We start from the raw sequence: 48384 nt of genomic DNA on the forward strand, positions 1-48384 counted from the left end.
GTCCTGCGACATGAAGAAGATCACGCCGAAGCCGACCATCGCCACCGCCAGCAGCAGGTTCAGCCAGTGCTGGCCGGGGAACACCACCGGCGCGCCCTGGAACACGCGGAACTTGTAGCGCCCGGCCAGCTTGCCGAAGGCGATCACCGAACCGGAGAAGGTGATGGCGCCGACAAAGCAGCCGATGAACAGCTCGATCCGGTTGCCCAGCGGAATATCGTTCGAACCGACCGGCGCGATGCCGAATGCCGCAGGCTCCGCTACCGCGGCCACCGCGATGAACACCGCCGCGAGACCGATCAGCGAGTGCATCGCCGCGACCAGCTCGGGCATCCTGGTCATCTGCACCTTGCGCGCCACGTAGGCGCCGATGCCGCCGCCGACCACCAGCGCCGCCAGGATCAATGCCAGCCCGCTGCCGGTGTTGCCGGCCTCGCCCGCGCCCGCCAGCACCTCGTTCTTCAGCTTCAGGATCAGCGCCACCGTGGTCAGCGCGGCCACCAGCATGCCCGCCATGCCGAAGGCATTGCCGCGCCGTGCCGTGGTCGGGTGCGACAGCCCCTTCAGCGCCTGGATAAAGCAGACCGATGCCCCCAGGTAGGACAGCGTCACCAGATTCATCGACAGGCCGTTCATCGCGCCACCTCCGCCAGCTTCCCGCCCGTCTGCGCGCTGTCCTGCGGCTGTAGCTTTGGTGCCTTCTTGCGGAACATCTCCAGCATGCGCTGCGTGGCCAGGAAGCCGCCGAACACATTGACCGCCGCCAGCGCCACCGCCAGCGTGCCCATGGCCCGGCCGACATTGCCTTCGGTCAGTCCTGCGGCCAGCATCGCGCCGACGATGATGATGGCCGAGATCGCATTGGTCACCGCCATCAGCGGCGTATGCAGCGCGGGCGTGACGGTCCAGACCACGTGGTAGCCCACGTAGATCGCCAGGACAAAGATGATCAGGTTGATCACCGTGTGGCTAACCATTTCCATCGATATCTCCTTGATTGCCGGTTCAGCTGGCCAGCGCCAGTTGCTCGCGCCGCGTCATCAGGCAGGCGGCGACGATGTCGTCTTCGAGGTTGAGCGTGTACTGGCCATCCTTGTCGACGACAAGCTTGAGGAAATCCAGCACGTTGCGCGCATAGAGCGCCGAGGCGTCGGCCGCCGCTTCGATCACCGCGCCCAGGCGCTTGGCGGTGGCAATCGCCTGCAGGCCGGCGACGCCGGCGCCCAGGATCAGCACCCGCGCGGCCTTGACGGTGCCGGCGGCGGTCATCAGCATCGGCATGAAGCGCTGGTAATGGTGCGCGGCCACCAGCACGGCCTTGTAGCCGGCGATGTTGGCCTGCGACGACAGCACGTCCATGCTCTGCGCGCGCGCGCATAGCCGCCCACGCCCTGCGCGATCTCGCGCTCTTCGTCGGTCAGGAACGGCACGTCGAGGAACTTGCCGCCCAGCGATTCGATCTGCTCCTTGACTGCGGGACGGACGTCGGACGCTTCGATCACCGCGCCCAGCCGCTTGGCGGTGGCGATCGCCTGCAGGCCGGCGACGCCGGCGCCCAGGATCAGCACGCGCGCAGCCTTGACGGTACCGGCGGCGGTCATCAGCATCGGCATGAAGCGCTGGTAGTGGTGCGCGGCCACCAGCACGGCCTTGTAGCCGGCGATTGCGGCCCGGGATCAGCGCGGTGGTGATGACGATGTCGGCCTGGATCGCGCGCTGGTGCACCAGCTCGGCCTGGCGCGTCATCCAGTCCGGCGGCATCGGGCGCGCATAGCCGCCCACGCCTTGCGCGATCTCGCGCTCTTCGTCGGTCAGGAAGGGCACGTCGAGGAATTTGCCGCCGAGCGATTCGATCTGTTCCTTGACCGCGGGGCGCACGTCGGAGGCTTCGATCACCGCGCCCAGGCGCTTGGCCGTGGCGATCGCCTGCAGGCCGGCGACGCCGGCGCCCAGGATCAGCACGCGCGCGGCCTTGACGGTGCCGGCGGCGGTCATCAGCATCGGCATGAAGCGCTGGTAGTGGTGCGCGGCCACCAGCACGGCCTTGTAGCCGGCGATGTTGGCCTGCGACGACAGCACGTCCATGCTCTGCGCGCGCGTGGTGCGCGGCGCGGCCTCGAGCGCGAAGGCGGTCACATTGGCAACCGCCATGCGCGCGTTGTTCTCGGCATCGAAGGGATTGAGCATGCCCACCAGTACGGCCCCCGGCTTCATCTGTGCCAGTTCCGCGTCGTCCGGCGCGCGCACCTTGAGCACCAGCTGTGCTCCCAGCGCTTCGGCAGCGGTGCCGATGGTGGCGCCGACCGCTTCATACGCGCCATCGGGCTGACTGGCGCGAACGCCGGCGCCGGCCTACACGACCACCTTGTGGCCCTGGGCGACGTACTTCTTGACCGTCTCGGGGGTGGCGGCGACGCGAGTTTCGCCGCGTAGTGTCTCCAGCGGAATACCAATTTGCATATCAATAAATTCCCTTGCACCGAAAGCCCGCCAGAAGGCCGAACCCCGGCTCGGTTCCTTAGTAATCCTTAGTAATGCGACTCCCCATTTAGCGGGATGCCCTGGCGTCAGGCCCGTATGACAGCTTCGGAAGCGCGGTGCCGACAAACCTATGCCGCTGGAGCCCCCTGGATGCAGGTCATCGCGCCTGCTTCTGCAGGTACTTCCAGGCCATCGCAGCCATCGGCCGGGCCAGCTTTCCCGCTTCGAGCGCCTGCGCCGACGCCGCCGTGCCATCCACCACGCGCTTCATGATCCCCTGCAGGATGCCTGCGGTTCGGAACATGCTGAACGCGAGATAGAAGTTCCAGTTCCCCGAGATCTTGCACCCGGTGCGCTGCTCATACGCGTGGCGGTAGGCCGCTTCATCCGGGATCCCCAGGCTGCCCCGGTCGATGCCGCCCATGCCGCGCAGCGGCCCCGGAGAAATGTGCCAGTTCATGCAGTGATAGCTGAAGTCCGCCATCGGATGGCCGAGCGTCGACAGCTCCCAGTCGAGCAGCGAGAGTACGCGAGGCTCGGTGGGATGGAACATGAGGTTGTCGAGCCGGTAGTCACCGTGCACGATGCAGACCTGCTCCTCCGCTTCCCCCGGGATCTGGTCGGGCAGCGATGCAATCAGTGCATCCATCGCCGGAATCGATTCGGTTTCAGACAGCCTGTACTGCCTGCTCCATCGTTCGATCTGGCGGAAGAAATAGTTGCCGGGCTTACCGTAGTCCGCGAGACCGATGGTTTTGTAGTCCACGCGATGCAGTGCCGCGATCACGCGATTCATCTCATCGTAGATCGCCGTACGCTCGCTGTTGCTCATACCAGGCAGCGCAGGATCCCATAGCACGCGGCCATTGACGAATTCCATGATGTAGAAAGCACGGCCGATGACGGCTTCGTCCTCGCATAGGGCATACATCCTGGCCACGGGCACTTCAGTGCCGGCAAGCGCTGCCATCACACGAAACTCGCGCTCGATGGCGTGCGCGGACGGCAGCAGCTTTGCCTTCGGCGCCGGCTTGGCGCGCATGACGTAAGCCTGGCGCGGCGTAACCAGCTTGTAAGTGGGGTTGGACTGCCCACCGCTGAACCGCTCGACGGTCAGCGGGCCGGCAAAGCCTTCCACATGGCGCGCCATCCAGGCTTCAAGTCCGGCCGGGTCAAAGCCCAGTGTCTCCTTTGCCGGCTGCGTGCCGGCGAACGCTGAAGAAGCATTGCTCATCCGGTCGCCCCGTTCATTGAAGCGCCGGCATGGGAGCCAGCGACTCCGCATCCTTCTCTGCGCGATCCAGCGCGCAGTACGCGTAATACAGCTCGACACACAAGAACGACCACGTCAGGCAAGCGAGGGTAAAGAAGATCAGGTGTTGCTCGTCATCGCCGGGAATTGTGTGGAAATCGTAGATGCATGCAATGGCTTGCCCGGTCAGCAGGACCATGAATACGCCAAATGCATGCCAGCCTTCCCCGGCGCTGAGCAGCTTCCAGGCAAACCAGGCCAGGTACACCGAAAATACCGACCACATCACCACATAGAAATACGGCCTTGGCTGCGCCAGCGCGTCGACTGACAACAACACGGCCGTCCCCGCGATCGCTCCCGCGAAGAGCACGACATCCATCAGGATGGACGGCTTGTAGCGATGCGTAACGGACATCAGTCCGGCCAGGGCAACCACGGGAATGCCGAAGCCCCGTGAGAACGCATCGCAAAAGTACGAGATGCCATACGAGACCTGCACGCCGCCCAGGGCGAAAAGCAGGAAATTAGACGCCGAGAAGGTCACGACCAGCCATTCAAAGCCGAGCAGGTAGTTGCGCTTCCCGAGGAACTTCAGGCCGTGGATCAATGACGTCACCACGAGGACGAACATGGCAAAACAGAGAAGATAGAGATTACGGTCCATCACGACTCCCAAGGCTCGATTTGCAGGTTTGGATTGTTCATGGCTTTTGCGGCGCCAGGCTGGCGAGATAAGTGGCCATCGCCTTGCGGTCCTCCGGTGACGCCGCCGCAGCCACGCTTTTCATCACCCCGGTCGGTTCGCCGCGCGTGCCGGTGGCAAACGCATCAAACTGCGCCAGCAGATACTCGTAGCCCTGGCCCGCGAGGCGCGGGAACTGGTCGCGCCCAATCAGTTGGCTGCCGTGGCACGCGGCGCAGTTTCCCGACGCCACCAGCCGCTTGCCCTTCTCCAGCAATCCGGCATCTGGCGTGAAGTAGCGGTTGGCGCCGGCTGGCTGCCTGGCGAAGTGGCCGGCAAGATCGTTGATCTCGGTCTCGCTCATCGTCCTGGCCAGTGGACCCATGATCGGATCGGACCGCTCCCCTCTGGCGAACTTGTGAAGCTGGGCCGCCACGTATGGTGCCGGCTGGCCCGCCAGGCTCGGATAGCCCTGGTGCAGCGAATTGCCCCTGGCGCCGTGACAGCCGATGCAGGCGTCGGACACGCGCGGCCACGGGCTGCCATCGGTCTCATACGCGGCAGCCGACGCCGTGATATACCGGTCGAGGCGATAGATCCCAAGGAGGTCGCCGCCGAACCATGCGAGCAGCCCGGCGACGGCGATCGCGGGAACGCCCAGCCATATGCATTTCTTCATTTCCGTCTCCTAAGCGCGACGCAAGGCATTGAGCACCTGGAGGGCGGCCTGATGGCCAGAGCGCACGGCGCCGTCCATGTAGCCGGCCCAGATCTCGGCCGTCTCGGTGCCCGACCAGATGAGCTTGCCGCAGGGCGGCCGCAATGCCTCGCCGTGAGCGCTCCAGAAGCCCGGCGGAATGGCCGAGACACAGGTGATCGTCCAAGGATCGGCACGGCCCCAGTCATGATCGTGGTATGACACCGGCGACAAGGCCTCGCTGCCGAAGGCCCGCGCATAGATCTCTGCCAGAAACCGTTGCGCCGCCTTGTGATCCGAGGGGACCGATGCATTCGAGATGAAGGCATTGATGACGCCGATCTCGCCCCCCGGGGGAGAGTTGTCGAAGGCCCACAGAATGGGCCCGTCGACCTGGAAGATGTGTCCGTTCAATCCCTTGTCGCGCCAGAACGGACGGGAATAGACCATCGCCGTCTTCCGCGCCGGCGAATGGGCGGGCCAGGCGCGCTGCAGCGCGGCGCGCTTCTCCGGCAGCGGCGGATCGAATTGCACCTGCTGGCACAAGGGTGGACTCAGGGCCATGATGACCTGGCGTGCGCGCACTTCGCCCTGGTCCGTGTGCAGCGTCACGACCTCGCGGTCCCAGTCCGAGATGCGCCGGACCGGGCTCGACAGGCGCACCCTCTTCCCCAATGCCTGCGCCATCCTGACGCAGAGGACCTGCGAACCACCGACAAATCGTGTTTCCTGGGCGCTGTGCTTGATGCTGTCCAGCTGCATGTAGTCGCAGGCGGCCGAGTTGATCATTGACAGGAAATGGAGCATTCCCATTTTTGCCGGCATCACGCCGCCGGAAAGCGCGATGCTCGCATTCCACCCCGTCCGGTCCTCGGGCTTGATGGCCTGCTTCGCCAGCCAGTCGCCAACCGACAGCTTGTCCAGTTCCGCGACCTTCGCGGATTTCCACGGCGCGCCCGACGGCACGTCCCGCGAGAGCTTGCTGAGCTTGCCACCGATTGCCTCATCGCTGCCAAACGTGCCCTTCAGGTCGACCTCCAGCCGGCCGTCACCACCGAGGACGACCGTCTTCCCCTTGTAGTAGCTGGGAAACGTGCCCACACCGAGTTCGCGCGCCAGGTCGGCCACCGCCGTCTGGCCGGGGCCGATCCACTGTCCCCCGACCTCGGAAACGTGTCCGGAGCCCACGTCGTAGTTAAGCATCCGCCCACCCACGCGATTGCGCGCTTCCAGCACGACAAAGGACTCGCAGCCAGCCTGGCGCAAGTCCCTCGCGGCAGTCAGGCCCGACAGGCCCGCGCCGATGATGGCGACGTCCAGAACGTCTTCAGGCGTGCGGCCCCTGGCTGCCTTGGCCAGCCCCGGGCCCAGGCCGACGGCCCCTGCCGCCGTGGAGGCGCCCGCCATCTTCAGCAAGTGCCTTCGCTGTGTGTTTACGGAAGTGTCGGAGGACGAAATCTTGCCCATAGTGCTTTGATGTTTGCTGTCATCTCATTGCGGGTCGAGTGCGAACCTGCGCACGCCCTTCCCGCTTCTCATGCTTCTGTGCCTGACTGCCCAGACGAGCCCACGCAGCGCCTGTTGATCGGCCTGCTGGACTGCGGCCGTACACTGCTCCAGGACTTCCTGCTCCGGGAACAGCATGAGTTCGGCTGCGCTGCCCAATACCAGCGCGATATCGAATGGCGAGCCTGTCGCGAGCGCGTGCCGCAGAAGGCTCGACAAGCGGCGCTCGATGGCGGCGCCGTCCGCGGCGTCCATTCGAATCCTTGCCACCGATGCCCGGATGAAGTGGAGCAATTCACTGGGACCAGGCCGTAGCCCCAGGGCTGTCGCGCCCGAGCAGGAACTTGACTTCATCGCGGCATTCCCATGCAAATGGCTGATTGGTCTGGCGCGCTCCGGCCGCCCGCTGCGACGGCCGGTATCCGGCACTTGACCTGGGCGCCTAATCCCGCGCCCACCCGTTCTGGTAGAGGCGCCCGGCCAACACGCCCAGCCGCGACGTAAGCACGTAGTTCTCCCCGTCCTCGATCAGCGCCGAGCGCGCATCGCGGAACAGCTTCTCGATCGGGAACTCGCGCGTCGTACCGTTACCGCCGAAGAGCTGAAATGCCTCGTGCGTGATCTTCATGGCTTCCTCGGTGACGCTGACCTTGGCCTGCGCGGTCGCATACGGGTGGCTTTGTGGCGACAGGCGCGCGAACGCCAGGCTGCGGCGGGCGATGGCACGTGCCATCTCGAGCCGTCGCAGCATCTCGCCCACGCGCAACTGGGTCATCTGGTGTTCCAGCAGCAGCGCCCCGCCCTGCTTGCGCTCATGGCAATAGGAAAGCGCAAGCTCGAACGCGGCGCGGGCCGCACCGACGAAGACCTGGCACATGTGCGTACCGGCGAACGACCATGTCGAAGCCAGGTTGCCGAGGTATTCGTCCTTCAGCGCAACGGCGAAGCGCCTGGGCGCCCTGACGTTGTCGAAATAGATCTCGCCCTGAGGCAGCGCACGCTGGCCGATCTTGTCCAGCGGCTTGCCGCGCGAGATGCCCGGCAGGTCGAGCGGCAGGATCAGCCCGATGCCGTTGGTAAACGCGCCGTGCTCGTCCGTGCCGTGGAACCCGTCGCCATAGTCCGCCGCCATGTAAGCGAGCGCGACCTGCGCCACCGACCCGTTCGACACCCATGCCGAGCTCTGTCCGTTGATGACGATCTCGTCGGCACCGACCCTGGCGGTCACGTTGCCAACTGGCTGCTTTCCGCCCGCGCTCAGTTCTTCGCGGTAGAGGATCGCGGCATCGGAGCCGCGGTCAGGCTGCGTGTTCATCCAGCAACCGATCTTTCCGGTGCACATGTCGATCAGTTCCTGATTGCGGAGCGACTGCGCCATCGTCAGCGGCATGGTCGCCGCGCCGAGCGAAACGGCCAGGCCCGAATCCCCCCAGCCAAGCTCTTCGCCGATCAGCGACTCGATGCGCACTGCAACCTCCGGCGGGAACTGTGCGATGAGTTGCGGGTCGAGACCGAGCTTCGCGCTCTCCATCATCGCCGCCCAGTACGGAGAACCCGGAGCGATGACGTCCTCGGGCGCCATCCGGTCGAGTTCCCGTCCGATCGGTCGCAGCACATCACGCGCAAAACGATGGACGGTCTGCTGGATTGCGTTTTCCTCTTCGCTCAGCGGCGTCTCGAATCCGGTCGGGCCGACTACGGGCAACGCAGCGGTCTTGTGCAATCGAATCATTCTGGGTCTCCTCCTGTCGTGGAAGCATGCGTGGCGGCTTGCCGCGGATACGGCACGCCTGTCGTCTATCGTCTATCGTCTATCGTCTATCGTCTATTTAGTAGAACACCATACAAAACGTAGGTCATGTTGCCAAACACACGGGCGAAAAAAAAGACAGGGTATTCCCTGCCTTCTGGCGTTCGCGCGCCGCGGCGCCGCGTTGCCGCAGCTAGCCGGCCACTTCGGTCGACCGCTCCTTGAATATGATCTGCTCGACAGCGGCCCGATATGCCGCGTCGAGCCCGCGCGAATCACGCTTGCGCCGTCCCGCGCCGAGCTGCAGCGCCAGCCCGTCGGCCAGCGCGATCAGTAGCGAGGCAACGTGCAGGCTGTCGGCCGTTTTCAGTTCCGGATTGATCGACCGCACCAGTTCCGCAATGCCGCGCGTCAGCGTGTCATACCATTCCTCGTACATCCGGGCGCACTCGGGATCGGTCGATGACAGCGAGACGAAGTGCCACCATAGCGCCGCGTCCTTGACATTCCGCGCATCGCTGAGCGTCTTTTCCAGCAGTGCGTCGAGGGATTCGCGCGGCGAGACACGGCTGTCCAGCGCGCGCTTGAGGTCCTCGAGATAGGCGTCGATGATCGGGGCCATGATCGCCCGCAGCACGGCCTGCCTGGTCGGAAAATAGTACTGGAGATTGCTGATGCTGATCCCGGCGCCGAGGGCGACGGCACGCAGCGAGAAGTCCAGGCTGCCGCCCTCGAGCAACAGCTTCCTGGCAACGCGAACGATGGCGTTGCGCGTGCGCAAGCCCTGGGCCCGCAAGCTGTCGGGGTCGGCTCCCGTGGCGGCTGCGCTCGATGCGCGCCGCTTCCTGGTGGTGCGCTGCTCCATGGGCACTGTCATCCTGTCTGCCTTGATCCAGGGCTTTTCAGCCCTTTGTAAACGATCGCGCCAGCGGTAGGCTGGGCGGGCATCATTATATCTGACGCCCGTCGACGCGCGTGCCGCCCGGCTCGCTTCGGCAGCGGCTTACCTCCTTTGTCCTGGCTGGAACGGAAATGGTCGGCGAGCGCTATGACAGCGCGGCGTAGCGTGCCTTGCGGTTCACCCGATCGTCCAGCATGTTGGCCACGCCCAGCGCGGAATTGACGGCGCACCATTGCAGCGGTTCGGGCAGTGTCGAGGGCGTCTTGTGGTGCAACGCCGATAGCAGCGGATGTCCCGCGCCACGTATCCGTTCGGCCAGCAGCAGTCCCATCAGCGACTGGGTACCTACACCATGCCCGGAACACCCGGCGGCATAGAGGATGTTCCGGTCGGCGCCGGCCTCGCCGACCACGGGCAGCGCATCGTAAGCAAGGCTGATGTACCCGCTCCAGCATGACCGGATGGCAACGTCTCCCAGCGTGGGGAACCGCTCATGCAGCGTCTTGGCCAGGGCACGGTAAGAGGCTTCGTCCGGCACATTGGGTGTCTGCGCACCATAGACGTAGCTCAACCGCTTTGTCGTCAGTACGAGCGTGTCGCGCGCTGTCAGCCGATGGCTTTCCATGGTCCAGTGCGAGGTCACGATGCCTTCGCGCCGCGGCCAGCCCAGCGACGCCAGTTGCGCCGGGGACAACGGCTCAGTCTCGATGGCCGACACCCGCAGCGGCATGACCTTGTTCCGCAGCAGGCCGAGTTGCGGCGTATAGGCGTTGGTTGCAAGCACCAGGAACGGCGCGCTCGCACTGCCCTTCGGAGTCCGCACCCGGACGGTGGGGCCTCCGTCCCAGGACAACACCGGCGTACTCTCATAGAGTTTCACGCCCGCGCGCAGCGCCGCGCGCCGCAGCCCCAGCACATACTTGCCGGGATCGAGCGTACCGCCTCGAGGGGCATGGCAGCCGAACAGGAACGCCGGCGGGATGCCGCGGGCCCGCATCGCGGCGTGATCCAGAAACTCCCCGGGAGAGCCAAGTTGCACGCCGGTACGCATGCTCCTGCGCAGCTTCCTTTCCTGGGACGGATGGACGCCTGCGCGGATGATCCCCGAGGCATTGTAGTCGCAGTCGATCGCGCACTCTGCAAGCTTGCGCTCCACATAGTCGACGCCTTCATCGTAGAAGCGCACGATATCCCTGGCCTGCTCTTGTCCCACGCGCTTGAGAAACAGGTCGTACTCCAGCCCCTGCCCACCCGCGAGATAGCCCGCGTTGCGCCCGCTCGCGCCGAAGCCGGCGAACTCGCGTTCGAGGACGATCACCTTCGCCCCGCGCGCGGCAAGCTCCAGCGCGGTGGACAGTCCGGCAAAGCCGCCCCCGGCAACGACCACGTCCGCGCTGACGTCGCCTTCGAGTTGCGGCTGCAGGTCATCCGGGCGCTCCACCCAGCCTCCCAATGGCCGATACGCCTGTCCGCCTCGCCAGTTGAACCCGTCCATACCTGCTCCCTTACTCCTTGCTCAAAATATGGATTGCCAGCGCCGCCTCTTCGACGCCCTGCAAGCCGCCACCGTTCTCCTGAATCGCGTGACGCGCGCCGCCAACCTGTCGCGCACCCGCTTCCCCACGCAGTTGCGTGACCAGTTCGTAGAGCTGGCCAATACCTGTCGCACCGAGCGGATGGCCCTTGGATTCGAGGCCGCCTGACGTATTGATCGGAATGCGCCCGCCGATTGTGAATTCCCCGCGCTCCGCTGCCGGCCCTCCCTGGCCGGGCGGCGCCAGTCCCAGGTTTTCGGCCTGGATGATCTCCCCCATCGCCGAGGCATCGTGTACCTCTGCCACGTCGATATCTTCCGGGCCCAGGCCGGCCTGCTCATAAGCCTGAAGCGCGGCGAAGCGGCCGATATTCTTCTCCGGCTCGTCGATGCGCCGATGCGTAAAGCTGCGGATCACGCTCGCCGCGATCCGGATGCAGCGACTGCGATCGGCGCCGATGCGCCGCAGCCCCGCTTCCGTGCAGAGAATTGCCGCCGCGGCACCGTCCGAGACCGGCGCGCACATCGGCAGCGTGATCGGATAGGTGATCGGCGGCGCGGCGAGCACCTCTTCGATCGTAAACGCCTGGCGGAACTGCGAATGCGGGTTGTGCACCGAATGCCCGTGGTTCTTAGCCGATACCGCCGCAATCTGCCGCTGCGTCGTGCCGTAGGTCTTCATGTGATACCGGCACATCGCGGCATAGATCCTCATGAAGCGGCTATAGGGCCGGTCGGATTCCGATCCCGGCGGCGGCTCGATGCCTTCTCCCAGCTTCGCCAGCGTCGCGAAGTTCTCCTCGACGCGGGATACGTCCCATCCCGCCTCGAACAAGGCGAACGACTTCGCCTTGTCAGCGACGTTCATCTTCTCCGCGCCAAGTGCCAGCGCGACGTCGCAACTGCCTGCCCTGAGGTGCTGTACTGCAAGATGCACCGCCGTGCTGCCGGACGCGCAGGCGTTCTCGATGTTGAACACCGGAATGCCCTCGATGCCGATCTTGCTGAACACGACCTGGCCAGGGATCGACAACTGCCCCTGAAGCTGGCCATTGGTGATGCCGGAGTAGAAAGCCGCACCGATGGCGTCGGCACTGCAGCCGGCGTCCTGCAAGGCGTCGCGTAGCGCGGCACCGGCGAGGCTCTCGATGCTCAGGTCGAAATGCCGGCCGAAGACGGTCATCGCGATGCCGGCGATGTAAATGTTGCTCATGTCTCTTTTCCTCGGAGCCTGGTTCAGATCTTGCGTTGCTGGCCCTGCCAGTACTGTTCTCTCAGATCCTTCTTCAACACCTTCCCGACCGGGCTTCGCGGCAGTGCAGCGACGAATTCCACGCTCTTCGGCGCCTTGACCGAGCCGAGCCTGCCCTTGCACAGCGCGACCAGTTCGTCGGCGCTCACCTCGTAGCCCGCGTTGAGCTCCACCACGGCCTTCACCGCCTCGCCCCACTTCTCGTCGGGCACGCCGATCACCGCGCAGTCCTGTACGGCCGGATGGGACCAGATCACCTGCTCGATTTCACTCGGATAGACGTTGAAGCCGCCGCTGATGATCATGTCCTTCTTGCGGTCGGTGATATGGAGGTAGCCCTGCGCATCGAGATGGCCGATGTCGCCGGTGTGCAGCCAGCCGTCGACGATCGTCTCCGCGGTCTTTTCGGGCGCCTTGTAGTAGCCCTTCATGACGAGGTCGCCGCGCACGCAGATCTCGCCGGTCTCGCCTTGCGGCAGGACTTCGCCGTGCTCGCCCATGATCTCCACGCGGATCAGCGGGTTGGGACGGCCGACCGAGGACAGCCGTTCGTCGGACGCCAGTTCGCCACCGACAAAATGCTCGGCCGGCGTCAGGTAGGAGATCGACGCCGGGGCTTCGGTCTGGCCGTAGCCGCCAGCCATGACCGGGCCAAACACCTCGATCGCGCGCTTGAGCTTCTCCACCGACATGGGCGCAGCCCCATAAAGGAAGCACTTGAGCGATGAGAAATCCTGTTTCTCGATCCCCGGAATGTCCAGCAGCCGGTAGATCACCGTCGGCGGGAGGAAGAACTCGGTAACCCGGTGCTTCGCAATCGCGCCGATCAAGGCTGCAGGGTCTGGCTTCGGTAGCACGACCACCGTACCGCCGCGGGCAGTGCAAGGCAGCGACAGCATCCCGGCGGTATGCGTCATCGGCGCTGCGGCAAGATTCACCGGGCGCTCGTCGCCCTGGTAGGGGTACGCCATCATGAACTGCGCGAAGTAGGTCTGGTAAGCGCGGTGCGTGTTCATCACGCCCTTCGGCGCGCCGGTCGTCCCGCCCGTTGCCGACAGGGTCACGATGTCGTCCATGCCGTAATCGATGCGCGGCGCGCTCGAGGCCTGGTCCCCGCTCCACCTGGACAGCGATGGCGCCCACGGCAGCGCGGCATCGACACACACCCAGAGCCTGACCTTCGGCAGCCGGGGACGCAGCGCCTCGATCACCGATGCGAACGCTTCCTGGAAGAACAGCACTTCGCAGTCGAATGCGTCAAGAATGAACTGGTTCTCCTCGGGCGCGTTGCGCCCGTTGACGGGGATGTACGCCATCCCCGCTCGCCACAGCCCCAGCGCGCAACTCCAGGCAGTGACGTCGTTGTCTGCCCAGACCGCCCCCTTGGTTTCCCTGCCGAAGCCTTCCGCCAGCAGCCCGTTGGCGATGCGGCAGGAAAGCTCGCCAATCTCCCGGAACGAGTAGCTGCGCTCGCCCTGGATATAGGCAATGCCGTGGGGATTGATGCGCAACCCGCGGTCAAAATAATCAATGATTGCCATTTCTGGTAGTCCTCTGAATCTGTGACGCATTGATTGCCCCGACCTGAAGAACAGGCCGGGGCGGCACGGCAATTACAGATGCGAAACCGTCGCACGAGCCAGCCCGCGCTGCTCGAGGAAGCCGAGCAGGTAGCGGTGCCCGAAGGCCTTCGAGCCGGATGCGAAACCGACCTTTGCGGTGTCGCCGTCGAGCAGCTTGATGACGCCTGCCGTCTGGATGGCCCCGGTGGCGATATATGGCGTGGTCCCATGCACGGTCGCCCGCACCGAAGCGATCTGGCCGCGGCCGATGGCGAAATCGACGGTGCGCTGCAGCGTGGTGCGTTCCCGCGGCGGCATGGCGGGGGTGGTCGAATCCACGATCTGCTTCAGCACCGCGTCCTGCTGCTCGCGGGGCAGGTGCTTGTACTCGGCTTCCCACTTCTTGCCCAGCGCATGCACCGTTCGCATCGCGTCGTTGTCGTAGAAGCCGACACTGGAGATGCAGCTGCGTACGCGCGGATCGTGTTCGAAGTAGACCGGCAGCGACGTACCGCCCCACGGCAGGCAGAACACCGGTTGCATGAAGGCGGGATCGACCACATTGAACGACGCATCCGCCGCATAAGGCACCAGCTGGTTCTCCCACAGGTAGCAAGCCTCGTGGCGATAGCCTTCGAAGATCGTCGCGGTCGAGCCCACGCTCACGCCGGCACTGCCGCCACGCGGGCCGCGCGTCAGCGTCGCGGTTTCCAGCGCATCGACGCCGGGCGTCTCCAGCGCCAGCTCCGCGGCAATCTCGGCGAACGTGTACATGTAGGCATTGGACGGCGACAACAGCAGCCCGGCCTGCCGGAACAGGTCGCCGAACTGATCGCGCGCGCGGCGGATGTGCGGCTGCTCGCCCGTGGTGTCGAGGTAATGGCAACCCGCCTTGAGCGCCGCTTCGACGCCAACGAGCCCGACCGTTGAGAAAGGTCCGACGGTGTTGCAGACCACCTTCGCGCCGCGGAAGGCATTCACCAGGGCATCGACATCGTGGCCCGCCTCGATGAGTTCATAGTTTGCCGATTCGAGGCGCACGACACGCTGGGCCATCATTTCCTTCGCCCGGCCTGCATTGCGCGCCACGGCCGTGAATGGGATGTCCTGGTCGATCAGCCAGTCCATGATCAACATGCCGGTGTAGCCGCTTGCGCCATAGACGACGACGGGGTGCTTTGCCATGTTTTGTCTCCTTGAGAGTTGTGTCTGACAAGTGATTGGGTGGTTGAAAGGAATGCCGTCCTCTGACGGGACGACTGGAAATGCTTGTGGTGTGCCTATCGCCTGGCCGGACCGTCGTTTTGCAAAGGACCCGCCATCGACATCAGCAGCGGCCGCGAACCGTCCGCGAGCACCGCGGTCAGGGACTCCTGCCCTGCGCGCTGCGTGACCGAGAACGTCTTGCCGCCGTCCTTGCTGTCGAGCACCGTCCCGGCCATGCCGACCACGACGACGCGGCCGTCAGCAAGCTCAGCGATCCCGGTGAGCGATTGGGTGGTATGCGAGTCCACGCGCTGCCACGTCATGCCGTCGTCGCTGCTGCGGTACAGGTGTCCGCGCATGCCGCAGACCAGAAGGGAGCCGTCGGGGAGTGCGCGCCCGTACCACAGCGAGCCGTTGTCGCCCGTGGCCGAGGCCCGCCACGACTTGCCTCGGTCGGCGGAGCGGAAGATGGTGCCGCCTTCGCCAGTGATGAAGAGCGTTCCGCGACCGGATCGGAACATGTGCAGCAGGTGGCGGTCGGCGTTTTCGCCCACGTTCTCGCCCGTCGCCACCTTGATCTCGGACCAGGTCCGGCCGGCATCGCGGGTTTCGATGGCCCAGCCGTACAGCCCCACGGCGATGCCGTGCTCCGGACTGTCGAAGTAGAGCGAAAGGATCGGCTGCTCCGCGCCTTTCTCGGCACGCAACAGCTTCCACGTCTCGCCGCCATCCTGCGTGCCAAGCACAACGCCATCGTGCCCCGCCGCATAGCCGCGCCGCGCGTCGATGAACTGGACAGAAGTCAGCAGCGAGCGGACCGGGACCATCCTTGCCTGCCGGAACCTGATGCCGTCGTCGGAAAGGAGGATAACGCCGTGGTCGCCGACAGCGACCACGCGATTGCCGGCACGCGCGGACGCCAGCAGCGGCGCGGCCACCGCATTGGAGACCTGCCGGGCGGGCTCCAGCGTTGGCCACGGTGCTGCGGCGGAGGTCTCCGCCGCCCGCGACGGGCACACCACGCCCAAGGCGATCGCGACAACAGGTAGGAATCGGTGCAGGTTCATGGGGGATTGACGCCTTCTCGCGTCTCAATGCTTCAGGATTTCCGGCATGCGCACCGCGCCGCGCCGGGGGAAGAACGTCTCCAGCACCGCCGCGAACGCGGGCAGGAGGGTAATGGCCATGACCATGTTGACGAGGAACATGAAGGTCAGCAGCGCGCCCATGTCGGCCTGGAACTTGAGGCTCGAGAACATCCAGGTCGCCACGCCGACCGAGAGCGTAATGGCCGTGAATACGGTCGCCAGCCCTGTTTCCTTCAGCGCCACGGCAAGCGCGTCGGTGAACGCGAGACCGTTTGCCAGTTGCACCTGCAGGCGGTTGTAGATGTAGAAGGCGTAGTCCACGCCGATGCCGACCGCGAGCACCATTACCGGCAGCGTCGCCACCGTCAGGCCAATTTCAAGCTCCTTCATGAACCAGTAACCGATCCACGTGGCCACGGTCAGCGGCAGGCAGCAGGCGACCATCGCCCGCCAGTCCCGATACACTAGGAAGACCAGCAGGAGGATGGCGGCGTAGACGTACAGCATCATTGGCAGCTCGCTGGCCTCCAGCACTTCATTCGTAGCTGCCTGGACTCCGGCATTGCCGCTTGCGAGCCTGACCGCGACGCCATCGAGCCGGTTGGACTCGCGAAACTGCTTGACCGCCGCCACCACGGTCTGGATCGTGGTGGCGCGGTGGTCGGGCAGATAGAGGTTGACGCCTTGCACGCGGCAGTCGCTCGACGAAAGCCCGGCGATGCGGTTGTTGACGCCCTGGAACTGCGAGCCGAGCCCGCGCGGGTCCCGCGTCACGGTGGCCATCTTCGGGCTGCCTTCGTTCATCCCGGCGTTGTAGAGCTTGAGCTGGGCGGCCAGCGAATCGGTGGACACCACGCCGGGCACGCTGCCCATGCGCCAGGCGAAGTCGTCGATGAACAAGAACTCGTCGGCGCGGGAGCAGACCTCGCCATGGCGGTCCGGCGTGGCCTCGAACACCACTGTGAGCCAGTCCAGGCCCACGTCGAAGCGGTTGACGATCGCGGCGACGTCCTGGTTGTAGCGGGAATCCGCGCGCAATTCCGGCGCCCCGGCCTGGAGGCTGCCCACGTGCCTGCCCTGGCTCTGCCAGAACGCCAGGCAGAAGACCACAGCGCCGGCGATGGTCACGATCAGTGCGTTGCGCGGCTGGGCGATCCGGGCCACCGCCTCCAGCCACCCGTTATGACGCTCGCGCCGCGCCAGTGCCCGCTGCGCGAATTCCGGCGTGAACCGGAAGTACGACGCCGCCACCGGCAGCATCATCAGGTTGGTGACGATCTTGTAGCCCACGCCGATGGCCGCCGTGATCGCCAGTTCCCGGATCATCGGGATCGGGATGAGAATGAGCGTAACGAAGCTCACCAGCGCGGTGACCAGCGCCAGCGACCCGGGAATCAGCAGGCCGGTAAAGCTGCGCCGGGCGGCAATGGCGGAGTCGGTGCCCTGGGCGACCTCGCGGACGATAAAGTTGATCTGCTGGATGCCGTGCGAGACACCGATCGCGAATACCAGGAACGGCACCAGGATGGCGAGCGGGTCAAGCCCATAGCCCAGCAGGCGCAGCGTGCCGAACTGCCAGACCAGCGACACGAGCGAGCAGGCGAGCGGCAGCAGGGTCAGGCGCACCGAACGGCAGTACCAGTAGACCGCCAGCCCGGTGAGCAGGAAGGCGATGCCGAAGAAGCGCGTCACGTCCGCGCCGCGGTCGGCAATGTCGCCGATCTGCTTGGCGAAGCCGATGATCTCGATCTCGACCTGGTCGTTCTCGAACGGGCGCCGGATCTGCTCCTCGAGCAGGCGGTTGAACTGGATATAGTCGAGCTTCTTGCCCGTGCGGGGATCGACGTCGGCCAGCTCGGCGGTGATCAGGGCGCTGGACTGGTCGCGTGCCACCAGGGTCCCGACATGGCCGCCGGCCATGGTGCGCTGACGCATCTTGCCGATGACATCGGCGGAGAGCTTTTCCGGCACGATATCCCCGCCGGCCACCGCCTCTGCCCGGAAGCCGTCCTCGGTGATCTCGGTGAAGAACACGTTCGGTGTCCACAGCGACGTCACGCTGGTCCGGTCCACGCCCGGAAGATAGGTGACGGCCTCGGTCACCTTGAGGACCTGGGTAAGCGTCGCCGCATTCCAGACATCGCCCTGGCGGGCATGCACGGCAATGGTCAGCCGGTTGGCGCCGAAGAGCTTGTCACGGAACTGCTCGAAGGTCTTGATGTACTCGTGGCCTTGCGGCAGCTGCTTCTCGAAGCCGGCTTCGAGGTGCAGCTTCGCGCCGAGCACGCCCATCAAGGCGGTGAATCCCGCCAGTGCGAGCAGGAAAGGAAGGCGGTGCCCGAACAGGGCCGCTTCCAGACGGGTTATCAGGCGGGAAAGCATCAGAAGGACGTGGTCATGCTGAGGGAGACAAAGTCGCGGTCGCGCAGCAGGTTGCTGCCGCTACCGCCCCAGTTGTGCGTGTAGTCGAGGCGCATCTTTGTCTCCGGCTTCGTCTTGAAGTCGAGGGTCGCGCCGATCACCGCGGCGCCCGCGCCCCGGATGAAGCCGGGCAGCGCCGTGGCCGAATAGCCTCCGATGCCTTGCATGACGGCGATGTCCGGCGACAGCGACGCCCGCGTGCCGAAGATGTTGGGATAGGTCACCGAGGCCGCCAGCACCATCCCCGCCGACAGCTTGGTAGGCAGCGTGTAGTCGGCGGTGACCGCATACGGAATGCCGGCGTTGAGCCTGAGCTTCGGGTAATACGCCAGCGCACCTTCCGCGGTGATGGTGCCCTCGGACGCGCCCAGCGCGCGCAGCAGCCAGCCGAACGAACCCGAAGGCGACATGATGTGGATGCCGGTCAGGTGGAGCTGATAGTGCTGCGTGTCGATCGCGCCGCGGCAACTGCTTCCGACGGGCTTGACGGAAAAATCGGCCAGGGCATTGCAGTAGTAGGGGTTGGCCGGATCGATGACCGTGGTCGGATCGATGGCAACGCTGTCCCGCGGACGGTACGACAGCTCGGTGCCGATCGCCCATTCGCCAACCTGGAAGTTGTACGAGAGGCCGAACAGGTCGCGGTTCTTGCCGTAGTCGAGGGACGCCTGCCAGCCGAACGGGTTGCTCGTCGTGTTGACCACCTGGTAGCTCACGAACGGCACCTTCTCGCTGTAGTGGTAGTAATAGAGGCCGAGTTCGTTGCCGCTGTCGGGGAACTTGTAGCGCAGCGCCATCCCACCTTGCCCGTTGTTGCTCGGATTGTTGTCCGGGCCGCGCGGGATGAAGGTGCCGGTTCCGACCAGGGGCCCGACCGGATTGGTATTGGAGTTCGCCAGCTCCCCGGTGCTCAGGCGGCGGTTGTAGGGCATCCCGGTCGCGGGATTGATGCCGACGATCCGGGTCCCCGTGTCGCCGATCGTGCCGGTGGGAAGCGGGGCCAGCCCCGACGCAGCCAGCGCGCCATTGACGGCTGAAGTCGGGATATAGAAACCCCGTCCGCCCTTGCCGAGGAAGTCGCTGGTCGAAAAGAAGGTCCCGGGCCCGTCGAACTTGAAGCTGTTCCACTTCCACTGGTAGAAGGCCTCCAGGCCGAGGTCCTTGCCGAGTGAAGTGCTCGCAGAGACCATGGGCGCGGGGATGAACAGATTTTTAAGCGGCGTTCCCGGCTGGTGCGCGGACGGCAGGTAGATCGCGTTGATCGCGTTGATACCGCCCGGGATGTAGAGGTTTTCCCCCCAGTTCAGCACCTGGTTGCCGACCCGGACACGCGCCTGCTGGTCGCCGACGTCGAATTCCTTTGTGATGTAGGCGTCGAGCAGGCGCGGGTCGCTGGTGGCGAAGTTCCGCGCGTGCGGGTCCAGGTCGGTCCGTCGGGTGTGGGCGGTCGCAAAGTCATAGTTGACGACGCCGCGCACCAGCCCGCTCCAGCCGTTGGTGCCCTTGACATAGAGGTCGCTGGTCCACTGCGCATTGGCCGAGACCGGCTGCCAGCGCTTGTAGTTCAGGTTGCCGTCGTCCTGGTTCAGGCGCAGCGTGTCCAGGCTCGACGAGAAGACAGACGGGTTGCTTTTCTGCAGCGGCGTTGGCGCGTCGCCTACACAACCGCCGTTGTCGTTGCCGACAAAGCTGCAGTTCGTTTTTGACGTTCGTATGGCCGCGCCAAACGAGACCGTCGAGTCGAAGGCCACCGCCCAGCCGTTGTCGAGCGTCCACTGTGCGGCAAAAGCCGAGCCGGCATCCGACGTCGCCAGCAGGCCCACGATTACCGAGCGGGCCAGCTTCCGTTCCATTCGCATCCCCGCGGCGGCTTGCGCCGCCGCTGCTGCAACATCACGCAGTTTCATGCCTGTCTCCCCGTGGCTCTGTTTTTCTGGCTTATCGTGTGGTGAACCGGCGCAGGCCGTCCGGCTCGAAGGTCTTCTCCTTCAGGCGCCCTTCCCTTGCGGCGAGCCAGTCAGGTTCCTTGTGGCCGGCGACGACGCGGTCTAGCACGGCGCGGCGGGTCTGGTGGTCATAGCTGGTATTGGCCGCCCAGACGCAGGCCGGCACCTCCCAGGCCATGTAGGGACCCATCTCGGTGGTGCGCCAGACCTTGCCCTGCGCGTCGTACATGTCCTCCACCAGGATGGTCCAGGTGTCCTCGTCGATGTAGAACACGCGCTTGGGGAAGGTATGCCGCATGCCTTGCTTGAGCGTGGCCTCCACCACCCACATCCGGTGCAGCTCATAGCGTGTCAGGTCGCGGCTCAGGAACTTCGGCTTGACGACTTCGTCGACCTTGTTCGCCGAAGAGTTGACCCGGTACGTGTTGTAGGGCACGTACATTTCCTTCTTGCCGGCCAGCTTCCAGTCGTAGCGGTCGAGCGGGCCGTTGAACTGCATGTACTGGTCGACGGTCAGCAGGTTCTCGGTATTGAGCTGCGGGGCGTCGTACTGGTACGTCGGTGCCCGGCGCACGCGGCGCTGGCTCGCGAAGTACAGCCAGACGTCGTTGGCCTCGGAGAACTTGTACTGCGTCAGGGTGGCGTCCCCCGCGATCGACGGCGGGCTGGTAAAGGTGTTGAGGTACAGGCTCTCGATGCCGCGGGCGTCGCCGATGCCCTTGTTCGACGGCGACCACATCGGCGACATCTGCCATTCTTGCTGGCCAAGCGGCTCGCCGATGCTGTCGGTGCCCTTCGGCGGGATGTAGCCGGCATAGCTCATCTGGAAGCCCTCGCCCTTCCAGTGCAGCTTGTGGTTCCACATGGCTTCGGTGCCGTTCTGCGGGATCGGGAACGGCACTGCGGCGCCGATCGCCTCGGCGAGGTCCTGGCCGTTGGCGCCAAGCTTCGCCGTCGTCGCGTTCTTCTTCGTCCGCTCGTAGAAGAAGTCGGGGAAACCGCAGGAACGGTGCGTCGGATAGACGTCCATCCGATAGCCCGGGATCGTCTTCACCATTTCGATCTGGCCGGGGGCAAGCTTGTCCTTGTATTTGTCGACATTGGACGCGTCGATCGAAAGTACGCGCTTGTCATTTGCGTACGGGTCGGGGCGCGCCGTGCCGGGCTTCCAGCCACCCGGTGCCTTCATGTCGCCACCGGTCCACTCCGGAATCGACCCGTCCTTGTTGCCGGCCCGTTCGGCACCCACCGGGGTGAGGTCCTTGCCGAGCCGGCCCGCGTCCTGCTCGGAGGCCGCGGCATAAGCCGCTCCGCCGAACGCAAGGGTCACGCTGAGGAACAACGTCTTGTATCTCATCTGAGTCTCCTGTCTGGCATGGCCACGAAGTGCTTCGCTTCGTGTTTTTACGATGTAGAACACGTTACCTAACTTAGGTAACAATGACAAAGAACAAAAGAAAAAAAGAGCTGGGGTATTCCCTGCGCGCCTGGATGCGATGCTTGCAAACGCACAGGCGCGGCCCCCGGCAGCTGGCGTGGCGTCATGACCAGGCTCAGGCGCCGCCGCTGCCAGCTACCGCCACGGCCCGAATCTCGATGCACAACTCGGGAAGCGCCAGCTCCGCCACGCCTACCGCAGTCCAGGACGGATAGCGGCTCGGCAGGTATTCATCCTTGACCTTGGTGAAGGCCTCGATTTCCTGCCGCAGGCTGGTGTGATAGGTCGTCAGCTCGACAACATCGTCCAGGCTGGCGCCTGCCGATTCAAGGATCGCTTGCAGGGACGCAAAGGCCAGCCGTGCCTGTGCCTCCATGCCCTCGCCGGGCTTCATGGTGGCGTCGAGCCCAACCTGGCCCGACACCCAGATGGTGTCGCCCACCCGGGTCGCGGGGGCGAAATGGTAGGCGTCGTAGAGCGGCTGGGTGCCGGGCGGAATGATCGGTTGCCGTTTCATCGTCGTGGTCGTCATGAGGTCGGTATCGTTTATCAAATGAGTTGGCGGAAACACGGCGCGCGGAAGGGGTCCCCCGCCTTCAGCGATGCCAGTTCTTCGACGTACAGCACACCCGCCGGCGTGAAGCCGGCATCGCTGTGCTCCGGCAACGGACTGAAGACCGCGTCATCGCCAAAGAAGCGCAACACCAGCGTATGGCGGTCCGGGAAATCGGCGTCGACAGCGCCCCCGCCGTGCAGCGAACCCGGGTGCAGCAGCAGAACGTCTCCCGGCTGCGTTGCCCAGGAGAGGATGTCGTACGCATTGGGATCGGTGCGGCGTTCGGCCTCGATATCAGGCAGCCGCGGCCAGGCCCCACCGCCGTGCAACGGCTCGGTGGGGTCGTCGGGGTTCTGGAAGGTGCTGCCATCGTGGCGCGTACCCAGGTACGAGCCCCTGACGATCTCCAGCGCATTGCGCTTGGGGACCGCCTCGAAGCTGATCCACGCGTTGGCGAAGTGCTTTCCCGCCCAGGGCAGATAAGAGGTGTCCTGGTGCCACGGCGAGCGCCCGGCCCGGCCACCCTGCTTGAGGAACAACTCTTCCGCAAAGTACCAGACATGTCTGGAGCCCCACAGGTCGGCGAACAGCTGGCCGAACGGGAGCGAGGCGACCAGTTCATCCAGCCGCCCCTTTGCGAAGGGATTGGCGTTATCGACTTGCGACCGTTGCACGGAGCCGTCAAACAGGCTGTGGGCGTTGGGCCCCGGGTTCTCGATGCCCCAGTCAAAGACTTGCCGGCACATGGCCAACTGTTCCGCGTTGAGACAGCCCTCGATGAGGACGGCACCGTCCTCTTCGAAGGCCCTTCGTTTGGATTCATCCATGGATGCTCTCCTGATGCTTCATTAAGCCCGGCGCCCGGCCGCGTGCGCTTCCGGTCGCTTCGTTTATAGAACAACCAACCAACATTAGGTCATGATGACAAATATAAGTCGGAAGTAAAAGGGAGGGTATTCCCTATCCAATACCTCACTCGCTGTCCCTGCCCGCATGGATTCGGCCGTTGCCCTCATCATTTTGACTTGTTTGTGTGATTGACCTATATTTCCGGCCAGCATATCAATCTTTTAACTTTTGTCCTAACAATGTCGAAGCACGCGAAAACACGTGAAGATGCGCTGGACGTCGATGCCGCCCCGGCAGACATCGTGAACCGCGACGCAGTCGCACTGACCCGACGCCGCCTGCTCGGCGTGGCCGCGGCGGCAAGCGCTGCGATGCTGCTGTCCGGCACGCCACGCACAGCGAGTGCGGCGCCGCGGGCGCAGGGCGCTGGCGGCGTATCCGCGCAGCGCGACGTGCTCGATGTCGCGATCATCGGTGCCGGGCTGGCGGGCCTGACCGCCGCGCGCGACCTGAAACGCGGCGGATGCGACACGTTCGTCGTCCTGGAGGCACGTAACCGTGTCGGCGGCCGCACCTACAACCATGACCTGGGCAACAACGTAGTCTCGGAAGCCGGCGGGCAGTGGATCGGGCCCGGCCAGACCGCCATTGCCGACCTGGCGCGCGAGCTCGGCGTCGATACCTTCGATACCTATTACCAGGGCAAGACCGTATTCCTGGCTGGCGATGTCCGCGTGACGCAGGATCTCCAGGGCGGCGTCGGTGCCCAGGGAAAAGTCGCCGCCAGGCTCAGCGAGCTGGCGCGCCGCGTGCCCAGCGGCGCACCATGGACAGCGGCAAACGCGGCAGAGCTGGACAAGCTGTCGCTCGGCGACTGGCTGGCACGGCAAGACCTGAGCAACGAGGAAAAATTCTCCTTCAGCCTGGCCGCAACCCTGTCGCTCGGCGCGCAACCGGCGCAACTGGGGCTGTTGCACTACCTGTCGGTGATCAACAGCGCTAATAGCGACTACGACACGCTTGAGAAGATCAAGGGCGGCGCCCAGGAGACGCGCTTCGTCGGCGGCGCGCAGATCCTCAGCATCCGGATGGCACGGGGACTTGGCGACAAGGTCCGCCTGTCGTGCCCGGTACGCAAGATCGTTGGCTGGGATCGCGACATTGTCGAGCTGCACACCGACCAGGGCGTGGTACGGGCGCGCCACGTGATCGCCGCGCTTAATCCGGCGCTATGCCAGCAGGTCGTGTTCGATCCGCAGCTGCCCGCAGGACGGGCGCAATTGCATCGGCTCTGGCCGGCGCACGCGCCCATGCGCAAGACCGCGCATGTCTATGCAAAGCCCTTCTGGCGGGACCAGGGATTCAACGGGCAGGTCGTACCGCTGGACGGTCCGCTGATCTGGTCAGTCGACAACTCGCCGCCAGACGGCTCGGTCGGCGTGATCAGCGCATTCGTCAAGCCGGGCTTCCTGCCCGCCGACCCCAAGGCCGCCGAACACATCCTCTCGGCCATTTATGCCCAGGCGTTCGGGGAGAAAGCATTAAAGCCAGTGCAGTACCACGACCTCGACTGGGGCAAGGTCGATGCCTGGTCGATGAGTTGCATCAACCCGATGCCGGCGGGCTTCTGGACCAAGCTGGGCCAGTACCTGCATCCGCCGGCAGGGCGGCTGATCTGGTCTGGCACAGAGACGGCCGACATCTGGGCTGGCGCCATGGATGGTGCCGTGCGTTCCGGCCACCGCGCCGCCCTGCAGGTGCTGGGCGCCCTGGCATACCCGGTTCGGGAGGCATGAATGAAATACAAGCGCCCTGTTCTCGTGGCGGCTGCAGCCGTGGTGGCGGTGGCCGCCTTCATCGTTCCCGATCTCATGGACTATCACCGGTTCGGAACGGCACTGGATAACCAGGCCCTGGCCAGCCAGGCCGATGGTGGACGCTGGCCGCAATTCGCGGAGACCTGCTTCGCCTGCCATGGCCCGCGCGGCCAGTCCCGCAACGCGGAGTACCCTGCCCTGGCCGGCCAGCCGGCGGCCTTTATCGAGGCGCAGTTGCGCGCCTTCGCCAGCGGGCAGCGCGACAGCCCGACCATGGGGCCGCTAGCCAGGAACCTGACGGATGAGCAGATCGGGTTGCTGGCAGCCTATTACGCCAGGCAGGCGCCGACCGTCAGCCCGGATGTCACGGCCAGCGCCGCGCTCGAGGCGCGCGGCAAGGCTGTGGTCCAGGCGCGCAATTGCCAGGCCTGCCATGCCGAAGGGTTGACCGGGAAGGACCTGGCACCACGCCTCGCCGGCCAGGGAGAAAGCTACCTTGGGCAACAGCTTGCCGCGTTCAAGAGCGGCAAACGCCATGACGCGTCCGGCGCCATGGACAGCATTGCCGCCACCTTGTCGAACGAAGACATCCCGGCAGTGGCCCACTACCTGGCCAGGATGTCGCCGGAGCGCAGGGAGATCGGCACCCGATAGGGTCCGACGGGGCAGCAAGGCCAGTCGGCAAGATGCACGGGTCAGACAGGAGACGGGGAATGCGCGGATACACACCGTCCTGGCTGGCAGCCGGCGTGGCGGCTGTCCTCATGCTTTGCATGGCGGCAGCCATGAGCGTGGCACCGCGCAACGCCTACCACGAACCGGGTGCGCCACGCCGGCTGGAAGCCCAGCAACTCCCCGACGTGCGCGACCAGCTCGAAAAGCTGGCGGATGCCGGTGCCACATACTTCCACGAGGAGCCCATGCGACGCGGCGACACGATCGCGACGTTGCTCAGACGGCTCGGCATGGAAGATCCCGACGCACAACAGTTTATTTCCAGCGATCCGGCGGCGCGCACCCTGTTCAACCTTCAGCCGGACCAGGTCGTCCAGGCCGAGGTCGACCAGGACAAGCTGCTGGTCTCGCTGCGCGCCCCGTAGCCGGCAATACCACCGCCTCGCGCGAACTGCTGATCCGACGCACCGGCGGCTTTCAGAAGCCTGCCTTCAAGGCGAACCTGCAGGCGGCCAGGAACGAACTGCGTTACGAGATGCGTTCCGGCACCATCACGGCGAGCGGATTCTTCAGGACGATGGACGCCGCGAAGGTGCCCGACGACATCGTCCCGGCAGATGATCTCGATCTTCTCGGGTGTGGTCGATTTCCAGCATGACATCGTCCAGGGCGATCGCTTTCGCATTGTCTATGAGGCGGGATTCCGTGACGGCGCGCTGGTGCGCAACGGCCGTGTCGTGGCCATCGAACTCGCCAACCGCGCCCAGCTCTACCAGGCGCTGTGGTATGACCGCGCAGACGGCAGCAACTCCGGCGCCTACTACACCTTCGACGGACGAGGCATGGCGCGCCCGTTTCTCCGCTCGCCGGTCGAGTTCTCACGCATGTCGTCGGGCTTCGGCTGGCGCAACCACCCGGTGCACCACCAATGGATCCGGCACAAGGGTGTCGACTATGCTGCCCCGACAGGAACCCGGGTCTTCGCCACAGCGGACGGGACGGTTGACTTTGTCGGCCAGCAGACGGGCTACGGCAATATCGTTATCCTCAAACATCACGACGGCTATTCGACGTACTATGCGCACCTGTCAGGCTTCGCTGGTATCCAGCCCGGCCAGCGCATCACGCAGGGGCAGCTGATCGCGTACGTCGGCCAGACCGGCTGGGCAACCGGACCGCATCTGCACTACGAGCTTCGGTTCAACGACGTGCCGCAGAACCCGCTGAGCGTCATGCTGATGGAACCCGTTACGCTGACCGGACGCGCCCGACAGGGCTTCTTGAGCCAAGCCAGTGAGATGTTGAGCCGTATCCATGTCCTGCGCGGCATCGAAGTTACATCTACCCTGGGCTGAGCCGCCCCAAGTGGCGAACCGCAGACTCGCAAATTGACCAGGGACGCCCCCGCGCGTGCCGGTTTGCACTGGCAGTGGCTGCGAGTATGCTTTCCTTCGTGACGCGGATTCCGGCCGACCTGCCATCGCCTTTTGCGCGCAGACGCCAGACCGACGATTGCGGGGGCAGATCATGCGCAGGCAGCCTCATGATGGATCGGGAAAGGATCGACCTTCCGCCCTCGCCTTGAGGGAGGGCGAGCCGCACTTCAGGCTGCTCGCCGATGGCATCCCACACATGATCATGACCGCCGATGCGAATGGCCGGATCGATTACTGCAACCGACGATGGACGAGCTATACCGGCCTCAGCCTTGAGCAAACCCGGTCCGGCGCCTGGAAATCCGCCGTCTACCCGGAGGACTTCGCGCGCAATATCGGCCACTGGGCAGACGCAGTGGCGAGAGGCCGCGAGTACGAAATCGAATATCGCCTGAAACGGGCATCCGATGGCGCCTACCGATGGCACCTCGAACGCGGGGCACCATTGAAAGATGCTGACGGCAAGGTCGTAAAGTGGCTGGCATCCAGCACCGACATCGAAGCGCTGAAGCAGGCCCAGGCCTCTGCTGAAAGTGCGAATCATGCGAAGTCGGAATTCCTGTCGAGCATGAGCCATGAGTTGCGCAATCCGCTGAACGCCATCCTTGGCTTCGCGCAACTAATGGCCTCCGAGGCTCCGCCTCCGACTGCGGCGCAGCAGTCCAGCATCGACCAGATCCTGAAAGCGGGCTGGCATTTGCTGGAACTCATCAACGAAGTCCTTGACCTCGCCAGGATAGAAGCCGGTCAGGCGTCGCTGTCCCCTGAGCCGGTATCGGTCATCGACACTTTGCACGAGTGCCAGGCAATGCTTGAGCAGCAAGCACTGAAGCACACGGTCCGCATGCGGTTTCCCGCAGTCGAACCACCCTGCTTCGTACGTGCCGACAGGACCCGCCTGAAGCAAATCCTCCTCAACCTGCTTTCCAATGCCATCAAGTACAACCGGGACCAAGGCTCAGTCGATGTGCAGGTGACGACGACGGAAGATCGCGTAGGCGTCATCGTGCGCGACACCGGAGCAGGGCTGACACCGGAGCGGCTGGCGCAGCTATTCCAGCCATTCAACCGCCTGGGGCACGAGGCTGGCCCCGTGGAAGGCACCGGCATCGGCCTCGTAGTGGCCAAGCGGCTGGCCGAGTTGATGGGAGGAACCATCAGCGCCGAAAGCACGCCTGGCGTGGGCAGCGTGTTCCGGGTCGAACTGCCTGCTGCCGCGCCGCCTGCAATGGCTGGCGAAAGCGCTGAGGCCGCCATGCCTGTCCGGCCGCCAATCGAAGCCCCGTCCACGATGCACACCTTGCTGTATGTGGAAGACAACCCCGCCAACCTCAAGCTCCTGGAGCAACTCCTCGCCCGCCGGGCAGACGTGCATTTGTTGTCCGCGGCCACCGGGATTCTCGGCGTCGAGCTCGCGCGCGCTTCTGTGCCCGATGCGATCGTGATGGATATCCATCTGCCCGACATCAATGGCATAGAAGCGCTGGGACGCCTGCGCGAAGACCCGATGACAATGCATATTCCGGTCATCGCGCTCAGTGCCAACGCCATGCCGCGCGACATCGAACGGGGCATGAAAGCGGGATTCTTCCGATACCTGACCAAGCCCATCAGGATCCATGAATTCATGGACGCACTGAACGCGGCACTGGAACAGCCGCGAGGATCAGTTGCGCGGGACTAGCACCGAGTCCCGGCGAACCGGCTTGCCATGATCCACCCATCGGACATTCTGGCTGCAAGAATCCTGGTCGTTGACGATCTGGAGGCCAATGTCCTGCTGCTCGAAAGGATACTGCACGCGGCCGGATACAACGGCGTCGAATCAACCACCAATCCGCGCATGGTTGCCGACCTGCACGGCAGGAACCACTATGACCTGATCGTGCTGGATCTCCAGATGCCCGGCATGGACGGGTTCGAGGTCATGGAGAACCTTAAGGTCGTCCAGCCGGACAGCTACCTTCCTGTGATCGTTGTCACCGCCCAACCCGATCACAAACTGCGCGCACTGCAGGCTGGTGCGAAGGACTTTGTCAGCAAGCCATTCGATCTCGGCGAAGTACTGATGCGGGTGCGGAACATGCTAGAGGTGCGCCTGCTGCACAGTGAGTCCTTGCAGCACGGCAAGGAACTCGAGCGCAAGGTGCGGGAGCTGGAAGCGAGCCGGGAGACCATCGTCCGCCAGAGCGATGAGCTCAGGCGCCTTTACGAGCAGCTTGTCTGCGAGCAACAAGTCACCGAGCGGCTTCTCCTCAATGTACTGCCGTCTCCCATCGCCGAGCGGTTGAAGCTGCGCTCCGATCTCATCGCCGCCAGCCCGCCGGAAGTCATCGCCGACAGGTTCGAGGCGGTCTCGGTGCTGTTCGCCGATCTCGTGCAGTTCACCCGCTTTTCTCCCGGCCTGAGCCCCGAGAGACTGGTGGCGGTACTTAACGAGATATTCGCTGACTTTGATACTATCGCCGACAAGCGCGGGCTCGAGAAAATCAAGACGATCGGCGACGCATACATGGCCGCTGCCGGCCTGCCCGTCCCTGCGGCCGACCACGCCGTCCGGGCCGCGCATATGGCGCTGGACATGATGGAGTCCCTGAGTCGGTTCAACGCGCGAAGCGGCTACGGCCTGCAGTTGCGGGTTGGCATTCACAGCGGCGCGGTCATCGCCGGCGTGATCGGCAGGCGAAAATTCATCTATGACCTGTGGGGCGAAACGGTCAATATTGCGAGCCGGATGGAGTCCCACGGTATAGCTGGCTGTGTGCAGGTCACGGAAGCCACCCGGCAAAAGCTGGGGAAGCCCTTTGTGTTGGAAGCGCGCGGAGCCATTGATGTCAAGGGCATCGGTGAGCTACATACATGGCTGGTAGCAGGGAGAGACACTGACGCGCCCGGATAACCCCATGCTGACCGTACCGTCGACGGCGGCGTCCTTGCACCATTCGCTCATGAGGACACGCAATATACGCGTCCCTTGGTGGCCGCCACCACGTACGTCCGCCCCAATGGAATCTGCCTGTCGAAGCTACCCGACCCGGAAAAACTCCACGCTCTGCCCCGCATTGACCGCCCGCCGCAGCCAGTCCGGCATGTCGCCCTGCCCGTCCCAACTCTGCCCCGCGGCGTTGCGGTAGCAGACCACTGGCGGTGGCGCTGGTGCGGGTGGCGGGGGCGGAGGGGGCGGCGGATCGAAGCACCCCGCCGCTGCCAGCTCCTCCATTGTCAGCCCGTAGTCGGCCATCTCCGCCTGGATCCAGCGGATCGGCGCCGCCCGCTCAGTTTTTGCTGTCATTGCTGTCGTCACTGCTGTCGCTGCCGTCTTCCGGGTTGGAGGCGGCCGTCGGCGGGTCCTGCTTGTCGTCTTGCTGTTCGTCCGGTTTTGCGCCTGGCACCGCCGTAGACCGTACTAAATGTGTCACCGATGCGACAGTAAATGTGTCAACACGCCGAGCGATTTTGGTCAACTCTGCGCGAGCCCTTGCTGGCCAAGCGTTTGCAGGTTGCGAACTAAATTTGTCACCAGCAAGCTGGGGCCGGTGGGCCAGGTTCCCGCCAGGCCCGACCAAAGGCAGCAACCGGCCAATAACGGTCATCAGAGGAGTTTCCCGAAAACCGTCATTCAAGCGCGCCACCCGTTGGTCAAGGGGTTCGGTCTTCGGTCGCTGTCGCTACCAGCGAAACTCCATTGGTCTATTATCGGCTGACGATCCATTCACCAAGGGAGATTGAAATGATCATTCCTGCTGTGGTGCGTCCTTCAAGCGAGCTGATAGGTCGATATCGAGAGCTAATCGCATCGTACGACTCCGTGACGTGTGCGTTGTCCGACTGTATGGGCCGATTCGGCGCGATGTCGGCTTCCCTTCGGCCCATCTTCGAACCTCTTTCCTTTGTGGGCACCGCAGTCACGGCCAGGGCGCTTGCGTCGGACCTCGCGGCGCCGTTCAAGGCTATTGACGTTAGCGAACCGGGCGACGTCATCGTGATTGACGCACATACGTCGGCTAGCACCGCGTTCTGGGGGGAGAACATGACGTTGTCCGCGCTAAACCGTGGCGTTATCGCTGCAGTTATCGACGGAGCCTGCCGCGATGTGCCGGAAATTCGCCGACTTCGGTTTCCGGTCGTGTGCCGCGGTATCGTGCCCAATGTTGCGGCCATCGCCGGTTACGGTGAAGTGAACGTTCCCGTTCAGTGCGGCGGCGTACCGGTCTCACCAGGCGATATCGTTGTGGCGGATGAAAACGGTGTAGTGGTGGTGCCGTTCGCCCGCTGCGAAGAGATCATTGGCAAGGCCGAGGAGCTACTGGAAACAGAGCACATTCTCCAGGACCGGCTACGTGCGGGAAGCACGATTGGACAACTCATAGATGTCGACTCGGTGTTCGCCAATACGTTTTCGTATCAGCAGCGCGCCGTGCGTAATGCCGAATAGAGCATTTTGACCTGTTCGGCGCGTTCGAGGATCAAATGATCGAATGTCTGTTTCCTGAAGTCCGATCGACCGCAATGGGTCGAAAACAGCCCTCCGACTTCTGGCTGCAAAAGTGCATCTTGGCTACTATGGCAGGCGAGCCGCTGGGGTTACCCCGCTTTGAAGACAGATCTGCATTGGAATCTTATGTCGATGGGTTTTCTCAGCCGTTGTTGGCTGCGGCTTTCCTTTCCCGGCTTGCTGCGGCTGGACTCTATTTCGTCTTAGTACCCGCGCGAATTCCCGCCGCGATAAAAGCCACCAGATACTCCGATTTGCGCCGCACGTCGCCGGCCTTGACCTTGTTCCCGGAGATCCGCTCGATACGGCTGTCGAACACGCTCATGACAAGCGCCCCGACGGCAAACAGATAGGCCCAGTGCGCATAGTTCGTGCTGTTACCCGGCAAGGCCTTGCGGATCGCCCTGACGAATTCCATGGCAAAGGGATCGAAGTAGTCGGCAACAATGCCGCGCTCGGATTCCCGGGGGTCGGAGGCCTCGCGTGCCACCAGCTTGGCGTAGGCAACGCCGGCCTCCGTCTCCTGGATCCGCATCACCGGCTCGACGAACGCCCGCACGATGTGCTCGACCGGATCCTCACCATCGGCCAGGGGTTCGCGCAGCGCTGCCAGGCGCGCCTCGAACAGCGCCTTGCGCCGGTCAAAGAGCGCGCGGTACAGGTTCCGCTTGGTCTCGAAGTGGTAGACGATCAACGGTAAGCCAACCTCGGCGGCCGCCGCGATATCGCGCATCGACACGCCGTCGAAGCCGCCCTCCGCAAACAAACGCTCCGCGGCATCGAGCACCCGTTCGCGCTTGCTGGCTTCCGGGGCCGGCGCCTCCTGTGCTGCATCCCGCGCCTTGCCTCGCGCCCCGGCCGCCGGCTTGCGCGCTTCCCTGCCTTCCATGCTGCCTCCGCGTAATTAACGCGCCATTGTAGCGAACCTCGTTTTGCCCCTCGTTTCGCCCCTCGATCCCCGCGTTTACCCCAGTGCAGCACCAGACTGTACGAGCGTACAGTCCGTCAAATCAAATCCTGAACGATCGTACAGTCAAAACCCAAGGAAGGCTACGGTGGCTTCGGCCAGGCCTGCCAAACCAGGAGACGCATCATGCCCCCCCTCAACCCTGCCTCGCTGAAGTGGCGCGTGCTGATCGGCTGCTTCCTCAGCTATATGTTCGACGCGGTCGACATCATCATTCTCGCCATCGCCATGCCCGCGATCACGGCATCGCTGCACATCACCCAGGCGCAGGCTGGCTTGCTGGTCACCGCCACGCTGGTCAGCATCGGACTGAGCAGCGTGGTGATGGGCAGGCTCGCCGATACCATGGGCCGGCGCACGGCGCTGCTGCTGTCGCTGGTGAGCTTCGGCGCGTTGACGATGGCGATCGCCGCCGCCACCGACTGGCGCCAGATCCTGCTGCTGCGTTTCCTGTCGGGCCTTGGCCTCGGCGGGTCTGGAGCGCGGCAGCGGCACATGTCAACGAGACCTGGCCCGCGCACCAACGCGGACGGGCCACCGCTTTCGTGCTCAGCTCCTTTTCAGCAGGTGCTGCCGTCGCCGCCATGGCCGCGGCCTGGCTGCTGCCGACGCACGGCTGGCGCATGCTGTTCCTGATCTGCGGCGCCGCCGTGGTCATCGCCATCGTCTATGTCTGGCTGCGCGTGCCGGAATCGGAGGTCTGGCGCCAGCAGCGGTCCGGCGCGCCCTCCCTCAGGGCAAGCGCCGGCGGCGGGCGGCTTGCCGAGTTGTTCGCACCCGGCATGCTGCGCGTTACGCTGCTCGGTACCGCGACCTCCGCGCTGGCGCTGTCCGCCTACTGGGGGGCTTCGACGTGGCTGCCGACTTTCCTGGTCAGGGAACGAGGTCTCGATGTCGCCACCATGGCAAGGTTCCTGGCTGTACTGAACCTCGGCATGTTCCTGGGGTACAACGTCTTCGGCATGCTCGCGGACCGCATCGGCAAGCAACGTGCCGTGATCGCCTCGCTGGTCGGCTCCGGGCTGACGCTGCCGGTCTATGCCGTGGTCTCGGACCATGCCACGCTGCTCGTGCTGGGGCCGCTCTTCGCCTTCTTCATGGCCTTCGCGGGGCTGGTCGGCTCCTATTTCGCCGAGTTGTTCCCGACCCGCATCCGCGCGACCGGCGCCGGGTTCTGCTTCAACGTCGGCCGTGGCATCTCCGCCTTCGCGCCGCTGGCACTGGGTTCGGCGGCGACGTCGTACGGCTTTGCCCCCGGCATCGCGCTGTGCGGCGGCCTGTTCCTGCTATCCGCTATCGTGGTGGCGCTGTTGCCACGCACCGCCGCCAGTCATGAGGCCGGCACGGACGCGCCCAAGGCGCCGGGCGCCGCACCGTCGCTGGACGCCGGCTGAATCCCGCGATGCCCCTTCGTACGCCTCTCAACCAAGGACCTGCCACCATGACTCGCCGCTTCGTCGATCTCTCGATCTACCTGGAAAACGATGTTGTTTCCGACCCGCCCGGCTATGGCCCCCGGATCGAGTACCTGTCGCATCGCTCCACCGCCGGGCAGGTCACCAGCTTTTTCCCGGGGCTGAAGCCGTCAGACCTGCCGGACAGCGAAGGCTGGGCGATCGAGCACGTCCGGCTCAACACGCACAATGGCACCCACCTGGACGCCCCCTATCACTTCCACAGCACCATGAACGAGTCGTCGGGACAGCGCGAGCGCGCCATCACCATCGACGAGGTGCCGCTGGAATGGTGCTTCCAGCCAGGCGTGAAGCTCGACTTCACCGGCCTGGATAATGGCTACGTAGTCACCGCCGACGATGTCGAGGCGGAACTCGCCCGCATCGGGCATGTGCTCAAACCGCTGGAGATCGTGGTGGTCAATACGCGTGCGGGCAGGCGCTACGGCCAATCTGACTATGTCTCGTCCGGCTGCGGCATGGGCCTGGACGCCACCCTGTACCTGCTGGAGCGCGGCGTACGCCTGACCGGTACCGACGCGTGGAGCTGGGATGCGCCATTCGTGCATACGGCGCAGAAGTATGCACAGACGCGCGATGCCTCACTGATCTGGGAAGGCCACAAGGCGGGCCGCCGCATCGGCTATTGCCACCTGGAGAAGCTGCACAACCTCGAGTCGCTGCCTCCGCACGGTTTCTATATCTCCTGCTTCCCGCACAAGATTCGCGGTGGCTCGGCGGGCTGGACGCGTGCCGTTGCCATCTTCGACGATGCCCTCAATGCCGCTTGAACCTCACCATGCCCCACCATGGAACTGAACCACACCCATGATGCCTCGCGCCGTAGCTGGCTGGACTCGGCCAATGACGCCGGCTGCGATTTTCCACTGCAGAACCTGCCGCTCGGTGTCTTCCGCCGCCAGGGCAGCACCGAGGCGTGGCGCGGCGGCGTAGCCATTGGCGACCAGATCGTCGATCTCGGTGCGTTGCAAGCGCTGCCCGGCCTGCCGGACAGCGTCGCCGAAGCCGTGCGGGCTGCGGCGGCGCCAACGCTCAATGCCCTGCTTGAACTGGGCCCTGCGGCCTGGCGCGCACTGCGCCATGGACTCTTCGCGCTGTTGCAGTCCGGCAGTCTGCTTGAACGGCAAGTCCGGCAAGCGCTGGTGCCGCACGCGGATGCCGAGCACGCCGTGCCCGTGCGCATCGGCGACTACACGGATTTCTATACCTCGCTGGATCACGCCATGAACTGCTGCCGGCAGTTCGGACTAGAGGTGAATCCCAATTTCGACTGGCTGCCGCTTGCGTATCACGGCCGGGTATCTTCCATCGACGTCAGTGGCCAGCAGGTCTACCGGCCGATGGGCCAGTATCGTCCCGATCCGGGCGGCGCACCGGTGTATGGACCTTGCCAGCGGCTCGATTACGAACTGGAAGTGGGCGCCGTGATCGGCATGGGCAATGCACGTGGCACCTCCATCCCGCTGGCACAGGCCCAACAGCACATCTTCGGCCTGTGCCTGCTCAACGACTGGTCCGCGCGCGATATCCAGACCTGGGAGATGCAGCCGCTCGGCCCCTTCCTCGCCAAGAACTTCGCCACCACACTGTCGCCCTGGATCGTCACGCTCGAGGCCCTGCTGCCTTACCGCACCGGCTGGACGCGCACGCCGGACCGCCCGCAGCCACTCGACTACCTCAGTGCCGCCGAAAACTCCGCCGCCGGCGCCTTCGACGTCCAGCTCGAAGTATCGATCCAAAGCGCGCGCCAGCGCGCGAACGGGCGGCCGCCGCACGCGCTGACGCGCACAAGCTTCCGGCACCAGTACTGGACGCTTGGCCAGATGATTGCCCACCACACCGTCGGCGGCTGCAACCTGCAGCCCGGCGACCTGCTTGGCAGCGGCACGGTCTCCGGCCCCGCGCCCGACGAGGCTGGCGCGTTGATCGAACTGACCGCTTCCGGGTCGCGGCCCGTTGCGATCGGCGACGGCGAGCAGCGCGGCTTTCTCGAGGACGGCGACACCGTCCTGTTGCGCGGCTGGTGCGAGCGGCAAGGCCACGCCCGTATCGGGTTCGGCACCAATCACGCCACCGTGCAGGCGGCACGCACTTGATCCGGCCCCTACGCTATCCACAGGAGACAGACATGCAGATCGATTGGGACGTGGAAATTCCCATGGACGACGGGCTGGTGGTGCGCGCTGACGTGTTCCGCCCGGCGGCAGAGGGGCGCTACCCGGTGCTGATGTCGTATGGCCCCTATGCCAAAGGGCTTCCCTTCCAGGCAGGGTTTCCCGCGCAGTGGAAGTCGCTGACCGCCACACACCCGGAGATCCTGAACGGCAGCAGCGGCAAGTATGCCAACTGGGAAACCGCCGATCCCGAACGCTGGGTGCCGCTTGGCTATATCTGCATCCGCGTGGATTCCCGCGGCGCCGGCCGGTCGCCGGGCGTCATAGATCCCTTCTCCGCCCGCGAGGCGCAGGACTTCCACGACTGCATCGAATGGGCGGCCAGGCAGCCGTGGAGCAACGGCAAGATCGGCCTGGCCGGAGTCTCCTACTACGCTGCCTCCCAATGGATCGTGGCCGGCAAGCGTCCGCCGCATCTGGCAGCCATCTGCCCGTTTGAGGGCTTCACCGACTTCTACCGGGACGCCTGCCGGCACGGCGGCATGCTATGCACCTTCCTGACCGAATGGTATCCGCGGCAGGTCACCAGCGTGCAGCACGGCCTGGGCAGCCGTGGGCACGTGAACCCCAACAACGATGTGCCGATCTCCGGCCCGGCGGAATTCAGCGACGAAGCATTGCAGGCCAACCGCATCGATATCGATGCGATGCAAATCGGGGCGGAACTCATTACCGCGGACTACTTCGACGGCCGGCGCGCGGACTTGCCGGCCATCGAGGTACCGGTGCTCTCGTGCGGCAACTGGGGGGGCCAGGGCTTGCACCTGCGCGGGAACATCGAAGGCTACCTGCGCGCGGGATCGAAGCAGAAGTGGCTGGAGATGCACGGTCTCGAGCACTGGACCGAGTTCTATACGGACTATGGTGTCGCGCTCCAGCGCCGCTTCTTCGACCACTTTCTCAAGGGAGAGGACAACGGATGGGACTGCGAGCCTCCGATCAGGCTGCAGGTCCGCCACGTCGACAAATTAGTCGAGCGCGCCGAACACGAATGGCCGCTGGCCAGGACCGCATGGACCCGGATGTACCTGGACGCTGATCGCCGGGCCTTGCGTCCGGAGCCAACGGCAGCGGCATCGCTACAGTCCATTGATGGCATCAGCGGGCAGGTGAGCTTCAGTACGGTGCCTTTTGAACGCGACACGGAGGTGACCGGCCCACTGGCTGCGACGCTCTACCTTTCCACGACGGCCAGGGACGCCGATTTGTTCCTGACGATGCGAGCGTTCGCACCGGACGGAACGGAACATCTGGTGCTCGGTGCCGTCGAGCCCCGCGCTCCGATTGCCCAAGGCTGGCTGAGGGCATCCCATCGCAAGCTCGATCCACGCGTGTCCAGGCCTTACCAGCCCGTGCACACGCATGACGAACTGCAAATGCTTGAACTGGGCAAAGTGTACGAGGTCCAGGTCGAGATCTGGCCAACCTGCTTCGTCTTTCCAAAAGGGTACCGGCTTGTTCTTACGATAGGCAGTTCCGATTTTCAGCATGACCTGCCGGGGCCATATCCGAAGCTGTACGGCAAGGAGTTGCGCGGATCTTCGGTGATGCTGCACGACCATCCTGTTGATCGCAGCAAGGAACGATTTGGCGGGGTGACGTCCCTTCACTGCGGGGGCGAGTACGCTGCGCACCTCCTGCTGCCGGTTATCCCGGAGGGCTGACAGGACGGACACAGGGCCACGCCAGTAGGCTAGTGCCCGGTGTCCGCTTTGTCTGGAGAAGCGCCGTTGTGGATGCGACGCGCCGGAGCATTAGCCCCGGGGGTCGGGAAGAGACGACTGGCGTCCTCTCCTCCGTCGACCGAAGTCGGCCAATAACGGGCGCTGGCATAGCCTGCGGGCAATGACTCGTTTGGGCCAAGTATCAGCCATCTAGCTGTGGCGCCGGCGCCGACGCGGTACACGCGTTGACATTGCAGATATGTACAGTACGACCTACGATGGACAGGCAGCCCGTCGCGGATACGCCTTGGGCCGGGCCAGTTTTCGGCAGATCGCCCGCACCAGTCTGGTTCTACGCTTGAGCGAAGTTGATACTCATAGGAGAAAGGAATGAGAGCGATTGTTATCGCGGTAATTGCGGCCTTCGGAGCATCACTAGCACTGCCCGGCTATGCGCAAAAGGCAGTGGATCCGTATACGCAGGGGGCCAAGGGGAAAGCGGATCCATTTACGGACGGTGCCAAATCCGGGAAATTCGACCCCTATACGGACGGGGCCAAGACGTCGACCCGCACCGACCTGGCGCCGACCAAGAAGCCCGACCCGTATACCGACGGCGCGAGGGCTGGCAAGGCTGATCCCTATACCGACGGCGCGAAGGCAGGCAAGGCCGATCCGTTTACCGACGGCGCCAATAGCAGCAACAAGCAGTAGCGAAACGCGTTGCCGCGTGGCCTTCCCGGCCCGCCCGGGAAGATCCGAGAAAGCGGCCTCGCACACAGCGGGGGGCTATTTTCACTTCAGACGTCCGGCAGTCCGTTCCGGCATTGCGTCGGGTCACGCCACTGAATCGCCGCAGCCGCATCCGCGACATGCTGTCACTCACGCCATGTACTGGTAGTCAGTTCCGCATCGACACGAACAGTCATTTGTCACCGCGCATATAATGCACACCTAGCAACAGGACAAAAGCCGACGCGATCCCTGCGATTGGCAATAGCTGCAGCGCTAGCGTCAGCCCCAACCGATCTGCCAGTGCTCCGGTGACGATGGAGCCCGGCGCCAGGCCGAGGACGTTGTAGGCCAGGGCCAGCGTCGCCATGGCGGTACTGTGAATCGCCTTGGGCGTCAGCCGCGCGACCATCGTGGTGCTCGGCCCCACGATGCCGGCGCTGAAGAACAGACCCAAGGCAATGAGTACCAGTTGAGCGGTTCCGGCAGGACGCTGCAGCGCTGTAAAGAGCAGTACTGCGCAGGCCAGGTTGAAAGCTACCGTCAGGAGCAACTTTCGCCGGGGCGAATCGCGGCCCACACGATCGACCAGCGCGCCGCAAAGGGGCATGCCGCATGCACCGCAAAGGACAAAGATTGCGGCGACCCCACCGGCCTTGCTCAATGGCATGTCGTAGGCTCGATTCAGGAAGCTGGGCAACCAGGCAAGCATGCCGCCGTTGATGAATAGCTGCAGGCCGCTCCCGATATAGATGCAAATCAGAGCCGGGGATGAGAACAGATCCCTCAGTACACGCCTGATGGGCGGCCGTGCAACCGAACTATTTCTGGCATAGACGCCGGCCTCCCCTTCGATTCGTGAGGGGTTGACGACCAGCATGTAAAGAAGGGTCAGGATGATGCCATAGACGGCCATGCCGACAAAGGCACTCCGCCAGCCGAACTGGCTTGCCAGTGCACCGCCCATCGCGATCCCCATGACCGAGCCGACCATGCCGCCAGCCATGAACGCGCCGGTGACCATGGACGTGTACCGCGGGGGGAAGATGCTGATGAGGATGGCCACGCCGACGCTGGCGTAGGCCGCTTCCCCAACGCCGACCAGAAAGCGGGCCGACAGCAAGGTGAAGTAGTTGTGCGACAGGCCACAGAGCAGGGTCGCGACGCTCCAGAGCGCCGCCATGGCAATGACGCTTCGCACGCGTCCCCATCGGTCGGCGGCCAACGATAATGGGAAGGCCAGCAGCCCAACTGCCAGTGACACGATGCCACTGAGTGTGCCAAGCTGGGTATCAGACAATCCCCATTCGGCCTTGATCTGGGGAAAGACTGCGTTCAGTACCTGCCGCGACATATAGTCGGACAGGATCAGGCCGAAGGTCAGTGCGAAGATGACCCATATATAGCCACGCGATAGGCGCTGTTGCCCACCTTGGTAGCTTGCTGTTTCTGGAATATTGAGGGCCACAGTATTGTCTCCATTCTTAGGCTGCTGCTTAAGCTAACTGTCCGTAGCTTTTCTTTATGCTCATTGCGCGCGGCGCAGTGCCCGACTGGCCAATGGATGCCAGGCTCCTGGTGGAACCTTGGGCAACACCGGGAGAGCATCGAGACACCGGACACGAACGGGTCGACGGCGAAAACGAACTTTCCCTTGCGATTCAGTCGCACCCTGCAAAGCCATTCGCTCTCCAGGCTCTCCGAAACTCAGCCCTCTAGCTGCCCCAGGAAATCGAGGAGCAAATCGTTGACTTGCTCTACGCTTTCCTCCGCCGCACTGTGGCCCACGCCGCGCAGCAGGACTTTCTTTCGCAGCCCGGGCAGATACGCGTCGAGCTGGTCATAGAGATCACCCACCAGCTCAAGGGACGGGTCGGCCGCGCCGCCGATGAACATGCTCGGCTGGCGCACTACAGCGCCATCAAGAAAAGCGGTGATTTCCCAGTTTCGGTCGCGACAGCGGTAGTAGTTCAAGGCGCCGGTAAAACCGGTACGAGTGTATTCGTCCACGTAGTAACCCAGCGCACGAGCGCTTAGCCATGCGGGGAATTCCTTTGGTTCAGTGAAGGCGCTGAGAATGCTCTCGCCCGGCTCAATTAGCATGCGCCAACGCTCGGCGCCTGCGGCGCTCCCGGAAATCGAGTAGAAGACGCTGCGTAGCGTCTTTCGCGTATCGGCGGACAATTCGCGATCGGGCTTGCCAACCTGCTGGAAGTACATGTGGTGATACACCTTGCCCTTGGCCATGGCCTTCCAGCCGACACTGGGCTTTACCTTGCCGCGTGGCGGCACCGGTGTATTGAGCATGACGACCGCGCGGAACAGATCCGGCCGCAGCATGGCGGCCGACTGAGCGACCCAGGCGCCGAGGTCGTGCCCGACGATCACGGCTGAACTCTCGCCGAGCGCCCCCATGAGGCCGACCATATCGCCAACGGCCTGACTCAAGTCATAGGCTTCGATCGCGTCGGGACGGTCGCTTTGGCCAAATCCCCGCTGGTCGGGCACGACCACCCGATATCCGGCGTTGACCAGCGCCGGAATCTGACGGCGCCACATGTACCACAGGTAGGGAAAGCCATGAAGCAGGATGACCAGAGGGCCTTCCCCCTCGTCAACATAGTGCATGCGGATGCCGTTCACCTCGGCGAAGCAGTGGTTGAACGCATTCGGATCATCGACATCCGCCGGTGCAAACGTGTCGCTCTTCGCGCAGTGAACTGCTGTGCCCTTAGTCATTGTCTTCCTCCGTGTCAGGGTTTCGACTATAGCTGCGAAGGCCGCAACTATACTAAGCAAGGTGGGACAAATTCTTAGAGGTTTGGGACATGGCTAGAGACGGGCACATTTTGACCAGGGCTGCCGCGCTTACCGGCTACGAACCCCTTGCCCGAGCGGTCGGCCTGGATCCGTTTCGCATGTTGCGGCTGGCAAAGATACCGGCCAAAGCGCTGGACGATCCCAACCTCATGATCAGTGCCGATTCCGTCGGACGGCTGCTCGAAGAGTCAGCTCTTCGGTCCGGCGAGGAAGCATTTGGCCTACTGCTGGCAGAGAAGAGAAGTCTGGCGAACCTGGGCATGCTGGCCCTGGTACTCCGCGAGGAACCAACTCTGTACTCCGCAATGCTGGCCTCCGCCCGATACCTGCGACTGCACAACGACGGGGTGCAATTGCGGCTCGAAGATGCGGGGGATCTCGCAATACTGCATGTGGATTTCCGGCGCCCCGGCGTCTGGCGCCAGGCGGTCGAGATGTCGACCGGCATTGCGCTACGGGCCTTTGCAGTCTTGACACGGAATACCTTTCGCCCCGTGTCGATCACCTTTACCCATGCGGCCCCTACCAGTCTCGATGTTCATCGCCGCGTGCTGGGGCCCATTGTCGAATTCTCCGAGGAATTCAATGCTCTCATCTGTCGCCGCCGCGAACTGGATCTGCCCATTCCGGCGGCTGCCCCGGAGCTCAGTCGAGAAGTGAAGCGCTTGCTTGACGTGCAGTTAGCCAGCCTGGAGGAAGACGACCTGACCCTGCGCTCGCGTGAAGTCGTCAAGATGTTGCTACCGACTGGGCTGTGTTCGGTCGAGCGAATCTCCCAACATCTGGGTATCAACCGGCGCACGCTCAACCGGCATCTGGCAAGCAGCGGCGAGAGCGCGACAACGATTGTCAATGCCGTGCGATTGGAGCTCGCCGAGGAATACCTGGCCAATAGCAGGCGCAAGCTATATGAGGTCGCCGAACTGCTTGGATTCTCCACCGCTGGCGACTTCTCCCGCTGGTTCCGCAGAGAGTTTGGCAAGACCCCATCGGATTGGGCAGCCGACTATAGGCAGGGAACGGCGACGTCCAGACCCGGACTGAAACGTGGATGAGATCACTTGAGGGTCTGATGCGGCCCACGCCTGTCTGCCACCGGCTTCCATTGCCCCTAGTTGCGCCTAGTCTGCGGCGGCAACTGACGATGCCAACTGCGCAAGCCTGGTCATAGAGACCCGAACCAGGCTCCGCTCTCCCGAATCTCCCTATCGGAATGAGACCCTGCATCGCAGGGCCGAGTCAGTACTCTCTTCTGCGCATGTCTCAGGCTGCTAAGTAATTGGCCCAATGGGCTAATCACTGAGGCAGCGACAAAACCTAAGATAGCTGCACTCAGGTGGATTGATCAAGCGCCGTCGATGCCCTAGCGTGCCGATCCACCTATGCGAGGCAAACGCTCGCATACCTCGGGCACAGACTCAAATTGGAGACAGCTATGACAGCAACAGCTACGGCACAGAACAGGGACACGCAGAATTCCCCCACGGCACCAGCCATCATCCGGCCATCGGCGCGTCAACACTCAATCAGGGTGGAGCTTTGCACGCCTGCCATCGGCGCTGAACTCAGCAACGTCAGCCTGGCCGATGCCGCTCAAGATCCTGATCTCATTGCTGAAATCCGGGGGATGTGGCTCAAGCACAAGGTGCTGTTCTTCCGCGATCAGGACATCACTCCCCTGGAGCAGCAGGCGTTTGCAGCGCAATTCAGCGAACTGGAAGCGCACCCGCTTGCGCCAAGCCATCCGGACGCTGACAAGCTTCTCATGCTCTATCGGAATATCGATCCGAACAAGCAGAATTTTGTCGAGAAGGCCAGCCGGGAGAACCTCTGGCATTCGGACGTGACCTACAAGAAGGCCCCTCCGCGTGGCGCAGTCTTGCGCCGCGAAATGGGACCGGAAAACGGCGGCGATACGATCTGGTCCAACATGGTGATGGCCTATGAACGCCTTCCCGAGGCCGTCAAGCAACGGATTGATGGCCTGTATGCCAAGCACAGCGCCGAACATGTCTTCCTGGCCCAGTATCCGAAGGACGAACGCCACGCCGCCGCAGAAAAGAACCCGGGCAGCGAACATCCGGTCGTTCTGATCCATCCGGAGACCCAGGAAAAGGTTCTGTTTGTCAATTCGGCATTCACGACCCACTTCGTGAACTATTTCAACTTCACGGACATTCGCTACGGCCAGGACTTCATGCCCGAGTCACACCACCTGCTGTACTACCTGTGCTCGCAGGCCGCGATTCCTGAATACCAGGTGCGCCTGAAATGGCGCGACAACACCGTGGCAATGTGGGACAACCTGCTGTGCCAACACTATGCCGTGTCGGACTATGGCAATGCGCCGCGCAAGATGCTTCGCGCGACGCTGACAGGCACGTCCCTTTCCTGATCCGGACAGTCCCGCCGGAAAACCCCCTGAGAAGTCCGCCAGCCAACCCATGGCGGCGGCAACAGCGCCTCACCCGGAACAATTTCGAGGAAGGATGAGGCTCCTGACCCCACGCGTGTTGCATCAGGCGGTGTATTGAAATGCCGTCTTATATCAAATCACTGGAGACAGTCATGCTTTACCAACAAGTCGATACCGCAGTCATCGATGGCGAATCGCTGCCTTGGGTTCCGTTCACGCCCTATTCGGAAGATGTCCTGCTGAAGTACTTCAAGCTTGACCCGGTGCGGGGCGAATGGATCGTGCGGATGAAGGCACCCATCGGCATGCAGCTTCCCAAGCACCACCACACCGGCACGGTCATCGTCTACACCATCGAAGGCCAGTGGAAATACAAGGAGCACGACTGGGTGGCCGGGCCCGGCAGCGTGGTGTACGAGACAGCGGCCTCAACCCATACACCTGAAGTCGTCAGCACGGAAAGCACTGACAGCTACGTCGAGACGCTTGTGATCGTGACTGGCGACCTTGTGTTTGTCGACGAGAACGACAAGGTCATGGCCATTGAGAACTGGAAGACCGCGATGCAACGCTACCTCGCCTATTGCGAAAAGCATGACATCGAGCCGAAAGACCTCACGGCGTTCAACTAAGTACTGCCCAGGAACGCCGTGGGATCCCCCACGGCTTCCCGCTGCAGGCTGACTATTGATCCTTGGCCGTCTCCCAGATCGCCCCCAGCGAGCAGCCAAGGGTCCATTCATCCTTATCCAAACACGGTGCCGCGTCGGCTGCCTGCCTCATTCATGGCCCGCAGCGAACTTTGGCGCGCCTGAACGACGACCGCGCACCCTGATGGCGCGGCCCATTCCGCAGCCTGGGGCTTTTGCCGCCAGAGTCGCGGGCTGACAGACAACAGTAGAAACGGAATGACGCCATGAATGGCCTGATGATGCAAAAGCAGTTGTTGATTTCCTCTCTCATCGTGCACGCTGACCGGCACCATGGCGATACGGAAATCGTCTCACGACGGGTCGAGGGCGATATCCATCGCTACACGTTCCGCGATTGCCACCGCCGCTCGCGCCAGATGGCCGGCGCGCTCGCCGCCCTCGGAGTCGGGCCGTCCGACCGCATCGGCACGCTGGCATGGAACGGCTATCGCCACATGGAGCTTTACTATGGCGTATCAGGGATGGGGGCCATCCTTCATACCATCAATCCGCGCCTGCATGAGGACCAGGTCGCATATATCGCGAACCACGCCGAAGACCAGTACATCTTCTTTGACCTGACCTTCCTGCCGCTGATCAAGGCCATCGCCAGCCGCTGCAAGACGGTCAAGGCGTTCATCGCAATGACCGACCGCGCCCACATGCCGCAGGATGCCGGTATTGACCTCCTTTGCTATGAAGACCTGATCGAGCGAAGCTCGCCCGACTACGCGTGGCCGGTTCTTGACGAGGAAAGCGCCAGTACGCTGTGCTACACCTCCGGAACGACTGGAAACCCCAAAGGTGTCCTGTACAGTCACCGCTCATCCCTGCTGCACACCTATGCGGCCGCGCTGCCGGATGCACTGAATTGTTCGGCACGCGACGTGATCCTGCCGGTCGTACCGATGTTTCATGTCAATGCCTGGGGCCTTCCATACATTGCGTGCATGGTTGGGGCCAAGCTTGTCTTCCCCGGACCGGCATTGGATGGCAAATCGCTGTACGAACTGCTTGAAGCCGAGCAGGTCACGCTCTCCGCAGGCGTCCCGACAGTCTGGCAAGGCCTGCTGAACCATCTGGAGCAGACAGGAGAGGAATTCTCCGGCATGGCGCGTACCATTATTGGTGGCGCGGCCTGCCCACCTGCCATGTTGCGCCAGTTTCAGGACAAGTACGCCGTGGCGGTGCTGCACGCCTGGGGTATGACCGAGCTGAGCCCGATCGGGACCGTTTGCTCGATGAAACCCAAACACTGGGAGATGAGCTACGAAGACCGTCTCACGATCCAGTCGAAGCAGGGCCGTGCGCTGTTCGGCGTCGACATGAAAATCGTCGGTACGGACGGTCGCGAGTTGCCTTGGGATGGCGTAACGACCGGAGACCTGCTTGTACGCGGGCCGTGGGTCGTACGGGAATACTTCCGAAGCGAAGGCGGAAATCCGCTACAAGTCGATGAGCAAGCCCATGGCTGGTTCCCGACCGGCGATGTTGCGAGCATAGACCGCGATGGCTTCATGCAGATCACGGACCGCAGCAAGGACGTAATCAAGTCAGGCGGCGAATGGATTGGCTCGATCGACCTGGAAAACATCGCAATGGCGCATCCGGCCGTTTTCCAGGCCGCATGCATCGCTGCGAAGCATGCCAAATGGGATGAGCGCCCGCTGTTGATCGTAGTCAGAAGGCCGCAAACGGATCTTACGCGGGATGAACTGCTCGCCTTCTACGAGGGCAAGATCGCCAAATGGTGGAGGCCGGACGATGTGATCTTCGTAGAGACCATCCCTTTGGGTGCGACGGGCAAGATTCTGAAAAATCGCTTGCGGGAACAATTCGGCGATCATTTGATAGCAATCGCTGCGGGATGAGTGCGCTGCGAAGGCCGAAGTGGGTCCCAAAGCAGTCGCAACGCCAAGGCGAACGAACGGCCGCTCGGGGTCGGGAACGGCCTTCGGCCCGCGCTATTTCCTTCGCTCGACGCCGAAATGCTCGATCGACTGGCCGGCATTGACGGCGCGCTGCAGCCAGTCCGGTAGAGCGCCAACGCCATCCCAGGCGTGGCCAGCGGCGTCCCGGAACCGGATGACGCCCGAGGCAGAGCCTCCGGCCACACCGGGCGGCGCGAAACAGCCTGCCGCCAGGAGGTGCTCCTAGGTCAGCCCAAGGCGGGCCATCTGGGACTTGATCCACAGGACAGCGTCAGCGCGCTCGCGCGAGGATTGAGCCCCGGAGACTTCAGGATAAGCGGTTGGCATGGAGGGAGAAGCAAGCGGCGGGCGGCCTGAGCCGCGACCACGGCTTGTGGAGGGCGCGGGAGGGCGCGGGAGTCCGATGGCAGCCGATTCTAGCCCATGCCCACCGTCCCTGTCCGATTGCCCGCCTCGCGCAGCCGCGGGGAGGTGTGAATCGGCAACGTTCCGAAACGGTTGTACAGAGATAAGCCTTCGATCTGCGCATAGCCCGGCCGTTCACAGAACGTAACGACTGCCGGATCTGCTTCCAGCAGCAGCCACTGTTCCACGGCGGAGCGCTGATAGAACATGACGCGCCGCGCAAGCTTCGGGCTGAATGCTTCGAACCGATGCGCACCTCGCGGACGTGCAAAGGTGATCGGCCCCGCGATTGACAGGGAATCTTCCATAAGATCAATGGCTTACGGATGGGATTCGATGTGTGAACCGTGCTGGAAGACTTACGCGATGAGGAGACCGCGCCAAAACAATGGGATGGACGCCCCCAACCAAACGGCATCGATGTGCCACAGTGGAGTTGCATATCACCACTTCACGGAAGGGAGCATCCATCATGAAGGCTACTACCATCGGCATCGATCTGGCGAAGAACGTCTTCCAGGTTCATGGTGTTTCTGAGAACGGCAAGATCGTCTTGAGAAGACAACTCAAACGCCATCAGGTGGCAATATTCTTCGCGAACCTTGCGCCCGCCCTTGTTGGCATGGAAGCGTGCGGCAGTGCACATTACTGGGCCAGGAGGCTACAAGGCATGGGGCACACGGTCCGCCTAATGGCACCGCAGTTCGTCAAGCCCTATGTCAAGACCAACAAGCACGATGCCGCCGACGCAGAGGCGATTTGTGAAGCGGTAACCCGTCCCAACATGCGCTTTGTACCGATCAAGAATGTCGAGCAGCAGGCGATGTTGGCCTTGCATCGGGCTCGCCAGAGATTTGTGAGCGCTCGCACCGCGCAGGCCAATCAGATCCGTGGCCTGCTCAGCGAGTATGGATTCGTCCTACCTCAAGGAATCGCCTGCATTGCGGAAAAGGTCCCCGACATCATTGAGGACGGCTCGAACGAGCTACCGGGGACGTTCCGGCAGCTCATACAGCGCTTGATGGCACATCTCAAAGCGCTTCACCAACAGGTATCAGAAATCGATGCAGAGATCAGGGCGTGGCACAGGCAGAGCGACCTATCCTGCAAGCTCGAGAAGATACCAGGTGTCGGCCCCGTGACAGCCACTGCGCTGGTGGCAACTATAGGGGACGCGAAGCACTTCAAGAACGGCCGAGAGTTGGCCGCTTGGCTAGGCCTGGTGCCAAGGCAACACTCAAGCGGTGGAAAGCAAAATCTGCTTGGAATCAGCAAGCGTGGCGACTCCTACTTGCGGACGTTGTTGATTCACTGTGCGCGCTCAGCAATCTTCGCGTCACGACGAAAGGGTATGGAGCAAGGTTGGGTCCACGACGTGGCGCGTCGGCGCAATAGCAACATAGCCGCTGTCGCGCTGGCCAACAAGATCGCTCGAACTGTGTGGGCATTATGGAGGCATGACAGGCAGTACCGACCTGACTACATGAGGTGTTCTGTCCAGCGCGGACACGTCTGGTTCATGCTGCAGCTAGTCGACTGAGGTAGCTTGCAGCGACTTCGC

39 protein-coding genes and 4 pseudogenes are annotated in these 48384 nt (G+C 63.7%); 17 read left to right on the forward strand and 26 right to left on the reverse strand.

Annotated elements, in window-relative coordinates; all coding sequences use genetic code 11:
• The 21 genes and pseudogenes from ACAD63_RS17890 to ACAD63_RS17990 form a co-directional block, all read right to left on the reverse strand.
• Positions 1-636 (reverse strand): NAD(P)(+) transhydrogenase (Re/Si-specific) subunit beta (locus ACAD63_RS17890; protein ID WP_434033083.1); only part of this gene is annotated, 636 nt, incomplete at its 3' end.
• Entirely contained in the window at positions 633-983 is a 351-nt protein-coding gene (locus ACAD63_RS17895) for an NAD(P) transhydrogenase subunit alpha (RefSeq protein WP_434033084.1), read from the reverse strand. The genes ACAD63_RS17895 and ACAD63_RS17890, both read right to left, overlap by 4 nt.
• 22 nt (positions 984-1005) lie before the next feature.
• Positions 1006-1371, reverse strand: a pseudogene (locus ACAD63_RS17900) (hypothetical protein); the annotation flags it as partial.
• Between the two features lie 294 nt (positions 1372-1665).
• Positions 1666-2460 (reverse strand): annotated as a pseudogene (locus tag ACAD63_RS17905) (NAD(P)(+) transhydrogenase (Re/Si-specific) subunit alpha); the annotation flags it as partial.
• A 178-nt stretch (positions 2461-2638) separates the two neighbouring features.
• A complete protein-coding gene (locus ACAD63_RS17910) occupies positions 2639-3715 on the reverse strand; it encodes a phosphotransferase (protein WP_434034014.1) in 1077 nt (358 codons plus the stop codon).
• Positions 3716-3728: 13 nt separating this feature from the next.
• Positions 3729-4400: a hypothetical protein gene (locus ACAD63_RS17915; RefSeq protein WP_135706660.1), complete on the reverse strand. Its 672-nt coding sequence runs from the start codon at positions 4398-4400 to the stop codon at positions 3729-3731.
• Between the two features lie 37 nt (positions 4401-4437).
• Positions 4438-5097: a c-type cytochrome gene (locus tag ACAD63_RS17920; RefSeq protein WP_434033085.1), complete on the reverse strand. Its 660-nt coding sequence runs from the start codon at positions 5095-5097 to the stop codon at positions 4438-4440.
• 9 nt (positions 5098-5106) lie between these two features.
• The gene (locus ACAD63_RS17925) at positions 5107-6582 is read right to left on the reverse strand and encodes a flavin monoamine oxidase family protein (RefSeq protein ID WP_434033086.1); all 1476 of its coding nucleotides are present in this window, start codon (positions 6580-6582) and stop codon (positions 5107-5109) included.
• 24 nt (positions 6583-6606) lie between these two features.
• Complete coding sequence (locus ACAD63_RS17930) at positions 6607-6876, reverse strand: hypothetical protein (RefSeq protein ID WP_240746100.1); 270 nt, start codon at positions 6874-6876, stop codon at positions 6607-6609.
• 187 nt (positions 6877-7063) lie between these two features.
• Positions 7064-8353, reverse strand: coding sequence for an acyl-CoA dehydrogenase family protein (locus ACAD63_RS17935; RefSeq protein ID WP_434033087.1), 1290 nt, complete (start codon positions 8351-8353; stop codon positions 7064-7066).
• A gap of 211 nt (positions 8354-8564) precedes the next feature.
• Complete coding sequence (locus ACAD63_RS17940) at positions 8565-9236, reverse strand: TetR/AcrR family transcriptional regulator (RefSeq protein ID WP_135706665.1); 672 nt, start codon at positions 9234-9236, stop codon at positions 8565-8567.
• A gap of 181 nt (positions 9237-9417) precedes the next feature.
• Positions 9418-10767, reverse strand: coding sequence for an NAD(P)/FAD-dependent oxidoreductase (locus tag ACAD63_RS17945; protein ID WP_135706666.1), 1350 nt, complete (start codon positions 10765-10767; stop codon positions 9418-9420).
• Between the two features lie 10 nt (positions 10768-10777).
• Positions 10778-12019, reverse strand: a complete 1242-nt coding sequence (locus tag ACAD63_RS17950) for a thiolase family protein (RefSeq protein ID WP_434033088.1) — start codon at positions 12017-12019, stop codon at positions 10778-10780.
• A gap of 23 nt (positions 12020-12042) precedes the next feature.
• Positions 12043-13599 carry an AMP-binding protein gene (locus ACAD63_RS17955; RefSeq protein WP_135706668.1) on the reverse strand — a complete coding sequence of 519 codons (1557 nt, stop codon included), beginning with the start codon at positions 13597-13599 and terminating at the stop codon, positions 12043-12045.
• 72 nt (positions 13600-13671) lie between these two features.
• Entirely contained in the window at positions 13672-14805 is a 1134-nt protein-coding gene (locus ACAD63_RS17960; RefSeq protein WP_135706669.1) for a saccharopine dehydrogenase family protein, read from the reverse strand.
• A 95-nt stretch (positions 14806-14900) separates the two neighbouring features.
• A complete protein-coding gene (locus tag ACAD63_RS17965) occupies positions 14901-15893 on the reverse strand; it encodes a WD40/YVTN/BNR-like repeat-containing protein (RefSeq protein ID WP_135706670.1) in 993 nt (330 codons plus the stop codon).
• Between the two features lie 24 nt (positions 15894-15917).
• Positions 15918-18296: an efflux RND transporter permease subunit gene (locus tag ACAD63_RS17970; protein WP_135706671.1), complete on the reverse strand. Its 2379-nt coding sequence runs from the start codon at positions 18294-18296 to the stop codon at positions 15918-15920.
• Complete coding sequence (locus tag ACAD63_RS17975; protein WP_434033089.1) at positions 18296-20242, reverse strand: DUF1302 domain-containing protein; 1947 nt, start codon at positions 20240-20242, stop codon at positions 18296-18298. The genes ACAD63_RS17970 and ACAD63_RS17975 overlap by 1 nt, the downstream gene beginning before the upstream one ends.
• A gap of 31 nt (positions 20243-20273) precedes the next feature.
• Positions 20274-21638: a DUF1329 domain-containing protein gene (locus ACAD63_RS17980; RefSeq protein ID WP_434033090.1), complete on the reverse strand. Its 1365-nt coding sequence runs from the start codon at positions 21636-21638 to the stop codon at positions 20274-20276.
• Positions 21639-21834: 196 nt separating this feature from the next.
• On the reverse strand, positions 21835-22251 hold the full coding sequence (locus tag ACAD63_RS17985; protein ID WP_167884645.1) for a RidA family protein: 417 nt from the start codon (positions 22249-22251) through the stop codon (positions 21835-21837).
• A gap of 17 nt (positions 22252-22268) precedes the next feature.
• Entirely contained in the window at positions 22269-23102 is an 834-nt protein-coding gene (locus tag ACAD63_RS17990) for a phytanoyl-CoA dioxygenase family protein (RefSeq protein WP_135706674.1), read from the reverse strand.
• 393 nt (positions 23103-23495) lie between these two features.
• Here ACAD63_RS17990 and ACAD63_RS17995 point away from each other — a divergent pair, with 393 nt between their 5' ends.
• The 5 genes and pseudogenes from ACAD63_RS17995 to ACAD63_RS18015 all read left to right on the forward strand — a co-directional run bounded on the left by ACAD63_RS17995 (position 23496) and on the right by ACAD63_RS18015 (position 29951).
• On the forward strand, positions 23496-24920 hold the full coding sequence (locus ACAD63_RS17995; protein ID WP_434034015.1) for a flavin monoamine oxidase family protein: 1425 nt from the start codon (positions 23496-23498) through the stop codon (positions 24918-24920).
• Complete coding sequence (locus ACAD63_RS18000) at positions 24921-25595, forward strand: c-type cytochrome (RefSeq protein WP_434033091.1); 675 nt, start codon at positions 24921-24923, stop codon at positions 25593-25595. It abuts the gene before it with no gap.
• A 59-nt stretch (positions 25596-25654) separates the two neighbouring features.
• A pseudogene (locus tag ACAD63_RS18005) lies at positions 25655-26971 on the forward strand (M23 family metallopeptidase).
• Between the two features lie 277 nt (positions 26972-27248).
• Positions 27249-28736, forward strand: coding sequence for a hybrid sensor histidine kinase/response regulator (locus tag ACAD63_RS18010; protein ID WP_434033092.1), 1488 nt, complete (start codon positions 27249-27251; stop codon positions 28734-28736).
• Between the two features lie 27 nt (positions 28737-28763).
• The gene (locus tag ACAD63_RS18015) at positions 28764-29951 is read left to right on the forward strand and encodes an adenylate/guanylate cyclase domain-containing protein (RefSeq protein WP_434033093.1); all 1188 of its coding nucleotides are present in this window, start codon (positions 28764-28766) and stop codon (positions 29949-29951) included.
• Positions 29952-30077: 126 nt separating this feature from the next.
• On the opposite strand, the gene ACAD63_RS18020 is transcribed toward ACAD63_RS18015, so the two are convergent.
• A complete protein-coding gene (locus ACAD63_RS18020) occupies positions 30078-30344 on the reverse strand; it encodes an H-NS family nucleoid-associated regulatory protein (RefSeq protein ID WP_434033094.1) in 267 nt (88 codons plus the stop codon).
• A 438-nt stretch (positions 30345-30782) separates the two neighbouring features.
• Between ACAD63_RS18020 and ACAD63_RS18025 the strand changes: the two genes are divergently transcribed.
• Positions 30783-31487 (forward strand): RraA family protein, encoded by a 705-nt coding sequence (locus ACAD63_RS18025; protein WP_434033095.1) that lies wholly within the window; start codon positions 30783-30785, stop codon positions 31485-31487.
• A gap of 253 nt (positions 31488-31740) precedes the next feature.
• On the opposite strand, the gene ACAD63_RS18030 is transcribed toward ACAD63_RS18025, so the two are convergent.
• Positions 31741-32436 carry a TetR/AcrR family transcriptional regulator gene (locus ACAD63_RS18030; protein ID WP_434033096.1) on the reverse strand — a complete coding sequence of 232 codons (696 nt, stop codon included), beginning with the start codon at positions 32434-32436 and terminating at the stop codon, positions 31741-31743.
• A gap of 306 nt (positions 32437-32742) precedes the next feature.
• Here ACAD63_RS18030 and ACAD63_RS18035 point away from each other — a divergent pair.
• The 6 genes and pseudogenes from ACAD63_RS18035 to ACAD63_RS18060 form a co-directional block, all read left to right on the forward strand.
• Positions 32743-32928: pseudogene (locus ACAD63_RS18035) on the forward strand (MFS transporter); the annotation flags it as partial.
• 8 nt (positions 32929-32936) lie between these two features.
• The gene (locus ACAD63_RS18040; RefSeq protein WP_434034016.1) at positions 32937-33908 is read left to right on the forward strand and encodes an MFS transporter; all 972 of its coding nucleotides are present in this window, start codon (positions 32937-32939) and stop codon (positions 33906-33908) included.
• 47 nt (positions 33909-33955) lie between these two features.
• Complete coding sequence (locus ACAD63_RS18045; RefSeq protein WP_434033097.1) at positions 33956-34759, forward strand: cyclase family protein; 804 nt, start codon at positions 33956-33958, stop codon at positions 34757-34759.
• An 18-nt stretch (positions 34760-34777) separates the two neighbouring features.
• On the forward strand, positions 34778-36085 hold the full coding sequence (gene fahA, locus ACAD63_RS18050) for a fumarylacetoacetase (protein ID WP_434033098.1): 1308 nt from the start codon (positions 34778-34780) through the stop codon (positions 36083-36085).
• Between the two features lie 32 nt (positions 36086-36117).
• A complete protein-coding gene (locus ACAD63_RS18055) occupies positions 36118-37827 on the forward strand; it encodes a CocE/NonD family hydrolase (protein ID WP_434033099.1) in 1710 nt (569 codons plus the stop codon).
• Between the two features lie 390 nt (positions 37828-38217).
• On the forward strand, positions 38218-38541 hold the full coding sequence (locus ACAD63_RS18060) for a hypothetical protein (RefSeq protein ID WP_434033100.1): 324 nt from the start codon (positions 38218-38220) through the stop codon (positions 38539-38541).
• 211 nt (positions 38542-38752) lie between these two features.
• Here the strand turns inward: ACAD63_RS18060 and ACAD63_RS18065 are convergent, their stop codons facing one another.
• Both ACAD63_RS18065 and ACAD63_RS18070 read right to left on the reverse strand, forming a co-directional pair.
• The gene (locus tag ACAD63_RS18065) at positions 38753-40027 is read right to left on the reverse strand and encodes an MFS transporter (protein ID WP_434033101.1); all 1275 of its coding nucleotides are present in this window, start codon (positions 40025-40027) and stop codon (positions 38753-38755) included.
• 239 nt (positions 40028-40266) lie between these two features.
• Positions 40267-41298 (reverse strand): alpha/beta fold hydrolase, encoded by a 1032-nt coding sequence (locus ACAD63_RS18070; RefSeq protein WP_434033102.1) that lies wholly within the window; start codon positions 41296-41298, stop codon positions 40267-40269.
• Positions 41299-41387: 89 nt separating this feature from the next.
• On the opposite strand from ACAD63_RS18070, the gene ACAD63_RS18075 reads away from it, so the two are divergent.
• The 4 genes from ACAD63_RS18075 (at position 41388) to ACAD63_RS18090 (ending at position 46358) form a co-directional block, all read left to right on the forward strand.
• The gene (locus tag ACAD63_RS18075; RefSeq protein WP_434033103.1) at positions 41388-42434 is read left to right on the forward strand and encodes an AraC family transcriptional regulator; all 1047 of its coding nucleotides are present in this window, start codon (positions 41388-41390) and stop codon (positions 42432-42434) included.
• Positions 42435-42814: 380 nt separating this feature from the next.
• Positions 42815-43774, forward strand: a complete 960-nt coding sequence (locus ACAD63_RS18080) for a TauD/TfdA dioxygenase family protein (protein WP_434033104.1) — start codon at positions 42815-42817, stop codon at positions 43772-43774.
• Positions 43775-43947: 173 nt separating this feature from the next.
• A complete protein-coding gene (locus ACAD63_RS18085; protein ID WP_434033105.1) occupies positions 43948-44427 on the forward strand; it encodes a 2,4'-dihydroxyacetophenone dioxygenase family protein in 480 nt (159 codons plus the stop codon).
• 284 nt (positions 44428-44711) lie between these two features.
• On the forward strand, positions 44712-46358 hold the full coding sequence (locus ACAD63_RS18090) for a 3-(methylthio)propionyl-CoA ligase (RefSeq protein ID WP_434033106.1): 1647 nt from the start codon (positions 44712-44714) through the stop codon (positions 46356-46358).
• A 476-nt stretch (positions 46359-46834) separates the two neighbouring features.
• Here ACAD63_RS18090 and ACAD63_RS18095 read toward each other — a convergent pair whose 3' ends face one another.
• Positions 46835-47131 carry a hypothetical protein gene (locus ACAD63_RS18095; protein WP_434033107.1) on the reverse strand — a complete coding sequence of 99 codons (297 nt, stop codon included), beginning with the start codon at positions 47129-47131 and terminating at the stop codon, positions 46835-46837.
• Positions 47132-47295: 164 nt separating this feature from the next.
• Between ACAD63_RS18095 and ACAD63_RS18100 the strand changes: the two genes are divergently transcribed.
• Positions 47296-48363, forward strand: coding sequence for an IS110 family transposase (locus ACAD63_RS18100; protein WP_434033108.1), 1068 nt, complete (start codon positions 47296-47298; stop codon positions 48361-48363).
• Positions 48364-48384: the final 21 nt, after the last annotated feature.

The sequence above is a fragment of the Cupriavidus sp. a3 genome (assembly GCF_051015765.1).
GTDB classification, from domain to species: domain Bacteria; phylum Pseudomonadota; class Gammaproteobacteria; order Burkholderiales; family Burkholderiaceae; genus Cupriavidus; species Cupriavidus oxalaticus_A.

Coding starts and splice junctions, on each gene's coding strand:
- ACAD63_RS17895 (WP_434033084.1), bottom strand. CDS start 983: ATGGAAATGGTTAGCCACACGGTGATCAACCTGATCATCTTTGTCCTG.
- ACAD63_RS17910 (WP_434034014.1), bottom strand. CDS start 3,715: ATGAGCAATGCTTCTTCAGCGTTCGCCGGCACGCAGCCGGCAAAGGAG.
- ACAD63_RS17915 (WP_135706660.1), bottom strand. CDS start 4,400: ATGGACCGTAATCTCTATCTTCTCTGTTTTGCCATGTTCGTCCTCGTG.
- ACAD63_RS17920 (WP_434033085.1), bottom strand. CDS start 5,097: ATGAAGAAATGCATATGGCTGGGCGTTCCCGCGATCGCCGTCGCCGGG.
- ACAD63_RS17925 (WP_434033086.1), bottom strand. CDS start 6,582: ATGGGCAAGATTTCGTCCTCCGACACTTCCGTAAACACACAGCGAAGG.
- ACAD63_RS17930 (WP_240746100.1), bottom strand. CDS start 6,876: ATGGACGCCGCGGACGGCGCCGCCATCGAGCGCCGCTTGTCGAGCCTT.
- ACAD63_RS17935 (WP_434033087.1), bottom strand. CDS start 8,353: ATGATTCGATTGCACAAGACCGCTGCGTTGCCCGTAGTCGGCCCGACC.
- ACAD63_RS17940 (WP_135706665.1), bottom strand. CDS start 9,236: ATGGAGCAGCGCACCACCAGGAAGCGGCGCGCATCGAGCGCAGCCGCC.
- ACAD63_RS17945 (WP_135706666.1), bottom strand. CDS start 10,767: ATGGACGGGTTCAACTGGCGAGGCGGACAGGCGTATCGGCCATTGGGA.
- ACAD63_RS17950 (WP_434033088.1), bottom strand. CDS start 12,019: ATGAGCAACATTTACATCGCCGGCATCGCGATGACCGTCTTCGGCCGG.
- ACAD63_RS17955 (WP_135706668.1), bottom strand. CDS start 13,599: ATGGCAATCATTGATTATTTTGACCGCGGGTTGCGCATCAATCCCCAC.
- ACAD63_RS17960 (WP_135706669.1), bottom strand. CDS start 14,805: ATGGCAAAGCACCCCGTCGTCGTCTATGGCGCAAGCGGCTACACCGGC.
- ACAD63_RS17965 (WP_135706670.1), bottom strand. CDS start 15,893: ATGAACCTGCACCGATTCCTACCTGTTGTCGCGATCGCCTTGGGCGTG.
- ACAD63_RS17970 (WP_135706671.1), bottom strand. CDS start 18,296: ATGCTTTCCCGCCTGATAACCCGTCTGGAAGCGGCCCTGTTCGGGCAC.
- ACAD63_RS17975 (WP_434033089.1), bottom strand. CDS start 20,242: ATGAAACTGCGTGATGTTGCAGCAGCGGCGGCGCAAGCCGCCGCGGGG.
- ACAD63_RS17980 (WP_434033090.1), bottom strand. CDS start 21,638: ATGAGATACAAGACGTTGTTCCTCAGCGTGACCCTTGCGTTCGGCGGA.
- ACAD63_RS17985 (WP_167884645.1), bottom strand. CDS start 22,251: ATGACGACCACGACGATGAAACGGCAACCGATCATTCCGCCCGGCACC.
- ACAD63_RS17990 (WP_135706674.1), bottom strand. CDS start 23,102: ATGGATGAATCCAAACGAAGGGCCTTCGAAGAGGACGGTGCCGTCCTC.
- ACAD63_RS17995 (WP_434034015.1), top strand. CDS start 23,496: ATGCTGCTGTCCGGCACGCCACGCACAGCGAGTGCGGCGCCGCGGGCG.
- ACAD63_RS18000 (WP_434033091.1), top strand. CDS start 24,921: ATGAAATACAAGCGCCCTGTTCTCGTGGCGGCTGCAGCCGTGGTGGCG.
- ACAD63_RS18010 (WP_434033092.1), top strand. CDS start 27,249: ATGATCATGACCGCCGATGCGAATGGCCGGATCGATTACTGCAACCGA.
- ACAD63_RS18015 (WP_434033093.1), top strand. CDS start 28,764: ATGATCCACCCATCGGACATTCTGGCTGCAAGAATCCTGGTCGTTGAC.
- ACAD63_RS18020 (WP_434033094.1), bottom strand. CDS start 30,344: ATGACAGCAAAAACTGAGCGGGCGGCGCCGATCCGCTGGATCCAGGCG.
- ACAD63_RS18025 (WP_434033095.1), top strand. CDS start 30,783: ATGATCATTCCTGCTGTGGTGCGTCCTTCAAGCGAGCTGATAGGTCGA.
- ACAD63_RS18030 (WP_434033096.1), bottom strand. CDS start 32,436: ATGGAAGGCAGGGAAGCGCGCAAGCCGGCGGCCGGGGCGCGAGGCAAG.
- ACAD63_RS18045 (WP_434033097.1), top strand. CDS start 33,956: ATGACTCGCCGCTTCGTCGATCTCTCGATCTACCTGGAAAACGATGTT.
- fahA (WP_434033098.1), top strand. CDS start 34,778: ATGGAACTGAACCACACCCATGATGCCTCGCGCCGTAGCTGGCTGGAC.
- ACAD63_RS18055 (WP_434033099.1), top strand. CDS start 36,118: ATGCAGATCGATTGGGACGTGGAAATTCCCATGGACGACGGGCTGGTG.
- ACAD63_RS18060 (WP_434033100.1), top strand. CDS start 38,218: ATGAGAGCGATTGTTATCGCGGTAATTGCGGCCTTCGGAGCATCACTA.
- ACAD63_RS18070 (WP_434033102.1), bottom strand. CDS start 41,298: ATGACTAAGGGCACAGCAGTTCACTGCGCGAAGAGCGACACGTTTGCA.
- ACAD63_RS18075 (WP_434033103.1), top strand. CDS start 41,388: ATGGCTAGAGACGGGCACATTTTGACCAGGGCTGCCGCGCTTACCGGC.
- ACAD63_RS18080 (WP_434033104.1), top strand. CDS start 42,815: ATGACAGCAACAGCTACGGCACAGAACAGGGACACGCAGAATTCCCCC.
- ACAD63_RS18085 (WP_434033105.1), top strand. CDS start 43,948: ATGCTTTACCAACAAGTCGATACCGCAGTCATCGATGGCGAATCGCTG.
- ACAD63_RS18090 (WP_434033106.1), top strand. CDS start 44,712: ATGAATGGCCTGATGATGCAAAAGCAGTTGTTGATTTCCTCTCTCATC.
- ACAD63_RS18095 (WP_434033107.1), bottom strand. CDS start 47,131: ATGGAAGATTCCCTGTCAATCGCGGGGCCGATCACCTTTGCACGTCCG.
- ACAD63_RS18100 (WP_434033108.1), top strand. CDS start 47,296: ATGAAGGCTACTACCATCGGCATCGATCTGGCGAAGAACGTCTTCCAG.